The sequence below is a fragment of the Rhodococcus ruber NBRC 15591 genome, assembly GCF_001894945.1.
Classification (GTDB): domain Bacteria; phylum Actinomycetota; class Actinomycetes; order Mycobacteriales; family Mycobacteriaceae; genus Rhodococcus; species Rhodococcus ruber.
This window is the reverse complement of sequence record NZ_BCXE01000022.1, coordinates 112,263-169,583: the sequence shown is the minus strand read 5'-3', so window position 1 is coordinate 169,583 and position 57,321 is coordinate 112,263. Positions and strand designations below refer to the sequence as shown.

51 protein-coding genes and 1 tRNA gene (1 of these 52 cut by a window edge) are annotated in these 57,321 nt (G+C 70.5%); 18 read left to right on the top strand and 34 right to left on the bottom strand.

Translation table 11 applies throughout. The features are described 5' to 3' along the window. From RR3_RS15430 to RR3_RS15415, 4 genes are all read right to left on the bottom strand, one after another. On the bottom strand, positions 1–41 hold the start of the coding sequence (locus tag RR3_RS15430; RefSeq protein ID WP_064066397.1) for an FtsW/RodA/SpoVE family cell cycle protein. 1,411 nt of this gene lie to the left of the window's left edge; 41 of the gene's 1,452 nt are visible here — the first part of the coding sequence; it begins with the start codon at positions 39–41; the stop codon falls past the left edge of the window. Continuing rightward, entirely contained in the window at positions 41–1,474 is a 1,434-nt protein-coding gene (locus RR3_RS15425; protein WP_026137849.1) for a PP2C family protein-serine/threonine phosphatase, read from the bottom strand. The genes RR3_RS15430 and RR3_RS15425 overlap by 1 nt, the downstream gene beginning before the upstream one ends. Further along, the gene (locus tag RR3_RS15420; protein WP_010595478.1) at positions 1,471–1,935 is read right to left on the bottom strand and encodes an FHA domain-containing protein FhaB/FipA; all 465 of its coding nucleotides are present in this window, start codon (positions 1,933–1,935) and stop codon (positions 1,471–1,473) included. Before RR3_RS15420 ends, RR3_RS15425 begins: the two co-directional genes overlap by 4 nt. A gap of 160 nt (positions 1,936–2,095) precedes the next feature. Next, positions 2,096–3,427 (bottom strand): FhaA domain-containing protein, encoded by a 1,332-nt coding sequence (locus RR3_RS15415; protein ID WP_010595479.1) that lies wholly within the window; start codon positions 3,425–3,427, stop codon positions 2,096–2,098. Between the two features lie 138 nt (positions 3,428–3,565). On the opposite strand from RR3_RS15415, the gene RR3_RS15410 reads away from it, so the two are divergent. Then, positions 3,566–3,651 (top strand) — tRNA-Leu (locus RR3_RS15410). A gap of 66 nt (positions 3,652–3,717) precedes the next feature. On the opposite strand, the gene RR3_RS15405 is transcribed toward RR3_RS15410, so the two are convergent. The 3 genes from RR3_RS15405 to RR3_RS15395 all read right to left on the bottom strand — a co-directional run bounded on the left by RR3_RS15405 (position 3,718) and on the right by RR3_RS15395 (position 7,347). Continuing rightward, positions 3,718–4,050 carry a hypothetical protein gene (locus RR3_RS15405; RefSeq protein ID WP_064066396.1) on the bottom strand — a complete coding sequence of 111 codons (333 nt, stop codon included), beginning with the start codon at positions 4,048–4,050 and terminating at the stop codon, positions 3,718–3,720. 483 nt (positions 4,051–4,533) lie between these two features. After that, complete coding sequence (locus tag RR3_RS15400) at positions 4,534–6,180, bottom strand: acetolactate synthase (RefSeq protein WP_010595481.1); 1,647 nt, start codon at positions 6,178–6,180, stop codon at positions 4,534–4,536. Positions 6,181–6,318: 138 nt separating this feature from the next. Beyond that, positions 6,319–7,347 carry an FAD-dependent monooxygenase gene (locus tag RR3_RS15395; protein WP_010595482.1) on the bottom strand — a complete coding sequence of 343 codons (1,029 nt, stop codon included), beginning with the start codon at positions 7,345–7,347 and terminating at the stop codon, positions 6,319–6,321. A 55-nt stretch (positions 7,348–7,402) separates the two neighbouring features. Here RR3_RS15395 and RR3_RS15390 point away from each other — a divergent pair, with 55 nt between their 5' ends. The 5 genes from RR3_RS15390 (at position 7,403) to RR3_RS15370 (ending at position 16,344) form a co-directional block, all read left to right on the top strand. After that, positions 7,403–7,954 (top strand): TetR/AcrR family transcriptional regulator, encoded by a 552-nt coding sequence (locus RR3_RS15390; protein ID WP_010595483.1) that lies wholly within the window; start codon positions 7,403–7,405, stop codon positions 7,952–7,954. 320 nt (positions 7,955–8,274) lie between these two features. Then, complete coding sequence (gene gltB / locus RR3_RS15385; protein WP_010595484.1) at positions 8,275–12,870, top strand: glutamate synthase large subunit; 4,596 nt, start codon at positions 8,275–8,277, stop codon at positions 12,868–12,870. Next, on the top strand, positions 12,863–14,314 hold the full coding sequence (locus RR3_RS15380; RefSeq protein WP_010595485.1) for a glutamate synthase subunit beta: 1,452 nt from the start codon (positions 12,863–12,865) through the stop codon (positions 14,312–14,314). Before gltB ends, RR3_RS15380 begins: the two co-directional genes overlap by 8 nt. 226 nt (positions 14,315–14,540) lie before the next feature. After that, positions 14,541–15,338, top strand: coding sequence for a YncE family protein (locus tag RR3_RS15375; RefSeq protein ID WP_225223008.1), 798 nt, complete (start codon positions 14,541–14,543; stop codon positions 15,336–15,338). Between the two features lie 112 nt (positions 15,339–15,450). Then, on the top strand, positions 15,451–16,344 hold the full coding sequence (locus tag RR3_RS15370; protein ID WP_230831591.1) for a cutinase family protein: 894 nt from the start codon (positions 15,451–15,453) through the stop codon (positions 16,342–16,344). A 7-nt stretch (positions 16,345–16,351) separates the two neighbouring features. Here RR3_RS15370 and RR3_RS15365 read toward each other — a convergent pair whose 3' ends face one another. Then, positions 16,352–16,813: a 2-thiouracil desulfurase family protein gene (locus RR3_RS15365; protein WP_010595489.1), complete on the bottom strand. Its 462-nt coding sequence runs from the start codon at positions 16,811–16,813 to the stop codon at positions 16,352–16,354. A 186-nt stretch (positions 16,814–16,999) separates the two neighbouring features. Then, positions 17,000–17,914 (bottom strand): SDR family NAD(P)-dependent oxidoreductase, encoded by a 915-nt coding sequence (locus RR3_RS15360; protein WP_040273141.1) that lies wholly within the window; start codon positions 17,912–17,914, stop codon positions 17,000–17,002. Positions 17,915–17,976: 62 nt separating this feature from the next. Between RR3_RS15360 and RR3_RS15355 the strand changes: the two genes are divergently transcribed. Continuing rightward, positions 17,977–18,270, top strand: coding sequence for a putative quinol monooxygenase (locus RR3_RS15355; RefSeq protein ID WP_010595491.1), 294 nt, complete (start codon positions 17,977–17,979; stop codon positions 18,268–18,270). A gap of 22 nt (positions 18,271–18,292) precedes the next feature. On the opposite strand, the gene RR3_RS15350 is transcribed toward RR3_RS15355, so the two are convergent. Continuing rightward, on the bottom strand, positions 18,293–18,850 hold the full coding sequence (locus tag RR3_RS15350) for a helix-turn-helix domain-containing protein (RefSeq protein ID WP_064066395.1): 558 nt from the start codon (positions 18,848–18,850) through the stop codon (positions 18,293–18,295). Positions 18,851–18,916: 66 nt separating this feature from the next. Here RR3_RS15350 and RR3_RS15345 point away from each other — a divergent pair, with 66 nt between their 5' ends. Continuing rightward, on the top strand, positions 18,917–19,273 hold the full coding sequence (locus RR3_RS15345) for a hypothetical protein (RefSeq protein WP_010595493.1): 357 nt from the start codon (positions 18,917–18,919) through the stop codon (positions 19,271–19,273). A gap of 2 nt (positions 19,274–19,275) precedes the next feature. Here RR3_RS15345 and RR3_RS24935 read toward each other — a convergent pair whose 3' ends face one another. From RR3_RS24935 to kdpF, 10 genes are all read right to left on the bottom strand, one after another. Continuing rightward, a complete protein-coding gene (locus RR3_RS24935) occupies positions 19,276–19,431 on the bottom strand; it encodes a hypothetical protein (protein WP_003936594.1) in 156 nt (51 codons plus the stop codon). Between the two features lie 147 nt (positions 19,432–19,578). Next, the gene (locus RR3_RS15340; protein WP_010595494.1) at positions 19,579–19,923 is read right to left on the bottom strand and encodes a YtxH domain-containing protein; all 345 of its coding nucleotides are present in this window, start codon (positions 19,921–19,923) and stop codon (positions 19,579–19,581) included. A gap of 182 nt (positions 19,924–20,105) precedes the next feature. Then, positions 20,106–20,705 carry a histidine phosphatase family protein gene (locus tag RR3_RS15335; RefSeq protein ID WP_064066394.1) on the bottom strand — a complete coding sequence of 200 codons (600 nt, stop codon included), beginning with the start codon at positions 20,703–20,705 and terminating at the stop codon, positions 20,106–20,108. Between the two features lie 69 nt (positions 20,706–20,774). Continuing rightward, positions 20,775–24,074, bottom strand: a complete 3,300-nt coding sequence (lysX, locus tag RR3_RS15330) for a bifunctional lysylphosphatidylglycerol synthetase/lysine--tRNA ligase LysX (RefSeq protein WP_064066393.1) — start codon at positions 24,072–24,074, stop codon at positions 20,775–20,777. Between the two features lie 148 nt (positions 24,075–24,222). Continuing rightward, positions 24,223–24,903: a response regulator gene (locus RR3_RS15325; RefSeq protein WP_010595497.1), complete on the bottom strand. Its 681-nt coding sequence runs from the start codon at positions 24,901–24,903 to the stop codon at positions 24,223–24,225. Next, a complete protein-coding gene (locus RR3_RS15320; RefSeq protein ID WP_010595498.1) occupies positions 24,900–27,434 on the bottom strand; it encodes a sensor histidine kinase in 2,535 nt (844 codons plus the stop codon). Before RR3_RS15320 ends, RR3_RS15325 begins: the two co-directional genes overlap by 4 nt. A gap of 7 nt (positions 27,435–27,441) precedes the next feature. Beyond that, on the bottom strand, positions 27,442–28,101 hold the full coding sequence (locus RR3_RS15315; protein WP_010595499.1) for a potassium-transporting ATPase subunit C: 660 nt from the start codon (positions 28,099–28,101) through the stop codon (positions 27,442–27,444). Between the two features lie 5 nt (positions 28,102–28,106). Continuing rightward, positions 28,107–30,197 carry a potassium-transporting ATPase subunit KdpB gene (gene kdpB, locus RR3_RS15310; RefSeq protein ID WP_040273148.1) on the bottom strand — a complete coding sequence of 697 codons (2,091 nt, stop codon included), beginning with the start codon at positions 30,195–30,197 and terminating at the stop codon, positions 28,107–28,109. After that, positions 30,194–31,894, bottom strand: a complete 1,701-nt coding sequence (gene kdpA, locus RR3_RS15305) for a potassium-transporting ATPase subunit KdpA (RefSeq protein ID WP_017681112.1) — start codon at positions 31,892–31,894, stop codon at positions 30,194–30,196. The genes kdpB and kdpA overlap by 4 nt, the downstream gene beginning before the upstream one ends. A gap of 7 nt (positions 31,895–31,901) precedes the next feature. Continuing rightward, entirely contained in the window at positions 31,902–32,000 is a 99-nt protein-coding gene (gene kdpF / locus RR3_RS15300; RefSeq protein WP_017681113.1) for a K(+)-transporting ATPase subunit F, read from the bottom strand. Between the two features lie 343 nt (positions 32,001–32,343). Between kdpF and RR3_RS15295 the strand changes: the two genes are divergently transcribed. Next, the gene (locus tag RR3_RS15295; protein WP_010595502.1) at positions 32,344–33,642 is read left to right on the top strand and encodes a DUF2254 domain-containing protein; all 1,299 of its coding nucleotides are present in this window, start codon (positions 32,344–32,346) and stop codon (positions 33,640–33,642) included. 69 nt (positions 33,643–33,711) lie between these two features. Here RR3_RS15295 and RR3_RS15290 read toward each other — a convergent pair whose 3' ends face one another. Both RR3_RS15290 and RR3_RS15285 read right to left on the bottom strand, forming a co-directional pair. Beyond that, entirely contained in the window at positions 33,712–34,065 is a 354-nt protein-coding gene (locus RR3_RS15290; RefSeq protein ID WP_010595503.1) for an HPF/RaiA family ribosome-associated protein, read from the bottom strand. A 127-nt stretch (positions 34,066–34,192) separates the two neighbouring features. Next, positions 34,193–36,265, bottom strand: coding sequence for an MMPL family transporter (locus tag RR3_RS15285; protein ID WP_017681115.1), 2,073 nt, complete (start codon positions 36,263–36,265; stop codon positions 34,193–34,195). A gap of 74 nt (positions 36,266–36,339) precedes the next feature. On the opposite strand from RR3_RS15285, the gene RR3_RS15280 reads away from it, so the two are divergent. Next, a complete protein-coding gene (locus RR3_RS15280) occupies positions 36,340–36,759 on the top strand; it encodes a MarR family winged helix-turn-helix transcriptional regulator (protein ID WP_010595505.1) in 420 nt (139 codons plus the stop codon). A gap of 37 nt (positions 36,760–36,796) precedes the next feature. Here the strand turns inward: RR3_RS15280 and RR3_RS15275 are convergent, their stop codons facing one another. From RR3_RS15275 to RR3_RS15265, 3 genes are all read right to left on the bottom strand, one after another. After that, entirely contained in the window at positions 36,797–37,540 is a 744-nt protein-coding gene (locus RR3_RS15275; RefSeq protein ID WP_064066392.1) for an anti-sigma factor, read from the bottom strand. Further along, a complete protein-coding gene (locus RR3_RS15270; RefSeq protein WP_064066391.1) occupies positions 37,530–38,105 on the bottom strand; it encodes a sigma-70 family RNA polymerase sigma factor in 576 nt (191 codons plus the stop codon). The genes RR3_RS15275 and RR3_RS15270 overlap by 11 nt, the downstream gene beginning before the upstream one ends. 168 nt (positions 38,106–38,273) lie before the next feature. Further along, the gene (locus RR3_RS15265) at positions 38,274–38,903 is read right to left on the bottom strand and encodes an alpha/beta fold hydrolase (protein ID WP_064066390.1); all 630 of its coding nucleotides are present in this window, start codon (positions 38,901–38,903) and stop codon (positions 38,274–38,276) included. A 204-nt stretch (positions 38,904–39,107) separates the two neighbouring features. On the opposite strand from RR3_RS15265, the gene RR3_RS15260 reads away from it, so the two are divergent. From RR3_RS15260 to RR3_RS15250, 3 genes are all read left to right on the top strand, one after another. Continuing rightward, the gene (locus RR3_RS15260; RefSeq protein ID WP_234420142.1) at positions 39,108–39,728 is read left to right on the top strand and encodes a fasciclin domain-containing protein; all 621 of its coding nucleotides are present in this window, start codon (positions 39,108–39,110) and stop codon (positions 39,726–39,728) included. Between the two features lie 23 nt (positions 39,729–39,751). Next, positions 39,752–40,333, top strand: a complete 582-nt coding sequence (locus RR3_RS15255; protein ID WP_064066388.1) for a lipocalin family protein — start codon at positions 39,752–39,754, stop codon at positions 40,331–40,333. Positions 40,334–40,560: 227 nt separating this feature from the next. After that, positions 40,561–42,420, top strand: coding sequence for a BCCT family transporter (locus RR3_RS15250; protein WP_043805608.1), 1,860 nt, complete (start codon positions 40,561–40,563; stop codon positions 42,418–42,420). Between the two features lie 49 nt (positions 42,421–42,469). On the opposite strand, the gene RR3_RS15245 is transcribed toward RR3_RS15250, so the two are convergent. From RR3_RS15245 to RR3_RS15235, 3 genes are all read right to left on the bottom strand, one after another. Next, positions 42,470–44,011, bottom strand: coding sequence for an SDR family oxidoreductase (locus RR3_RS15245; protein ID WP_064066387.1), 1,542 nt, complete (start codon positions 44,009–44,011; stop codon positions 42,470–42,472). Beyond that, complete coding sequence (locus RR3_RS15240; protein ID WP_010595514.1) at positions 44,008–45,372, bottom strand: TIGR01777 family oxidoreductase; 1,365 nt, start codon at positions 45,370–45,372, stop codon at positions 44,008–44,010. The genes RR3_RS15245 and RR3_RS15240 overlap by 4 nt, the downstream gene beginning before the upstream one ends. 238 nt (positions 45,373–45,610) lie before the next feature. After that, the gene (locus tag RR3_RS15235; protein ID WP_064066386.1) at positions 45,611–46,975 is read right to left on the bottom strand and encodes a cryptochrome/photolyase family protein; all 1,365 of its coding nucleotides are present in this window, start codon (positions 46,973–46,975) and stop codon (positions 45,611–45,613) included. 70 nt (positions 46,976–47,045) lie between these two features. Here RR3_RS15235 and RR3_RS15230 point away from each other — a divergent pair, with 70 nt between their 5' ends. Next, the gene (locus tag RR3_RS15230; protein ID WP_010595516.1) at positions 47,046–47,270 is read left to right on the top strand and encodes an RNA-binding S4 domain-containing protein; all 225 of its coding nucleotides are present in this window, start codon (positions 47,046–47,048) and stop codon (positions 47,268–47,270) included. Positions 47,271–47,334: 64 nt separating this feature from the next. Here RR3_RS15230 and RR3_RS15225 read toward each other — a convergent pair whose 3' ends face one another. The 4 genes from RR3_RS15225 to rraA form a co-directional block, all read right to left on the bottom strand. After that, the gene (locus RR3_RS15225; protein WP_010595517.1) at positions 47,335–47,541 is read right to left on the bottom strand and encodes a hypothetical protein; all 207 of its coding nucleotides are present in this window, start codon (positions 47,539–47,541) and stop codon (positions 47,335–47,337) included. Between the two features lie 131 nt (positions 47,542–47,672). Beyond that, the gene (locus tag RR3_RS15220; RefSeq protein ID WP_017681126.1) at positions 47,673–48,092 is read right to left on the bottom strand and encodes an Rv0313 family protein; all 420 of its coding nucleotides are present in this window, start codon (positions 48,090–48,092) and stop codon (positions 47,673–47,675) included. A 97-nt stretch (positions 48,093–48,189) separates the two neighbouring features. Continuing rightward, a complete protein-coding gene (locus RR3_RS15215) occupies positions 48,190–48,708 on the bottom strand; it encodes an acyl-CoA thioesterase (RefSeq protein WP_234420143.1) in 519 nt (172 codons plus the stop codon). A gap of 18 nt (positions 48,709–48,726) precedes the next feature. Next, positions 48,727–49,221, bottom strand: coding sequence for a ribonuclease E activity regulator RraA (gene rraA / locus RR3_RS15210; RefSeq protein ID WP_010595520.1), 495 nt, complete (start codon positions 49,219–49,221; stop codon positions 48,727–48,729). Between the two features lie 146 nt (positions 49,222–49,367). On the opposite strand from rraA, the gene RR3_RS15205 reads away from it, so the two are divergent. Continuing rightward, positions 49,368–50,120 (top strand): FadR/GntR family transcriptional regulator, encoded by a 753-nt coding sequence (locus RR3_RS15205; protein ID WP_064066385.1) that lies wholly within the window; start codon positions 49,368–49,370, stop codon positions 50,118–50,120. A 123-nt stretch (positions 50,121–50,243) separates the two neighbouring features. On the opposite strand, the gene RR3_RS15200 is transcribed toward RR3_RS15205, so the two are convergent. Continuing rightward, positions 50,244–50,621 carry a DUF5313 family protein gene (locus RR3_RS15200; RefSeq protein ID WP_064066384.1) on the bottom strand — a complete coding sequence of 126 codons (378 nt, stop codon included), beginning with the start codon at positions 50,619–50,621 and terminating at the stop codon, positions 50,244–50,246. Positions 50,622–50,640: 19 nt separating this feature from the next. Further along, on the bottom strand, positions 50,641–52,479 hold the full coding sequence (locus RR3_RS15195; RefSeq protein WP_064066383.1) for an AMP-dependent synthetase/ligase: 1,839 nt from the start codon (positions 52,477–52,479) through the stop codon (positions 50,641–50,643). A 910-nt stretch (positions 52,480–53,389) separates the two neighbouring features. Here RR3_RS15195 and RR3_RS15185 point away from each other — a divergent pair. The 3 genes from RR3_RS15185 to RR3_RS15175 all read left to right on the top strand — a co-directional run bounded on the left by RR3_RS15185 (position 53,390) and on the right by RR3_RS15175 (position 57,171). Further along, positions 53,390–54,568 (top strand): site-specific integrase, encoded by a 1,179-nt coding sequence (locus tag RR3_RS15185; protein WP_234420144.1) that lies wholly within the window; start codon positions 53,390–53,392, stop codon positions 54,566–54,568. 3 nt (positions 54,569–54,571) lie between these two features. Next, positions 54,572–55,585 (top strand): site-specific integrase, encoded by a 1,014-nt coding sequence (locus RR3_RS15180; protein ID WP_064066382.1) that lies wholly within the window; start codon positions 54,572–54,574, stop codon positions 55,583–55,585. 131 nt (positions 55,586–55,716) lie between these two features. Then, positions 55,717–57,171, top strand: a complete 1,455-nt coding sequence (locus tag RR3_RS15175; protein WP_064066381.1) for a plasmid pRiA4b ORF-3 family protein — start codon at positions 55,717–55,719, stop codon at positions 57,169–57,171. Positions 57,172–57,321 lie beyond the last annotated feature (150 nt).

The window sequence follows — 57,321 nt, the reverse complement described above, 5'->3', positions numbered from 1 at the left end:
GGACTGGGGAAGGAGGCTCCGGGTGCGTGGGACACCGACATCAGGCGCCCACCCGGCAGTTCTGGCCCGGCACCTGCGGGACCGTCGGCTCGGGCGCCGGGGCCGGGGCGGTTGTCTCGGCGGGGGGTGCGGGTTCCGACGCGGGAGCGGCCGTCGGGGCCGGCGCGGGAGCCGGTGGGGGCGCCGGCGCCGGTGCGGGCTCGGGAGCCGGCTGTTCCTCGACGCACACCGGGAGCAGGTCGTTCTCCGCGAGCCGGTTCATCTGCGTGCGCGCGTCGTCGAGAGACCCCGACGGCAGGCCCGCCCGCACCTGTTCGCGGGCCGCCGGCTGCAGATCGTCGACCAGCATGACGCGGCAGTCCGCCTCCTGCGGGGAGGTCAGGGTCAAGGTTCCGTCGTCCGCGAGACAGCCGACGAGGGACTGTTCCTGCAGGGAGTAGCCGAGGACGCTGCCGGGCACGCCGCGCAGCACCGTGACGCGGCCGTCGTCGTCGCCGACGTAGTAGTAGCTGCGGATCATCGTCCGGCCCACGGCCGCACCCGCGACGAGCAGCCCGAGCACCACGATCGAGACGAGCGGCCACCACATCCGGCTGCGTCTGCGCGCGGGCTCGGGATCCTTCTGCGCGACGACACGCTTGGGCGTGGCGCGCGGCGGACGCATCGCGGCGGCGCGGCCCGCGGCGGTGTTCGGCGGCGGGGTGTCCTCGTCGTCCCCCGACGCGGCGCCGGCGACGATCGGATGGCTCTGGCCGTAGTCGAGATCGATGACGTCGGCGACGACGACGGTGACGTTGTCGGGGCCGCCGCTGCGCAGGGCGAGTTCGATGAGCCGATCGGCGCACTCGTCGTGCGTGCCTTCGCTCATGGTGTCGGCGATGGTCTCGTCGCTGACGACGTCGGACAGGCCGTCGGAGCAGATGAGGTAGCGGTCGCCGGCGCGTGCCTCGCGCACGGTGAGGGTCGGTTCGACCTCGCTGCCGGTGAGGGCACGCATGATGAGCGAGCGCTGTGGGTGGCTGTGCGCCTGCTCGGGCGTGATGCGCCCCTCGTCGACGAGGGACTGCACGAAGGTGTCGTCGCGGGTGATCTGGGTCAGCTGGCCGTCGCGCAGCAGGTAGGCGCGCGAATCGCCGATGTGGGCGAGGCCGAGTTTGCTGCCGGCGAAGAGGATGGCGGTGAGCGTGGTGCCCATGCCGTCGAGTTCGGGTTCCTCCTCGACCTGATCCGCGATGGCGGCGTTGCCCTCGCGCACGGCGGCGGCGAGCTTGCCGAGCAGGTCCCCGCCGGGTTCGTCGTCGTCGAGGTGGGCGAGCGCCGCGATCATCAGCTGCGAGGCGACTTCTCCGGCGGCGTGACCGCCCATGCCGTCGGCGAGGGCGAGCAGGCGGGCCCCCGCGTACACGGAATCTTCGTTGTTGGAACGAACCAGGCCACGGTCGCTCCGGGCGGCGTATCGCAGTACAAGGGTCACGGGCGGAGCTCGATCACGGTCTTCCCGACCCGGACAGGAGTGCCCAGGGGTACGCGGACGGCGGTGGTGACCTTGGCGCGGTCCAGATACGTGCCGTTGGTCGAGCCCAGATCCTCGACGTACCAGTCCGACCCGCGGGGCGACAGGCGGGCGTGCCGGGTGGAGGCGTAGTCGTCGGTGAGGACGAGGGTCGAGTCGTCGGCCCGGCCGATCAGGACCGGTTGGGAACCGAGCGTGATGCGGGTGCCTGCGAGCGCGCCCTGGGTCACCACCAGGTACTTCGCCGACTTGCCCCGGCCCAGCGACGGCAGCACCGACTGGTTGCGCGGCGAGTAGCGCGGGACCGGACGTGCGGCACCGGCGTAGATGTCCGACCGCAGCGTGCGCAGGATCGCCCAGATGAACAACCACAGCAGGAGCAGGAACCCCGCCCGGGTCAGCTGCAGAATCAGCCCCTGCACGGCTCGCCCTCCTTCTGCGTATCGGCCCGGTGCGGTGTCGTCCGGTGCGCTGCGGTCACCCACAATACGGACCCCGGGCGACGAGACGCATCGTCCGGCGCGTTGCCGACGCGTCGGATGGGTCTCGGGCCGGTTCCGATCGGGTCTCGGTCCTCGGCGCTCAGAGAATGCGCACCAGGATCTCCGAGTGACCCGCCCGGATCACGTCGCCGTCGGCGAGCTGCCAGTCCTGCACGGATGCACCGTTGACGGTGGTGCCGTTGGTCGAGCCGAGATCCGAGAGCATGGCCACCTGCCCGTCCCAGCGGATGTCGATGTGGCGGCGGGAGACGCCGGTGTCCGGCAGCCGGAACTGGGCGTCCTGCCCACGTCCGACGATGTTGCTGCCCTCCCGGAGCTGGTAGTAGCGTCCGCTGCCGTCCTCGAGCTGGAGCGTCGCGGTCAGCACCCGGCCGGCCTGCGGGGGCTGGTACGCGCCGGCACCGTAGCCCTGGTCTGCGTACCCCTGCTCGGGGTAGCCCTGCTGGCCGTAACCCGGATCCGCATACCCCTGGTCGGGGTAGCCCTGTCCGGCATAGCCCTGCTGGCCGTACCCCTGATCCGGGTAGCCCTGGTCGTAACCACCGGGCTGGGCGTATCCGCCCTGGTAGCGGTCGTCGCCGTAGGCCTGCTGGGACGGGTACTGCGGGGAGTAGTCGCGCCCGTAGTCCTGGCTGTACGCCTGTCCGGAGTAGCCGCCGTAACCCCGGTCTTCGCCGTAGCCCCGCTCCTCGTGCCCGCCGGGCGCGCCGTAGCCCTGCTGGTCGTATCCGCCGGCGTCGTAGCCGCCCTGCTCACCGCCGTACGGTGCCTGCGCGGAGGGATACGCCCCGCCGTTCCGCTGGCCCTGCTGGTAGCGCTGATCCTGGCCTACGTGCGCGTGACCGTTCCGCGCGTACTGCGGCTCGGCGCTCTCGGCGGGGTCACGGCTTGGGTCGTAGCCTGGGTTCTGCGTCATCGAGCCAACTCCTGGGTCGGGGGTCACGGTTGAACGGTGGTGCGGTGTCCGTGAGGCCGGGGCGCGCCCGACGTCGGGGTCGACCGACCCGTGCGTGCGGAACTGCCCGGTGTGCAGCGCCGCCGACGACTCGAATCCGACCTGGATCTGACCGTAGGTCTGCCACCCCTGCTCGCGGATGAAGTCCTCAAGGTGACGCGCGAACGCCTTCACCGTCAAGTCCCGATCCGCGGCGAGGGCTTCGTGATCGGATTCGCTGATCGTGATCACGTACCGGTTGGGAGCCAGCGTGTGGCCCCGGTCGAGCTGCTGGACGCCGTCCGTGGCCTCGCGTTGGAGCGCGGCCTCCACTTCCTGCGGAACGACGCCGCCACCGAAGACGCGCGCGAACACGTCGCTGACGGCAGCCTGCAGCTTGCGTTCGAATCGCTGCGCGATACCCACGGCGACCCCCTTTCCGGTCTGCGTGTCGCAATGCAGAGCTCGCTTCTGCATGGTATCGACTTTTCGTCCGATCCGGCCCGGTGGAGGGGGCGCCCCCGCCGCCGCGGTCCGGCGCATCGCCCGGAAAGGGCCTCTGCGCAGGCGAATCGTTGTTCGCCGAGGGGGTGTGTTACTGTTTTCCAGTCGCTCGGGCGAGTGGCGGAATGGCAGACGCGCTGGCTTCAGGTGCCAGTGTCCTTCGGGACGTGGGGGTTCAAGTCCCCCTTCGCCCACCACATCGGGCCCCCGATCCTTGCGGATCGGGGGCCCGAGTCGTTCTCCGGTCGCTCGGTGCGTTCGGTTCAGGAGCCGGCCGTCGCGAAGCGCGTCCGCAGGTTCGCAATCATGCAGTGCAGCTCCCGCTGGGTCTCGCGCAACTTCCGGACCTCCGCCTCGTACCGCTGTGCTGCGGCGACGGAGCCGCTGCCGCGTTCGATCCGCGCGCAGGTCTCGGCGGTGGCGAGTGCCGCGGTGACGCTGTCGTTCTCGCGATGGAGGATGCCGAGGAACACCTGCCCCTGGTGGACGTCGGCGACGGTGTGCTCGTCGGCGGCGGCCGCGAGATCCGTCAGGCTCGTCGCGCCGTGGGGCGAGGACGGGGTTGTCGTGCGATGTGCAGTGCGGGTCGTGCTCATGGCGAGCAGTCTGGCATCCCCGGACGGATTACATGCAGGATGCATGGTCTGTTGTGCCCGATTCGGGACGTTTTCCCAGTCGGTTGAGTGTTCAACAAGTCGCCACGTGACGGACGTCTCTGCGCAACCGCTTCCGGCGGTGGTTCCCGCTGGAGGGCAGAGTCAAACCCGCTGTGACTCACTTCACGGAACTTTTGTTTCCTTACCCTAACAACTGCCTGTTACCCTTTCGATACCGCTGACCGCAGCTGATTTATTCGCTGCGGTCAGTTGTTATTTGTGGGGTTGTCACGTTCCCGTGGGACGGGGATGTCGACTGACCCGCGAGACGCCCCGCAGCCTGCTGTGAGCCGAGCGGGAGGATCTCGCGGCATCGGCCGAGTGGGTTCGACGGCAACCTCCCGCTGGACGCGGAATCCGCCCGCTCACCGCCGTTGTGGACAACCCCGAAGTTGTCCACAGCCCGGCAGGTTTCGCCCGCGCTCAGATTCCGGTGGTCCCCCGCGGGTACGCCGCTGTGACGTCCGTCAGCACGTTCACCAGGTACGGCACCCCGGACGCGAACGCCCGGTCCAGGGCCGGGCCGAGTTCCCGCGGATCCGTCACCAGCTCGCCGCCCGCCCCGAGCGCCGTCGCCACCAGGTCGTACCGCGTGCCCGGCGCCAGGTCGGCGGCCACGTCGTAGCCGTACAGCAGCTGCATCGGACCCTTCTCCAGCCCCCACGCCGAGTTGTTCCCCACCACGATCACCACGGGAAGTTCGTGCCGCACCAGGGTGTCGAGGTCCATCAGGGACAGCCCGGCCGCGCCGTCGCCGAGCAACAGCACCACCTGACTCGCCGGCCGTGCCACGCGCGCCGCGACGGCCGCGCCGAGCCCGGCGCCGAGGCATCCGTACGGCCCGGGATCGAGCCACTGGCCGGGCCGTCTCGGTTCGACGAACTTGCCCGCGAACGACACGAAGTCGCCGCCGTCGCCGATGATCACGGCGTCGTCGGCCAGTCGCGGCAGCAGTTCCCCGTAGATCCGGGCCGGGTGGATCGGGTCGGTGTCGGCGGCCAGGAGGGCGGCGTCGCGCTGGGCCGCGGCCGTCGCCTCCTCGCGCAGGCGTCGCACCCAGGTCTCCGTGTCCGGACGTGAGGGCAGCGCCGAGAGGATGCCGTCGAGGCAGGCCGTGAGATCGCCGGACACCGAGGCGGCGAGTTCGGCGTGTGCCGACACCTGCGCCGGTTCGTCGGCCACGTGCACCACCCGGGCCGCGGGTGCGCCGTCGCGTCCACCGAACCGGCCGTAGCCGAGGCGGAAGTCCAGCGGCGTGCCCACGACGATCGCCAGATCGCAGGTCCCTACCGCGGTGCCGCGAGCCTTGGTGACGAGCAGCGGGTGTCCACCGGGGACCACGCCGCGGCCCATGCCGTTGGTGATCACCGGGATCCCGACCTCGTCGACGAATCGCAGCGCCGCCTCCTCGGCGTGATCGGCCCACACGTCGGTGCCCAGCACGAGCAGCGGCCGCTGCGCCCCGGCGAGCAGGGTGGCGATCTCCGCCTGTGAGTCCGTGTCGGGCTCGAGCCGGACCGCGACCGGCGGCGACGGCAGCGGCAGCGTGGCACGTCCGAACAGTTCGTCCATCGGCACGTCCACGAATGCCGGCCCCCGGTGCGACGCGCGGGCCGCCCTGAACGCCTCGTCGACCAGCGGACCCACACGGTCCAGCGTCTTCGCCGTCTCGGACAGCTTGGTGACGGTGGACAGCAGCGGCGGCTGGTCGAGTTCCTGCAGGCTGCCCGTGCCCCAGCGGGCGTTGGGTGCGCGGCCGCCGAGCACGACCAGCGGTGACCCCGCGAAGTACGCCTGGGTGACGGCACTGACACCGTTCGTCACCCCGGGCCCGGCGGTGAGCACGGCCAGCCCGGGATGCCGGAGGAGCTTGCCCGTGGCCTCCGCGGCGAACACCGCCGTCTGCTCGTGCCGCACGTCGATCAGCCGCATGCGTGCCGCGCCCTTGACCGCGGCGTCGTACAGCGGGAACACGTGCGCGCCGGAGAGGGTGAACATCGTCTCGACACCGTGGGCGCGGGCCACCGCGGCGGCGTGGTCGCCGCCGTGCCCCTCGAGGTCCGGGCTCATGGCGCGAAGGGTACGGGTGCGGGCAGTGCCGTGGGGCAGGTTCGGTGAACTCTGCCCGAGCCGGCCGTCCGCACCGGACCGGGAGGATTCTCCGAAAAGTATTGTGTCACAAAGCGATATCGGAATGTCGGTGGACTGTCACGCCCGTTGCGGCGCGAGCCGCAGCACCGCGTCGCGCAGGGCTGTCCCGCGTTCGGCCGTCGCCACCCGGCTCGCCGCGTACGACGCCCGCACGAGGAGCCGGGTGGTCCGACGCCGCGCCCGGTCGTAGCGGCCGAGCGCTTCGGGCACCTCGAACCGGGCGAGCAGCCCCGCGAGGGTGGCCGCGTCGACGATCGCCTCGCAGGCGCCGCGGCCGAGGTTGGGCGTCATGGCGTGGGCGGCGTCGCCGAGCAGCGCGACGTTGCCGCGCACGTACGACGGCAACGGCGGGGACTGGTAGATCTCGTGGTGGAGCACGGTTGCGGGGTCGAGGCGGTCGAGTACGTCGCGCACGGCCGGATGCCAGTCGCCGAACCGGGCGACGAGGTCGTCGGCGCCGCCGGTGGTGCCGACGGGCGCGCGGACCGCGGCGAACCAGTTGACCAGGCCGCCCTCGCGGGGAGTGATCCCGAAGAGTGCGCCCGCGCCCCATGTTTCGGTCGCGGTGTCCACGGTGCCGTCGACCCAGCCGCGCCAGGCCGCGAGGCCTGCGTGGACGGGCCGGTGGCCCGGGCCGAAGAGGGCGTCGCGGGTCGGGCTGCCCAGACCGTCCGCGCCGATCACGACGTCGTAGGCGCCGAGCTCGGTCAGTGGCGGGGCGGCCCGGCCGAGCCGCAGCACCTCGTCGGGCAGGCCCGCGGCGAGCAGGCCCAGCAGCGCCGGCCGCGAGAGCAGTACGGCGGGCCGCCGGGTGCGCATCCGCGCCAGCGGACGTCCGTCGGGCCGCACGATCGCGCCGCGGTCCAGGGCGACGCCGAGTCGCTCGACGGCGCCGGCGAGCCCGGCCGAGGCGAGAGCGTCGAGCGCGGCCGGCCACATCCCGAGCGCTGTTCCGGTCGCCGGCAACGCGGGGGAACGCTCGAAGACGTCGACGTGCCAGCCCCGCCGGACGAGTGCGTTCGCTGCGGTAAGCCCACCGATTCCGCCGCCGAGGACCGCGGCCTTGCCGCTGTTGCTCCTGGTCATGACGACAATCTACTACGTATGTAGTGTCTTGTCACTACTGTTGTAGTGTCGAGGGGTGACCGACAAACGCGCCGCGGTGCTCGACGCCGCGATCGAACTGCTCGGCCGGGAGGGGTTGCGCGGGCTCACCCATCGCGGCGTGGACGCGGCCGCCGGCGTGCCGGCCGGTTCCACGTCGAACTACTTCCGCACGCGCCGGGCTCTGCTCGAGGGCGTCCTCGACCGTCTCGTCGAGCGCGACCGGTCCGACATCGCCGTCCTGGGGGGCGGAAACCTCCCGCGCACCGAGGACGAACTCGTCGACGTGCTCGCGGGGTACGTGATGTTCGCGACAGGTCCCGATGCGCTGCGTACCCGGGCCCGGTTCGCACTGTTCGTCGAGGCCAGCGCCTCCCCGGCGCTGCGACGGTCCGTGCAGCGCCGGCGCGACGAACTGCAGGGCACGGGGCTCACGGTGCTCGCCGCTCTCGGCTCCGCGGATCCGGTCGGCGGGGCACGCATGCTCGCCGACCACCTCGACGGGATGATCCTGCACCGTCTGACCTCGGAGGATGCGGACTCCGACCCGCGCGAGGACCTTCGCCGGCTGGTGCGCGCGCTGCGGTGACGCGGAGCGCCGCGTGGTCGTGCGTCAACCGCGTGTTAACGGTCGGTCACCGGGCCGTTAGGGATGGATAGGATAGCCTTGGTTGCGTCGTCCCCAGGCGGCTGACATATCGTTGTACGCAACACGGTGGACACACGACGTCCAAGCCGACCGGGAGATCCGGCCCGAGCTGCCGAAAAAGGGCACCCGCATCGTCGCGGAAGGGCGGATACTGAACGGTGATCGGTGCCGATCCACCACGTGTCGGTACTTGCTCACGCAAGTAGATGGCCATCAGCGCTGCTGGTCGTCGCTGCAATCAAACGCAACGAAGGCTAGGTATGAAGCATCTTCCCGGGCCGCAAGGGCTCTACCACCCGGCGAACGAGCACGACGCCTGCGGTGTCGCATTCGTCGTCGACATGCATGGTCGCCGCAGCCGGGACATCGTGGAGAAGGCGATCACCGCGCTGGTGAACCTCGAGCACCGCGGTGCCGCGGGCTCCGAGTCCAACACCGGTGACGGTGCCGGCATCCTCATCCAGGTTCCGGACCGCTACTTCCGTGAGGTCGTCGACTTCGACCTGCCGCCCGCCGGCTTCTACGCCACCGGTATCGCGTTCCTGCCCCAGGACGAGAAGGCCGCCGACGAGGCCGTCGCCGCCGTCGACGCGATCGTCGCCGAGGAGGGCCTGCAGGTCCTCGGCTGGCGCGAGGTTCCCGTCGACCCCTCCGACCTGGGCACGCTGGCGAAGCAGGCCATGCCGAGCTTCCGTCAGATCTTCCTCACCTCGCCCGACCGCACCCTCGGCGGTCTCGACCTCGAGCGCCGGGCCTATGTGGTCCGCAAGCGCACCGAGCACGAGCTCGGCAGCGAGGGCGCCGGCCAGGACGGCCCCGGCAGCGAGACGGTGTACTTCCCCAGCCTGTCGGCGTCGACCTTCGTCTACAAGGGCATGCTCACCACGCCGCAGCTCGAGGGCTTCTACCGCGATCTGCAGGACGAGCGCGTCGAGTCGGCACTGGGCCTGGTGCACTCGCGCTTCTCCACCAACACCTTCCCGTCGTGGCCGCTCGCGCACCCGTTCCGCCGCGTCGCCCACAACGGCGAGATCAACACCGTCACCGGCAACGCCAACTGGATGCGTGCCCGCGAGGCGCTCATCGATTCCGACGTGTTCGGCGGCCGCGAGAAGCTCGACAAGATCTTCCCGGTCTGCACCGAGGGCGCGTCCGACACCGCCCGCTTCGACGAGGTGCTCGAGCTCCTGCACCTCGGCGGCCGCAGCCTGCCGCACGCCGTGCTCATGATGATCCCCGAGGCGTGGGAGCGGCACGAGTCCATGGACCCGGCCCGCCGCGCGTTCTACGAGTACCACGCTGCCCTGATGGAGCCGTGGGACGGCCCGGCGTCGGTGTGCTTCACCGACGGCACCGTCGTCGGCGCCGTCCTCGACCGCAACGGCCTGCGCCCGTCGCGGGTGTGGGTCACCGAGGACGGCCTCGTCGTCATGGCCTCCGAGGTGGGCGTGCTCGACATCGAGCCGCAGAAGGTCGTGCGCAAGCTGCGCATGCAGCCCGGCCGCATGTTCCTCGTCGACACCTCGCAGGGCCGCATCATCGACGACGAGGAGATCAAGAGCGCCCTCGCCGCCGAGCACCCCTACCAGGAGTGGATCGACCAGGGCATCGCGCGGCTCGAGGATCTGCCCGAGAGCAAGTACACCTACATGTCCCACGAGCGGGTCGTGCTGCGCCAGCAGGTGTTCGGCTACACGAACGAAGAGGTCCACCTCCTCGTCAAGCCGATGGCGGCGACGGGCGGTGAGGCGCTCGGTTCGATGGGCACCGACACTCCCATCGCGGTGCTCTCCTCGCGTCCGCGCATGCTGTTCGACTACTTCTCGCAGTTGTTCGCGCAGGTCACCAACCCGCCGCTCGACGCGATCCGGGAAGAGGTCGTCACCAGCCTCGGCGGCATGCTCGGCCCCGAGGGCGACCTGCTGAACCCCACCGCCGAATCGTGCCGGCAGATCCTGATCTCGGCCCCGGTCATCGACAACGACGACCTGCAGAAGCTGATCCACGTCAACGACGACGGGCAGTTCCCCGGCTTCAACAGCGTCATCATCCGCGGTCTGTACCCCGTCGCCGAGGGCGGCGAGGGCCTGCGCCGCGCGCTCGAGAACATCCGCGGCCAGGTCTCCGAGGCCATCGACGGGGGCGCTCGCCTGATCGTGCTCTCGGACCGGGAGTCCGACGAGAACCTCGCGCCGATCCCGTCGCTGCTGCTCACCTCGGCGGTGCACCACCATCTCGTCCGCGAGAAGACCCGCACCAAGGTGGGGCTGCTGGTCGAGGCCGGCGACGCCCGCGAGGTGCACCACATCGCCGCGCTGTGCGGTTTCGGTGCGGCCGTGGTGAACCCGTACATGGCCTTCGAGACCATCGACGAGCTGCTGCAGAACGGCGACCTGCCGGACGGCATCACCCTCGACAAGGCCCTCGCGAACTACATCAAGGCCGCGTCGAAGGGCGTGCTCAAGGTGATGTCCAAGATGGGCATCTCCACCCTCGCCTCCTACACCGGTGCCCAGCTCTTCCAGGTGATCGGCCTCTCGCAGGAGATCGTCGACGAGTACTTCACCGGGATGCAGTCGCAGCTCGGCGGCATCGGCCTCGACGAGATCGCGCAGGACGTCGCCGCCCGGCACTCGCTCGCCTTCATGGACCGTCCCTCCGAGCACGCCCACCGCGAGCTCGAGGTCGGCGGCGAGTACCAGTGGCGCCGCGAGGGCGAGTACCACCTGTTCAACCCGGACACGGTGTTCAAGCTCCAGCACGCCACCCGCACCGGGCAGTACTCGATCTTCAAGGAGTACACCCAGCTCGTCGACGACCAGTCGGAGCGGCTCGCGTCGCTGCGCGGCCTGTTCGAGTTCCGCACGGGAGAGCGCCCGGCGGTGCCGCTCGAGGAGGTCGAGCCGGCCAGCGAGATCGTCAAGCGGTTCTCCACGGGCGCGATGAGCTACGGCTCGATCTCCGCGGAGGCGCACGAGACCCTCGCGATCGCGATGAACCGTCTCGGCGGCCGCTCGAACTCCGGTGAGGGCGGCGAACATCCGGACCGCTTCACCCCGGACGAGAACGGCGACTGGCGGCGCTCGGCGATCAAGCAGGTCGCCTCCGGCCGGTTCGGTGTCACCGCGCACTACCTGACCAACTGCACCGACATCCAGATCAAGATGGCGCAGGGCGCCAAGCCGGGTGAGGGCGGGCAGCTGCCGCCGCACAAGGTGTACCCGTGGGTCGCCGAGGTGCGTGGCTCGACGCCGGGTGTGGGCCTGATCTCGCCCCCGCCGCACCACGACATCTACTCGATCGAGGATCTCGCGCAGCTGATCCACGACCTGAAGAACGCCAACCCGCAGGCCCGCATCCACGTGAAGCTGGTCTCCGAGATCGGTGTCGGCACCGTCGCGGCGGGTGTGTCGAAGGCGCACGCCGATGTGGTGCTGATCTCCGGTCACGACGGCGGCACCGGCGCGTCCCCGCTGACCTCGCTCAAGCACGCGGGTGCGCCGTGGGAGCTCGGTCTCGCCGAGACGCAGCAGACGCTGCTGCTCAACGGTCTGCGCGACCGCATCGTCGTGCAGGTGGACGGGCAGATGAAGACCGGCCGCGACGTCGTCGTCGCCGCCCTGCTCGGCGGTGAGGAGTTCGGCTTCGCCACCGCTCCGCTGGTGGTGTCCGGTTGCATCATGATGCGCGTGTGCCATCTCGACACCTGCCCGGTGGGTGTGGCGACGCAGAATCCGGTGCTGCGCAAGCGCTTCACCGGCAAGCCGGAGTTCGTCGAGAACTTCATGCTCTACATCGCCGAAGAGGTGCGCGAATACCTGGCCGAGCTGGGCTTCCGTTCCCTCGACGAGGCCATCGGGCGCGTCGACATGCTCGACACCACCAAGGCCGTCGACCACTACCGTGCCTCGAAGCTGGACCTGTCGCCGCTGCTCGAGCAGACCCGTTCGCCGATCTTCTGCGAGCAGGACCTGCACTGCACCAAGGAACAGGACCACGCGCTGGACAAGGCACTCGACAACGAGCTCATCACCCAGGCGCGGCCGGCTCTCGAGTCGGGTACGCCGGTGACGATCGAGACCAAGATCGCCAACGTCAACCGCACCGTCGGCACCATGCTCGGCCACGAGCTCACCAAGGTGTACGGCGGGGAAGGCTTGCCGGACAACACGATCGACATCACGTTCACCGGTTCGGCCGGCAACAGCTTCGGCGCGTTCGTGCCCAAGGGCATCACGCTGCGGCTGTTCGGCGACGCCAACGACTTCGTCGGCAAGGGCCTGTCCGGCGGCCGGATCGTCGTCCGCCCGCCGCTCAACGCCGCGCCGGGCTTCGTCGCCGAGGACAACATCGTCGCCGGCAACGTGATCCTGTTCGGCGCCACCAGTGGCGAGGCCCTCATCCGCGGCGTGGCGGGTGAGCGGTTCGCGGTGCGCAACTCGGGTGCCACGGCCGTCGTCGAAGGCGTCGGCGACCACGGCTGCGAGTACATGACCGGTGGCAAGGTCGTCATCCTGGGCAAGACCGGCCGCAACTTCGGCGCCGGCATGTCCGGCGGTGTCGCGTTCGTGTACAACCCGGACCGCGACTTCGAGGCGAACCTGAACACCGAGCTGGTCGATCTCGAGGACCTCGAGGGCGAGGACTTCCTCTGGCTCAAGGGCGCCATCGAGCGCCATCGTGACGAAACGGGCTCCGAGGTTGCAGCCCGCATCCTGGCCGACTGGTCGCAGCAGGTCAGCCACTTCGCGAAGGTCATGCCTCGCGATTACAAGAAGGTACTCATGGCTATCAAGGACGCCGAGATTCGAGGCGCGAACGTGGACGAGGCGATCATGGAGGCGGCTCGTGGGTGATCCAAGCGGCTTCCTCAAGCACGGCTCGCGGGAGACGCCGGTTCGCCGGCCCGTTCCGCTGCGGCTGCTCGACTGGAAGGAGGTGTACGAGCCGTTCCCGCTCGACACCCTCCAGGTCCAGGCCAGCCGCTGCATGGACTGCGGTATCCCGTTCTGCCACAACGGTTGCCCCCTCGGAAACCTGATTCCTGAGTGGAACGACCTGGCCTACAAGGGCAAGTGGAACGACGGCATCGAACGCCTGCACGCCACCAACAACTTCCCGGAGTTCACCGGCCGGCTGTGCCCCGCGCCGTGTGAGGCCTCCTGCGTCCTGGGCATCAACCAGGACCCGGTGACCATCAAGCAGGTCGAGGTCGAGCTCATCGAGAAGGCCTTCGACGAGGGCTGGGTCGCACCGGTCATGCCGTCGAAGCTGACGGGCCGCAAGGTCGCGGTCGTGGGCTCCGGCCCGGCGGGTCTGGCTGCGGCGCAGCAGCTCACCCGCGCCGGCCACTCGGTGACCGTGTTCGAGCGCGAGGACCGCATCGGTGGTCTGCTGCGCTACGGCATCCCCGAGTTCAAGATGGAGAAGGCCGTCATCGATCGCCGTCTGGCGCAGATGGAGGCCGAGGGCACCGTCTTCGAGACGGGCGTGAACGTCGGTGTCGACATCACTGCCGATCAGCTGCGGGAGCAGTTCGACGCGGTCGTGCTCGCCGGTGGCGCCACCGAGGCCCGCGACCTGCCGATTCCCGGGCGTGAGCTGGACGGCATCCACCAGGCGATGGAGTTCCTGCCGATCGCCAACCGGGTGCAGCTCGGCGACCTGCCGGAGCCGACCATCACGGCGAAGGGCAAGAAGGTCGTCATCATCGGTGGCGGTGACACCGGCGCCGACTGCCTCGGCACCTCGCACCGTCAGGGCGCGGCCAGCGTGCACCAGTTCGAGATCATGCCGCGCCCCCCGGAGGAGCGCGCCGAATCGACGCCGTGGCCGACCTACCCGCTGATGTACCGGGTGTCCTCCGCGCACGAGGAGGGCGGCGAGCGCGTGTTCTCCGTCAACACCGAGCAGTTCGTCGGCAAGGACGGCAAGGTCGCCGCCCTGAAGGCGCACGAGGTGAAGATGGTGAACGGCCGCTTCGAGAAGGTCGAGGGGACCGACTTCGAGCTCGAAGCCGACCTGGTGCTCCTGGCCATGGGCTTCGTCGGCCCCGAGAAGCCGGGCCTGCTCACCGACCTGGGCGTGGACCTCAACGAGCGCGGCAACGTCGCCCGCTCCAAGGAATGGGCCACCAACGTCGACGGCGTCTTCGTCGCCGGTGACATGGGCCGCGGCCAGTCGCTCATCGTGTGGGCCATCGCGGAGGGTCGTTCCTGCGCCGCGGCGGTCGATCAATACCTCGAGGGTGCGACGGTGCTCCCTTCGCCGATCACCACCACCACGATGCCGCAGCGCTGAGCGCTCGAATGTGACAGCGCTGAGCGCTCGAATGTGACAGCGCTGAGCGCTCGAATGTGACAGCGCTGAGCGCTCGAATGTGACAGCGCTGAGCGCTCGAATGTGGCAGCGCTGAGCGCTGGATTGCGACAGCGCCGAACGCGCGGGGCGCGTCCGCCGGAAATCCGGTGGGCGCGCCCTTCCCGTTTCGTCCGTTCGGGACGGTTCGCGCGTTATGGTCGTGCGCATGGGTCACCGCATCACGATGCGCAGGGGTCACCGCATCACGAGACGATCACTTGCGGCGGGCATCCTCGGCGCCGGGACCGTGGCGGCCCTGAGTGCCGCCCCCGCGGGGGCGCAGGTCCCCGGCGAATGTGTGCGCAACGTCGGCGGTGCCGTGACCGTCGACGGCGTTCCGCAGGCGCCGCCGGTGGCCGGGTACGACGGCCTGCGACTTCTCGGAGTCGATGGGGGAGCGGGTAATTCGTGCATCACCAACCTGGGGCCGGGTGCCGTGTCCGTGTCCGTTCCACCGCACCCGGCCGCCGCTGCGGCGCCGTCCGGCGCGCCGGTGGAGATGCGTGTGGACGGCGGTAACGGCAACGTCGCGGTCACCAATCTCGGCGTCGGTACGGTCACCGTCGACCGCGATCGGGTCCTGGCGGGGCCCCCGCCGTCCGCGCCGAGCCCGGCGGCCTCGCCGCTCGCGCATCTCACCCCTGAACTCACGCTCGACGCCGGCACGGACGGTGTCTACGTGACGAACATCGGCGCCGGCCACGTGACGGTCGCGGACCACGATGCGGCGGCCGGTCCGCTGCCGCCGGAGGTGCTGCCTCCCGGTGTCGTGGTCACGGATCCGTTGACCGGCAACGTCTTCGTCACCAACATCGGCGCCTCGGCGGTGACCGTCGTGGACCGTCCGGGGCAGCTGCAACGAGTCGTCGACCGCGGCACCGTGGGGACGGCCGTCGACTACGGGGCGGGGAACGTGTTCGTCACCAACATCGGCGGGGGAGCGGTGACCGTCCTGCGGGAGTAAAGGGGGTCTCCCGTCTCGTTCATCTCTGTGTCATATTGCATGTGCATCATTTCGTGACGACGTCGAGATCGGCAGGAGACCTCAGGGGGCTGCGGTGGGGCTGAGAAGTGTGTTGACGCTGGTAGCGGTCGCCGCGGCCACCGTAGTGGGGTCGGCGGTGACGGCTCCCGCGGTCCAGGCCGATCCGGCCGGGTGCCCGAAGCTCCAGGTCGTCGCCGTGCCGGGCACGTGGGAAACGTCGAACACGCCTGCACCGCAGCGAGGCAACGGCATGCTCGCGGCGGTCACCTCCAATCTTCCCCCCGGGGCCCGGGTCGACTACGTCCGGTACGCCGCGACGGCGTTCCCGTGGGAGGGCGAGGTCTACGGTGTGTCGCGGCAGCAGGCCGTCGACAATGCCCGCGGCATCGTCGCCGCGACGGCGGCCGCGTGCCCCGAGGCGCGGTTCGCGCTCGTCGGCTACAGCCAGGGCGCCGACGCGGCCGGCGATCTCGCCGCCGAGATCGGCACCGGCTTCGGAGTGGTCCCGCCGCATCGGCTCGCCGCGGTCGGCCTGCTCTCCGACCCCCGTCGTTCCGAGGCGGACATCCTGATCGGACCGCCCGTCGCGGGCAACGGCGCCGGCGGGCCCCGCATCGGCGGGTTCGGGTTCGTCAGCGGCGACGTCCGCACCTTCTGCGCCGTCGGCGACCTGTACTGCTCGACGCCCAAGGACGATTTCGTCACCCGCGCTGCGGGTTTCCTCGCGATGGCCTCCGGGGGCGACCCGTCCGCCGTCGACCGGTATCGTGCCGAGGCCGACGCGATCTACCTGGATCTGATGAGCGCGGGCGGGCTCCCCATCCTGCAGTCCCAGCTCACCGAGCAGGCCAACGACGAGCGCGAGATCAAGATCCGGAAGTTCTACGAGTCGCAGATCCACCAGGACTACACCAATTACGCGGTCGAACCGAACGGCACCTCGGCCACGACGTGGCTGCGGAACTGGCTGGCTTCCAAGGTCTGACGGGCCGTCAGGTCCGCGAGCCGCGTCGCGCGCGCACGGTGATGCCGCGCGCGGCGAGCAGAGCGGCGAGCACGCCGTCGCCGTCGGTCACGGTCCCCGAATGCGTTCCGTCGTAGATCGCTCCGCAGCCACAGGAGGGACTGCGTGCCTGCAGGACCGCCTCGCGCACGTCGTGCTCGGCGGCGATCCCGGCGACGATCTCGGCCCCACGGACGAACGGATCGGTCATGTCCGCTCCGGTGTCGGTGACGACGCGTGCTCGGCCGGCAAGGACGTCTCGACCGTCGCCGCCGACGATCTCGGCGGGTGGGCGCGGCGTGGGGAGTCCGCCCAGCACCTCCGCACACACGGCGATCGCGCGTCCGGCGGCCACGTCGGCGACCACGTCCTCGTCCGGCCGGGCCTCCGCGTTGTACCGGCACGGCACGCCGGCCAGGCAGGCACTGACGAGAATCGGACGATCCGGCACAGGGTCAGGTTACCGGCAGGCCCGAGCCGGGACTCCGCCCGGAGAGGCCCCACCGCCCGGTCCGGCTCTCCCCGGTGACCACGGTTCCGGGCACGGCGGTACCCGTCCACGGTCATCTCCTGAGCGGTGCGTGGCCGCCGCCGACAACGATCGAGTTCGCCGCGCACGGGCGGGGACGCGCGGCGCTCAGCGGTCCGGCTCGAAGCGGGCACCGAATCGCATCGCCTCCGGGGCGAGGCGGCTCACCCACCGCCGGGTCTTCGCTTCCGGCGTCACGGTCACCAGTGCCCGGTTGTGCCGCACCGCGGCGACGATCGCCTCGCCGACCTTGTACGGCGGATAGCTGCGCGTGCGGTACAGCGCCGTGACCCGCTCGCGGAGCGTGCGCTGCTCCGGTGCGCCGAGGCCCACCATCTCGGCACCGGGAACCAGGTTCGTGCCCACGAGCCCCGGACAGATCGCGCTCACCCCGATCCCGTGGACCATCAGTTCCGCCCGCAGGCACTCGGTGAACATCAGGACCGCGGCCTTGCTCGTCGAGTAGGCGACGAGGCTCTTCTGCGGGGTGAACGCGGCCGCCGAGGCGACGTTGACGATGTGCCCGCCGGTGCCGCGCTCGAGCATCTGGTCCCCGAACGCCCGGCACCCGTACACCACGCCCCAGAAGTTGACGTCCATGACGTGCTCGAACGTCTCCTGCGGGGTGGCGGTGAACGTGCCGATCACGCCGATTCCGGCGTTGTTGACGACCACGTCCGGCACGCCGTGCTGGGAACGGACCGTCGCGGCGAACCGCCGCACCTGCTCCTCGTCGGCGACGTCGAGTTCGTAGGCGTGCGCCCCGCCACCGAAGACCGCTCGCGAGCCGCCGGCGCCGGGGAGGGGCGCGTTGAGCAGCTCCGCGGTGGCGCGGGCGGTGTCGACGTTGCGGTCGGCGACCACGACGATCGCCCCCACGTCGGCGAACGCCCGTGCCGTCGCGCGGCCGATACCGCTGCCCGCCCCGGTGACCACGACGAGCGTCCCGGTCAGGTCGTGCAGGCGCTGATGGACCACTGTCCCTGCGCGCCATCGACGCATCTCCGCGATCCGCGATCTCATGGGCACCATCTTCCTCGTCCGAGCCGCTCGTGCACGGCAGCCGCGCGCGGTACCGTCGAGAAATGACGGAACTGCGTGTGGTGGCGACCATTCCGGCGAAGCCCGGTTCGGAGGACGCGGTGCGGGGCGCGCTGGTGGCGCTGGCCGCGGCGAGTCGCGACGAGGACGGCTGCGTCTCGTACGAACTTTTCGAATCCGGCTCGGCGCCAGGCACATTCGTGACGGTCGAGGTCTGGTCGGGTCAGGAGGCGCTCGACGCGCACATGACCTCCCGGCACGTCACGTCCGCCCTGGCGACGGTGGGGGAGCACCTCGCGGCGGCGCCGGTGATCCATCCGCTCACGGCCGTCGCGTAGCCGGTACGACCGAGCCGGCCGGTCATCGCTCCCCGGATTCCTGACCCGACACGTCGCGGGCCGGTACGACGACGGTGCTCAGCAGCCGCCGGCGCCGGCCCGGGCCGGGGCCCAGCTCGAGGTAGCGCGTCAGCAGCTGCCGCATCTCGGTGACCAGGGCGAGGGCCTCCTCGTCGGTCAGATCGAGGGCTGCCTGCCGGTATCCGACGACGTCCTCGGCCGGATCCCGTCGCTCGGGATCGTCGAGGTACGCGTCGAAGTCGGCGAGCAGCTGCGCGGTGAAGGCGAGGAAGGCACGCCGATGGTCCTCGGCGCTCATCGTCACCGCCTCCTGCCCGTCTATGTGCGCGCGTTCGGCGACGAGACGGTAGGTGCGTTCGACCGCGCCGCGGACGCGGCGCTGCGCGACGACGTCGAGGACTCCGGCGCCGGTGAGCGTCGCGATCTGCCGGTAGAGGGTGGCGGCGGGAACGTCGTCGATGAGGGCACGTAGCTGCGCGGTGGTGGCGGTGCGGTCGCCGAGCAGCGCCTGGACGATCCGCAGGCGCACCGGATGCAACAGCAGTTCCGCGGTGGTCATGTCTCCTCTCACCCGTCAATGTTCTCACGATTGACATTGTTCTCAGCAATGAGAACAATGGGAGCCATGACGACGCTGAGCATCGACCACGGAGTCCTGACGCTGCGCTTCACGCGCTTCGAGAAGATCGCGGGACTGATCCGCGACGTCGACGTCCCCCTGGATGCCATCCGGGACGTCGAGGTCCACGCCGACGGTCTCGCCGCGACGCGAGGAATGCGCGCTCCCGGCCTCGGGCTGCCGGGTGCCCGCAAGATCGGCACCTGGCGCGCGCGGGGACGCAACGAACTCGTCGCCGTGCGGCGCGGACAGCCCGCCCTGCGCGTCGAACTGTCGGGACACGCGCGCGACGCCCTGGTGATCGGTATGGACGACGCCGAGCAGTGGGCCGAGCGGCTGCGAACCCGGACGGCGCGCGCCTGATCTCAGCCGTTCTCGACGTCGGTGGACGGGCCCTCGTCGGTGGCGCCGCCTTCCCCGGCCCATTCGGCCGGATCGGACAGGACGTCGTCGTCGGCACCTCGGGACCCGCTGTCGGTGTCCGCGGTGGCGGGGTCGCCGTCGCCGTCGGGTCGCGTCATGTCGCCTCCTGTGTCGATCGGGGGATCGTGTCGGGGTGAGCCGTTCCGTTGTACGCGGTCGGAGTACCCGTTCGGAACGCGACTACACCCGGCGGTGCCGCACCGGAATTCACCCGATGCGGCACCGGGCCGGTCTGCGTCCGGCCGCTAGAGGGAGTGCTTGCCCTCGTTCGGAGGCGGGACGATCGGTGCGCCCGCGGCCGGGGGAGTCACGGCCGGCCCGCCGCCGGCGGCGTCGGGTGCCATGTTGCCGCCTCCCGAGATGTTCGCCTTCTCGGCGGCCTTCTTCGCCAGGTCGCCGGCCTTCTCCTGCACCTGGGGCGCCTTCTCCTGCACGGTCTCCTTCGCTTCGGTGACCTTCTGCTGTACCTCGGGCTTGTTCCACAGCTGAACGGACTGATCGCGCATCTTCTCGTAGGTCTCACGCCCGGCCCTGGTGCCCAGCACGAAGCCCACGGCGGCACCGGCGGCGAAGGTCAGAGCTCTCATCATGGCAATCTCCTGCTCGTCGAATCTCGGGGGCCCGGCGTCGTCGACACCGGCCGGCGGTCGTGGCCCGACGGCTACCTTCCGCCCGGCTGCCACGCCCTCGCGGCGGCCGCCTCGTCGCGGTTCCGCCCACGTCGTACCGATACCCGGATCCGAGCCGGTTCACACCGGTTGCGGCGAACGGATCAGACGCGCAGCATGTCGCGCACGTGCCCGGTCTCGTTGACCGAGGCTGCCCGCCGGGCACCGTTGCGGGAGACGAGGATGCGGGTCACCGATGTGTACTCGATGGGGAACATCAGCGGCCGGTCGAGCCCGAGCAGGTCCTGGAGCAGGACGTTGACGACGCCGCCGTGGGCGAACACGGCGACGGTGTCGTCGTGCGCGCAGGTGTCGACGATGTGCTGGGTGGCGGCGAGAACGCGGGTGCGGAATTCGTCCGCATCTACGAAGTCGGGAAGGTGACCTGCGCGGATGCGTGCCACGGCGTCCGGGGCAAGCTCCTGCGCGAGGTGGAACGGAATGTAGTGGTCGAGGTGGTAGTCGTACTCCGCCAGGCCCTCGAGCCGGGTGACGGGAAGCCCGCGGGTCTCGGCGAGCGGCGCCGCCGTCTCCAGGGCGCGGCGTTGCGGGCTGCTGAACACCCGCGCGATCCGGTAGGGCTCGAGCGCGGTCGGCAGCCGCGCGGCCTGGGCGCGGCCCTCCTCGGTCAGCGACGGGTCGGCGCGTCCCTCGCTGACCCGGGAGATCTCGGGTAGGGCGTGTCGAATCAGGAGAAGCTGCACGTCACCACGATCGCACGACGACCGATCGCGCGCTCGGTCGACCCGGTGTTTCACGTGAAACCGGGGTGCTCACCGGCGTGCGCGGGGCTTGGCGAGGGGGAAGGCGAGGGACTCGCGGATGCTGCCGCCCGTGATCAGCATGACGATCCGGTCGACCCCCATGCCGAGACCCCCGGTGGGCGGCATGGCGTGTTCGAGCGCCTGCAGGAAGTCCTCGTCGAGTTCCATCGCCTCCTCGTCGCCCCCCGCGGCGAGCAGCGACTGCTCGGTGAGCCGGGCCCGCTGGTCGATCGGGTCGGTCAGCTCGCTGTAGGCCGTGCCGAGTTCGATCCCCCAGGCGACGAGGTCCCACTTCGCCGCGACGAGCGGTTTCGTCGGGTGCGGGCGCGTCAACGGCGACACCGAGGTGGGGAAGTCGGTGTAGAAGGTGGGGAATTCGGTGCGGGATTCGACGAGGTGCTCGTACATCTCCTGCGCCGTGGCACCGGCGTCCCACTCGGGGTTGTACGGGATCTCGTGCTCGTCGCACAGCCGGCGCAACTCCTCGACCGGGGTCTGCGCGTCGATCTCGGTGCCGAGGGCGTCCGAGACCGCCCCGTGGAACGTCTTCACCGGCCACTCGCCGGAGATGTCGATCTCGACGGGCGTCCCGTCGGGGCCGGGCCGGACGATCACCGCACGCCCGTGGGCCGCGACGGCCGCGGCCTGGATCAGCTCGCGGGCCAGCACCCGCATGACCTCGTAGTTCGCGTGCGCCTCGTAGGCCTCGAGAATCGTGAACTCCGGATTGTGCTTGAAGTCCGCCCCCTCGTTGCGGAACACCCGGCCGATCTCGAAGACCCGTTCCATGCCCGCCACGCACAGGCGTTTGAGGTACAGCTCGGGTGCGATCCGCAGGTACAGGTCGAGGTCGTAAGCGTTGATGTGGGTGGTGAAGGGGGCGGCGTTGGCGCCGCCGTGCACGGCCTGCAGGATCGGGGTCTCCACCTCGAGGTAGCCCCGCGCTTGCAGCTGCTCGCGCAGCGACCGCACCACCGCGCTGCGCGCCGCGAGCAACCGGCGCGCGGTGCGGTTGATCGCGAGGTCGACGTACCGCTGCCGCACCCGGGCCTCCGGATCGGTCAGGCCGCGCCACTTGTCGGGCAGCGGGTGCAGGCACTTGCCGTCGAGCCGCCAGTCCTCCGCGAGCACCGAGAGCTCGCCGCTGCGACTGCGGCCCGTCACCCCGCTCACCTCGACGAGGTCGCCGAGGTCGAACACGAACCGGCGGCCGCCGACGCGGCTGCGGTCGACCAGGATCTGCACGTCCCCCGACCAGTCCCGCAGTACCGCGAACAGCACGCCGCCGAAGTCGCGGAGTCGCAGGATACGACCGGCGATCCGCACCGCGGTGCCCTCGGGTGCGGTCACCGTCGCCGCGCAGGTGTGCGACGGCGGGTTCGCCACCGGATACGGGTCGACGCCCGCCTCCTCGAGCCGTTCGAGCTTCGCCATCCGCACCCGCACCTGCTCCGGACGGCGGGGGCCGGTGCGCGACTCCGGCGCCGGCAGGGCGGCGGGGGCGCTGCCGTCGTCACGCAGGGTGCCGGTCTCGACGAGCGCCGGAGGAGCGGACGTCTGGGTTCCGGTGTGGCGGCGGGCGCTCCGCTCCCGGCCGAAGCTGGGCAGCGTGAGGAAGCCCTCGGCGATCGCCGACGCGATCCCGACCCGGGGCAGCACCCGGTTGTCGGCGAAGCACAGGAACCGGGGCACCCACTCGGGCTGGTACTTCACGTTGGACCGGTACAGCGCCTCGAGCTGCCACCAGCGGGAGAAGAACACCAGCACCGAACGCCACAGCCGCAGCACCGGACCGGCGCCGATCCGTGCGCCCTCCTCGAACACCGAGCGGAACACCGCGAAGTTCAACGAGATCCAGGTGATCCCGAACTCGCCGCCGTGAGCAGCGAGTTCCGACACCATCATCTCCACGACACCGTTGGGGGCCTGCGGATTCCGCCGCATCAGATCGAGCGAGACCCCGTCGGCGCCCCACGGGACGAGGGACAGCAACGCCACCACCTCGCCGTGGACCGTCGCCTCCACGAGCACGCACCGGCCGTCGAGCGGATCCCCGAGTCGGCCGAGCGCCATCGAGAATCCGCGTTCGGTCTCGGTGTCGCGCCAGTCGTCCGAAAGACGGATCGCCTGCGCCATTTCGGCCTCGGGAACGTCCCGGTGCCGGCGGATACGCACCGTCACGCCCTGCTTGTGCGCACGCGTCACGGCTTGGCGCACGGGCCGCATCTCCCGGCCGGACAGCGAGAACCCCGTGGTGTGGAGAACGGCCTCGTCGCCGAGTTGCAGGACCGACAGACCGGCCCGGCGATAGGCGCCGGCGCCGGCCTCGCTCGCCCCCATCACCGCCGGCGCCCAGCCGTACCCCCGGGCGAGCGCGAGCCACTCGTCGATCGCGTGCGGCCACGCCTCCGGATTTCCGATGGGATCCCCACTGGCGAGACACACCCCGACCTCCACGCGGTAGGTCACCGCGGCCTTACCGCTGGGCGCGAAGACCACCGCCTTGTCGCGCCGGGTCGCGAAGTAGCCCAGCGAATCGTCGCCGTTCCGCTCGAGCAGGCCCCGGATGGCGGATTCGTCGTTCCCGGTCAGTGCGTTGGTCGCCCGTTGCGACCGGAACAGCACGATCACCGCCGCGATCAGCGCCAGCGCCCCCAGCAGGCCGAGCAGGGTGTTGACGAATCCGTGTGGGCGCCCGCTGAACTGATCGTTGTCGAGCAGGGACAGGGCGGTGACCCGGTTGACCGCCCACAGCAACCGCTCGTCGGACGGCAGGGTGCCGGGGAACAGCTCCACCAGGCCCCACCCGATCAGTGTCCCGACGGCCAGGCCGGCGACGAGGACACCCAGCGATTTCCACACCGCGCCGCGGCGGACCCGCGTGTAGAACTCCGGGTACGCCGCGAGCAGGATCCCCACCACCGCGACCTGCACCACGAGACCGATCGCCGCGCCGATATCGCGCTCCGACACCGCCACGTACCCGTTGTAGATCGCGAATCCGGCCAGGTACACGGTGAGAATCCACCATGCGATCCGCTTGCGACTGGCCAGGGCCGCCGCGAGCAGACCGAGCACCAGTGCATACGACAGGCTGGTGTCGGGGGCGTCGAACAGGTAGGTGTCGACGTATTCGCGTGGGGTGTGGACGAAGTAGCGCAGGGTGGGGGAGAGCGACCACAGCGCCACCGCGAGGGCGAAGATCCCGAGGGTCAGGCCCGCCACGTGCGGGACCGAGTTCAGGCGGCCGCGGGGCCGGGCAGACAGGTGGGGGTGCGCCGCAGGTGCCGCAGCAACGTCCGCTGACATGCGTCGACGGTAGCGCCGCGCAGGACCTCGTACCGGTCGGAACCGACAATTCGGTGCGAATCCGTCGTGCCGTCCGCCCCGTGCCGTCCGCCCTGTGCCGTCCGTCCTGTGCCGCTCGGACCGTCGACTTCGACTCGGGCGGTCTGCCTCAAGGTTCGAAGCGGTATCCCATCCCCGGCTCGGTGAGCAGGTGCCGGGGATGGGCGGGATCGGGCTCGAGTTTGCGCCGCAGCTGCGTGAGATACACCCGCAGGTAATGGGTCTGGGTCGTGTAGGACGGTCCCCACACCTCTTCCAGCAGTTCGCGCTGCCCGACGAGCTTTCCGCGGTTGCGCACCAGCACCTCGAGCATCCCCCACTCGGTGGGAGTCAGGTGAACCGGTGCGCCGTCGCGCGTGACCTTCTTCGCGGCGAGGTCGACGGTGAAGTCGTCGGTGTCGATCGCCGGTTCGGTCGTGCCCGAGATGGTGCCGGCTCGGCGGACCGCGGCGCGGATGCGGGCGAGGAACTCCTCCATCCCGAACGGCTTCGTGACGTAGTCGTCGGCTCCGGCATCGAGAGCGGCCACCTTGTCGAGGGCATCGGTACGTGCCGAGAGGACGATGACCGGGGCGGTGCACCAGCCGTGCAGCCCGGCGAGCACCTCGATCCCGTCGAGGTCGGGTAGTCCGAGGTCGAGGACGATCACGTCGGGACGCTGCTGGGCGGCGGCCCGCAGGGCGGAGCGTCCGTCACCGGCGGTGATCACCTCGTACCCGCGTGCGGTGAGGTTGATGCGCAACGCGCGCAGGATCTGTGGTTCGTCGTCGACGACGAGTATGCGGGTCATCGCGGCACCCTCGGCTGCGCGGACGCGAGTTCGACGACCATGGTCGTCCCGCCGCCGGGTGTCTCGGTGGTGGTGACGGTTCCGCTCATCGCTTCGGCGAATCCTCGCGCGACGGTCGATCCGAGCCCCGCCCCGCCGCTGCGGTGGTCGCCGATTCGTGGGAAGACGTTGCCGGCGTCGCCGGATCCGAGGCCGGGACCGCAGTCCGCGATGGTGACGGTGGTGCGGTCACCGGAAGTGACGGCACCGACCCGGATCGGGCCGGTCGGCGCGTAGCGCAGGGCATTGTCGAGAAGGTTGGCCAGGATTCGTTCGAGCAGGCCGCTGTCCGCCTCGACCATCGTGTCGCCGACGTCGACCTCGAGTCGTTCGCGCACCCGGCGGGCGGCGTCCGGGCCGCCGCTCGAGAGCGTGACCACGGCCCGGTGCAGCACCTCGTCGAGGTAGAGCGGCTGCAGGACGGGCGTGACCACCCCGGCCGCGAGCCGAGAGGAGTCGAGCAGGTTCGACACGAGGGCGGTGAGCTGGTCGGTGGACTCCTCGATCGTCGCGAGCAGCTCCGCGGTGTCCTCGGCGGAGAATTCGACGTCGGTACTGCGCAGACTGGACACGGCGGCCTTGACGGCGGCGAGCGGGGTGCGCAGGTCGTGGCTCACCGCCGACAGCAACAGCCGCCGTAGACGGTCGGTTTCGGCCAGGGCCGAGGCTTTCGCCGCTTCGGCGGTGAGTTCGTCCTGGCGGATCAACCCGGCGATCTGCCCGGTGACCGCGGTGAGGATCCGGCGGTCGCGGGGTCGCAATCCTGGGCCGGACAGCAGTAGCGCAAGACGGCCGTCGTCGATCTCGCACACGGTATCGGCCTCGTCGACCGAGGCGGGCGGAGTGGTTCCGGTGCGGTCGACGACGTGGCGGCGGCCGTTCTCGGAACGCAGGATCGCGACACCGGACTGCCCGTAGGTCTCGCGGACCTTGTCGAGCAAGCTGTGGACGTTCGCGCCGCGCAGCACAGCGCCGGCGAACAGGGCGAGCAGTTCGGCCTCCTGCGCGGCGAGCCGCGCCTCGCGGGCCCGGGCCGCGGCGGCGTCGACCAGCGCGGCGACCGCCACGGCGACGACGAGCAGCACCACGGTGGTGACGAAGTTGTCCGGTTCGGCAATGGTGAAGCTGTAGCGCGGTTCGGTGAAGAAGAAGTTGAGCAGCAGGCCGGACAGCAGGGCCGCGACGACGGCGGGGCCGATTCCGCCGAACAGGGCGACGGCGAGCACGACGACGAAGAACAACGCGTTCTGGCCGGCCACCCCGGTGAGGCGGTCGATCACGGCCATCAGGGCGGTCGCGACGAGGGGGATGACGGCTGCCGCGATCCAGGACTGCAGTCGCCGCTCGTGGCGGCCCAGCAACGCCATCTTCGGGCCTCGGGCCGTGTGCTCGTGGGTCACCATGTGCACGTCGATCCTGCCGGAGTCGCGGACGACCGCCGCCCCGATGCCCTCGTCGAGGATGCGGGCCCATCGCGGGCGCCGCGACGTGCCGAGCACGAGCTGGGTCGCGTTCACCTCCCGCGCGAAGTCGAGCAGCGTGGTGGGCACGTCGTCGCCGACGACGCTGTGCAGGCTGGCGCCCAGACTCGCGGCGAGGGTCCGGACCTTTCCCATCTGCGGCGCCGAGACACCGGTGAGGCCGTCGCCCCGGACGACGTGCACGACCATCAGCTCCGCGCTCGCCTTGGCGGCGATGCGGCTGGCCCGGCGCACCAGGGTCTCCGATTCGGGCCCGCCGGTGACGGCGACGACGACGCGCTCGCGGGCCTCCCAGGTGTCGGTGATGGCGTGTTCGCCGCGGTACTTCGCGAGCGCAAGGTCGACCTGATCGGCGAGCCACAGCAGGGCGATCTCGCGCAGGGCGGTCAGGTTCCCTTCGCGGAAGTAGTTGCGCAGCGCGGCATCGACGTTCTCCGGCGCGTAGACGTTGCCGTGCGCGAGACGCCGCTGCAGCGCCTGCGGGGTGATGTCGACGAGCTCGACCTGGTCGGCGCGCCGTACGACGTCGTCGGGCACGGTCTCGCGTTGCACCACGCCGGTGATCTGCTCGACGACGTCGTTGAGGGACTCGAGGTGCTGGATGTTGACCGTGGACAGGACGTCGATGCCCGCGTCGAGCAGTTCCTCGACGTCCTGCCAGCGTTTGGTGTGCCGGCTGCCCGGCACGTTGGTGTGGGCGAGCTCGTCGACCAGGGCGACCGCCGGCCGGCGGGCCAGCACGGCGTCGAGGTCGAGTTCGTCGAACACGGTGTCGCGGTACGTCATCCGCCGTGGCGGGACGATCTCGAGGCCGGCCAGCTGCTCGGTGGTGCGCGCCCGCCCGTGCGTGTTCACGATCGCCACCACCACGTCGGTGCCTCGGCCGATTCGCCGATGGGCCTCCCCCAGCATGGCGAACGTCTTTCCCGCGCCGGGGGCGGCACCGAGGTAGATCCGCAGCCGTCCCCGGCGCGACGCCTCGGGGACGGCGGTGCGTGCGGTACCGGTCACGACGCCATCATCCACCCGAGGGGACCTCGTCGCAGTCGGGTGCAGTCAGTCCCAGGGCCACGTTCAGCTCGGGCACGTTCACTCGTTCGGCGCCGAGGAACCCGAGTTGCCGGCCCTCGGTGTGCGCGGCGACCAGCTCGCGGACCCATTGCTCGGGGATGCCGGTGACCCGCGCGACCCGCGGCACCTGCACCGCGGCGTAGGCAGGGGAGATGTGGGGGTCGACGCCGGAGCCGGATCCGGTGACCGCATCGACGGGAACGGCCTGCGGCGGCACCTGCTCGCGTGCGGCGATCGCCGCACGCCGCTCGTCGACGAAGGCGGCCAGCACCTCGCTGCCGGGGCCTTGGTTGGACGGCAGGGCGGCGGCCGGGTCGCCCGGGGTGAATGCGTCCCCGCCGGCGACCGAGCCGACGACGCGCGTGTGGAAGAACGGGTCGGGCTCACCGACGGCGACCTGCGGATCGACGCCGATCAGCCGGCTGCCGACCACGCACCCGTTCGCGTCGGTCAGCGCCGAACCCTCGGCGCTCGCCGCACCGAGTCGTCCCACCACCCATACCGTCGCCGGATAGGCCGCTCCGACGATCACGGTCAGTGCGACCAGCATCAGCAGGCCGGCCCGCACCTGCCGGATCAATCCTGCGAAGAAGTTCCCGAATCCCATCCGTGTCACCCGATTCCCAGACGCACCACGAGGTCGATCAGCCAGATCCCGACGAACGGGGTGATCACCCCACCGAGGCCGTAGACGAGCAGATTCCGCCCCAGCAGCGACGACGCGTTCGCCGGCCGGTACCGCACACCCTTCAGGGCCAGCGGTATCAGCGCCACGATCACCAGGGCATTGAAGATCACCGCCGACAGGATCGCGGACTGCGGGGTGGCCAGTCCCATGATGTTCAACCCCGCCAGCTGCGGATAGATCCCGCTGAAGAGGGCGGGCAGGATCGCGAAGTACTTCGCCAGGTCGTTGGCCAGGGAGAAGGTGGTCAGTGCCCCGCGCGTGATGAGCAGCTGCTTGCCGATCTCGACCACTTCGATCAGCTTCGTCGGATCGGAGTCGAGGTCGACCATGTTCCCCGCCTCCTTGGCCGCGGAGGTGCCGGTGTTCATCGCCACCCCGACGTCGGCCTGTGCCAGGGCGGGCGCGTCGTTGGTTCCGTCGCCGGTCATCGCGACCAGCCGTCCGCCCTGCTGTTCCGAGCGGATCAGCGCCAGCTTGTCCTCGGGAGTCGCCTCGGCCAGGTAGTCGTCGACCCCCGCCTCGGCCGCGATCGCCCGCGCGGTGAGCGGGTTGTCCCCGGTGATCATCACCGTGCGGATGCCCATCGCGCGCAGTTGTGCGAACCGCCGTGCCATGCCCGGTTTGACGACGTCGGACAGTTCGACGACGCCGACCACCGACGCGCCCCGGGCGTCGCACCGGGCCACCACCAGAGGCGTTCCGCCGACGCGGGCGATGTCGTCGACGACGGCGCTCACCGCGTCGGGCGTCCGTCCGCCCTCCTCGGCCACCCAGCGGCTCACCGCATCGGCGGCCCCCTTGCGGATTCGGACCGGGGTGTCCGCGTCGGCGACGGTGTCGAGGCCGCTCATCCGGGTGTGCGCGGTGAAGGCGACGAACTCGGCGGAGCGCTCGGCGTCCGACGGCCCCGGATCGAGGTGGTACCGCTCGGCGCAGAGTTCGACGATGCTGCGTCCCTCGGGGGTACCGTCGGACAGGCTCGACATCCTTGCCGCGGAAGCTATTTCGTCATCCGTGATGCCGGGAGCCGGGTGCAGTGCGGTGGCGCGGCGGTTGCCGTAGGTGATGGTTCCGGTCTTGTCCAGCAGCAGGGTGTCGATGTCCCCGGCGGCCTCCACGGCACGGCCGGACATGGCCAGCACGTTGCGCTGCACCAGCCGATCCATGCCGGCGATGCCGATCGCGGACAGCAGGGCTCCGATCGTGGTGGGTATCAGGCACACCAGCAGCGCGATCAGTTCGACCGGTCCCTGCTCGACACCGGCATACGCGCTCATCGGAGCGATCGCGACCACCGCGAGCAGGAACACGATCGTCAACGCCGCGAGAAGGATGTTCAGGGCGATCTCGTTCGGGGTCTTCTGCCGGGCGGCGCCTTCGACGAGAGCGATCATCCGGTCCACGAAGGTCTGCCCGGGTGGGGCGGTGATCCGCACGACGATGCGGTCGGAGAGCACGGTGGTGCCGCCGGTGACGGCGCACCGGTCGCCGCCCGACTCGCGGATCACCGGGGCGGATTCTCCGGTGATCGCCGACTCGTCGACCGTGGCGATGCCCTCGATCACGTCGCCGTCCCCGGGAATCGTCCCACCGGTCTCCACCACGACGAGATCGCCCACGCGCAGCTCGGTGGCCGATACGGATTCCTCGGCGGCCGGACCGGTGAGGCGACGGGCTGCCGTGTCCTGCTTGACCTTTCGCAGGCTCGCCGCCTGCGCCTTGCCTCGCCCCTCGGCGACCGACTCGGCGAGGTTGGCGAAGAGCACGGTGAACCACAGCCACGCCGCGATCGACCAGGCGAACAGGGTGGGTTCGACGATCGCCGCGACGGTGGCGACCGCCGACCCGACCAGCACGACGAACATCACCGGATTCCGCGCCACATGCCGGGGATCGAGCTTGCGGATCGCTCCCGGCAGGGCGTCTGCCAGCTGACGGGGGCTGAACACGCCCCCGCCGACACGATGCGGGCGGGAGGCGATCGTCTCCCGGTGGGAATGAACATCGACGGTCAATGCAGTGCCTCCGCGACGGGGCCCAGGGCCAGGGCCGGGAAGAAGGTGAGAGCCGCAACCAGTACGACGGTTCCGGTGAGCAGCCCGGCGAATGCCACACCGGTGGTGGGCAGCGTGCCCGCCCCGGCCGGGGTGCGCCGCTGGGAGGCGAGCGAGCCGGCCAGAGCCAGGACGAACACGATCGGCAGGAACCGCCCGAGCAGCATGCACATCCCCAGCGAGGACTGGAACCAATCGCTCGTGACGGTCAGTCCGCCGAACGCGCTGCCGTTGTTGTTCGACGCCGAGGCATAGGCATAGAGCACCTCGGTGAAGCCGTGGATCGCGCCCGGCGTGCCCGGGTCCCCGGAGTTGCCGAGATACCCGGTGGTGGGCGAGAGGATCACCGTGATTCCGGTGCCGACGAGTACCAGGGCCGGCATGACCAGGACCGTCAGCGCGGCAAGGGTGATCTCGCGCCTGCGCAGCTTCTTACCGAGGAACTCGGGGGTGCGCCCCACGAGCAGGCCCCCGACGAACACGGCGAGCACCGCGAGCACCAGCATGCCGTACAGGCCGGTGCCGACGCCGCCGGGCGCGATCTCGCCGAGCAGGATGTTCAGCAGAACGGCCCCGCCGCCCAGCGGGGACATGCTGTCGTGCGCCGAGTTCACCGCACCGGTGCTCGTGCCGGTGGTCGACACCGCGAACAGCACCGAACCGGGAATCCCGAACCGGACTTCCTTGCCCTCCATCATCGCGCCGGCGGCGTTCGCCGCCACACCCCGCGTACCGGATTCGGCGGCCAGCGCCACCGCCAGGACGGTGCCGTAGAGCACCGCCATCACGCCGAGGACGGTCAGGCCCTGCCGTCGGTTGCCGATCATCGTGCCGAACGTGCGCGTCAGCGCCACCGGGATCAGCAGGATCGCGAGGATCTCGACGATGTTGGTGACGGGGGTGGGATTCTCGAACGGGTGCGCCGAGTTCGCGGCGAGGACGCCGCCGCCGTTGGTGCCGAGTTCCTTGATCGCCTCCTGCGAGGCAACCGGCGCGAGCGCGTTCGTGACCGTGTCGCCGTCCAGTCCGGTCGCGGTGAAGCCGCTGCGATACGACTGGATCACGCCCTGGCTCAGCAGGATCAGGGCGATCACGAATGCCAGCGGTAGCAGGATCCGCAGGGTCCCGCGGACCAGGTCCACCCAGAAGTTGCCGATCTCGCCGCCGCGTCCGACGCGCACCAGACCACGGATCAGGGCGGTCACGACCGCCATCCCCACCGCCGCCGAGACGAAGTTCTGCACCGCGAGCCCGGCGGACTGGGTGAGTGGGCTCATCGTCGTCTCGGGCACGTAGGACTGCCAGTTGGTGTTGGTGACGAACGAGACGGCCGTGTTGAACGCTACGGCCGGGCTCACCCCCGCCAGCCCGTTGCTCAGCGGCAGGATGCCTTGAACGCGCTGCAGGAGATACAAGAAGAGCACGCTCGCCAGGGAGAAGCCGAGCACACTTGCGGCGTATCCGTACCAGGTCTGCTCGGCGCGGGGATCGATCCGGCACACCCGGTACATCAGCGACTCGATCCGCAGGTCCTTCCACCGGAGGTCGGTGTCGGTCGTGTAGACCCTCGCCATGTAGTCACCGAGCGGAACGTATGCCAATGCCAGGACTGCGACGACCAGGGCGATCTGCAGTCCCGCGGCAACAGCTGGAGTCATCGGATCGTCAGAACCTCTCCGGATCGAGCAGCGCGATCAGCAGGTACGCCACGAGTGCCACCGCGATCACGACGAGCGCGACACTCGCCGCGCCCGCCCAGGTCATCGGTTCGCCCCTCGCGCGTGCAGGGCACGCAGGACCAGAGCGCACACCAGGAACCCAGCCAGGATCAGCACCACGTACGCGGCGTCGGCCATGTCGTCTTCCCTTGTCGTAGACACGAATCAGGCGCCGATCGGCGCCCCGCACCACACTGTTGCACCGTGCGCTTCCCTCGACGGCGATCCATACGGAATCTTGATGCCCGCGGTCGATGTCCTGACGAGTTCTTTACACGCCGGTGCGGGTCCCGGCGGCGCAGTGCCCGCGGGTTCCGAGACCGGACGCTGGTCAGCGGATAGCGTCGACGGGTATGAGTGCCCGTCCGAGACCGCTGCCGCAGCTGCGTATGGCGGCTGCCGCGTACCGATTTCGCGAGAGCCTGTTCGCGCTGCCGACGTTGATCGTCGCTGCCGGGGTGATCCTCGCCGAGGTGACCGCGTACCTCGACCGCACCCTCCCCACCGACGTCGCGGGGTGGGCCGTGCAGATGAACAGCAACGGCGCGACGTGGCTGCTCAGTACCGTGGCGGGCGCGACGATCACCACGGCGGGGGTGGTGTTCTCACTGACCGTGGTCAGCCTGCAGCTGGCCAGCAGCCAGTTCTCGCCCCGGGTGATGCGCTCGTTCATCCGGGACCGCGTGAGCCAGACGGTGATCGGCATGCTCGTGGCGACGTTCGTCTACTGCGTGCTGACGCTGCGGCACGTGGGAGCCGAGGCTGCCGAACCGGCGCCGGGGGTGTCGATGACCGTGGCCCTGGTGCTGACGGTGGCAACCGTCGTCCTGATCGTCGCCTATCTCGACAGGCTCGCGCACGGACTGCAGGTCGGTGAGGTGGTGCGCACGATCGCCACCGAAGCGGACGGGGTGCTCGACGCAGCGGTTCGGGAGAGCCGCACGGAACGCCCGGCCGCGGCGGTGTCCCGGCCGGCTTCCGACGCGATCATGACGGTTCCGGCGGTCCGGGACGGCTGGGTGACCCAGGCGCCGACCGAGCATCTTCTCGCGTCGGTACCCCCGTCGACGGTGGTGCGCCTGGAAACGCGTCCCGGCGCCTACATCCATCGCGGCGAAGTGCTGTTGCGCGTGTGGCCGGTCCCGGACCGTGCCGACAGGGTCCGTCGCCGGCTCGAGGCCGCCGTGGAGATCTCCGACACCCGCACCATGCAGCAGGACGTGGATTTCGCGCTGCGCCAGCTGGTCGACATCGGCCTGCGCGCTCTCAGTTCGGCGATCAACGACCCCACCACCGCGACCGAGGTGGTCCTGCGCATCGGCAGTCTGCTGCGGACGCTCCTGACCGCCGAGGTGCCGCCGCTGTCGGTCGCCGGCGCCGACGGCCGGGTGCTGCTGCGCCCGTGGATGCTGTCCCCGCCGGAGTACGTCGAGCACGCCTTCGAGCAGATCCGGCAGGCGTGTCCGCGGCAACTGCACGTGGCCACCGCGGTCGCGCGGGTGCTGCGCATGCTGACCGACCATGTGCGGGCCGCCGACCGGGACGAGCACGTACCGGAGCTCGAGCGGCAACTGCGGTTGCTCGTCGAGTCCGTGGCCGCCGAGCCGGGGCACCACCCCGAGGACCTCGCCCGGTTCCGGGCCGTGGCCGAGTCTCCGGTCGACCCGGCCGAGCACGAGGTGGACTGAGCCGTCGCGCGTGACTCGCGCGACGGAATCCGCCCGGTGGTTCCCGAGCGGATTCCGGGTCGCGGCCGGTTACTCCTCGACGCCCATGTGGCGGATGGAGGGACCGCCCTTGTGGTCGCTCGAGCGGCCGAGCTTGGAATCGAGCAGGCTGCGCAGGCGGTGGACGGCACCGTCGAACGCTTCCTTCACCGAGCCGGCGTTGTGGGTGACGACGATCGGTTGCTGACCCGCGATGCGGGCCTCGAGGAGGCACCGCTTGTCCGTGGTGCCGAACTTCCCGGCGTTCTCGTCGCTGAGGTGGATCTCGAGCCGGGTGATCCGGTCGGCGAACCGCTCGACCGCGGACGCGAGCTCGCTCTCGAGGCGGTCGGCGATGTCGTCGTCGATCTGGATGTGGCTGTCCTTGTTGAGCTGGATCTGCATCGATCTGTCTCCTTCTCGGTCCGGCGATACGGCCGGAGGGGATCCCCCGGGTTCCGCACCGCGCCCGCTCCGATTCCACCCGAGCACGACGACGGGCGGCAACCCGGGTCCGTCTAGCCGGGTCCGTCTAGCCGGGGTTCTCGGGTTCGCGGCGGGAGAGCGCGCTCGGCCACCACACCCGCTTGCCGATGTCGATGGTCAGGGCGGGAACGAGCAGCGACCGGACCAGCAGGGCGTCGAGCAGCACGCCGAACGCGACGATGAACGCGATCTGGGCGAGGAACAGCAGCGGGATCACCGCCAGTGCCGAGAACGTCGCGGCCAGGACGATGCCCGCCGAGGTGATCACACCACCGGTCACGGTCAGGGCCCGCAGCGTGCCACGCCGGGTGCCCACGCGCGCGCTCTCCTCCCGCACCCGCGTCATCAGGAAGATGTTGTAGTCGATACCCAGCGCGACGAGGAAGACGAAGCCGAACAGCGGCACCACCGGGTCGGCGCCGGGGAACCCGAGCAGGTGGTCGAAGACCAGCGACGACACCCCGAGGGTGGCGGCGAAGGACACGACGACCGTCAGCATCAGCAGCACCGGGGCGACGATCGCGCGCAGGAGCAGGACGAGGATCAGCAGCACCACGGCGACGACGACGGGAATGATGACCGTGCGGTCGCGGGTGGCGGTGTTCTTGGTGTCCAGGTCCACCGCCGAGTTGCCGCCGACCAGCGCCTCGGCGTTCGGGATCCCGGCCACCGCGTCGCGGATGCGTTCGACGGTGTCCTCGGCGGCCAGCGAGTCGGCCGGGTCCGACAGGGTCGCCTGCAGCGCGACGCGGCCGTCGACGACGGTCGTCGCGCCGTCCGGCCCGGTCACCGGTACCACCTCGGTGACGCCCTCGATGCGGGCGGCGGCGGCGACGTCGCCCGCCGCGGACTCACGGGTGATGATCACCGCGGGCGATCCGGTGCCCGCATCGAAGTGCCTGCCGAGCACCTCCTGGCCGGTCACGGACTCGGTCTCGAGCAGGAAGATCTCGGACTGCGCGACGCCGTCGGCCTCGAACTGGGGCAGCAGCATCGCGAAGCCGACGAGCACGATGCTCGACACGACCCAGATCCGGCGCGGGTGGGCGCCGACCTTCCGGGCGAGGGCGCTCCAGAACCGGTGCGCCGAGGCGAGGTCGTCGCGATCGGCGTCGGGGTCGACGGTGGGCCGCTTGGGCCAGAACGCGGCGCGGCCGAGCAGCACGAGCGCGGACGGCAGGAAGGTCATGGAGGCGACGAACGAGGCGACGATGCCGATCGCGGCGACGGGGCCGAGGCCGCGGTTGGAGTTCAGGTCGGACAGCAGCAGGCACAGCACGCCGGCGATGACGGTGCCCGCCGACGCCGCGATGGGCTCCAGCGTCGCCCGCCACGCGGTGCGCATCGCGGCGAACCGGTCCTGCTCGAGGCGCAGTTCCTCGCGGTATCGGGACACCAGGAGCAGCGCGTAGTCGGTCGCGGCACCGAAGACGAGGATGAACAGGATGCCCTGGCTCTGTCCGTTGAGGGCGATGATGCCGGCGTCGGCCAGCAGGTACACCAGCAGGCTCGCCAGTGCGAGGGCGAACACCGCCGAGAGGATCACCACGAACGGCAGCAGCGGACTGCGGTAGACGACGACGAGGATCAGCAGGACCACGCCGCCGGCGACCAGCAGCAGCAGGCCGTCGATGCCCTCGAATGCCGTCGTCAGGTCCGCGATCTGCCCGGCGGGTCCGGTGACGAGGACCGTCAGCCCCTCGGGTGGGTTCGCGAGCTCCGCGCGCAACTCGTCGACGGCCTCGCCGACCTCTCCGGTGCTGTCGACGGGCACGATCAGCCGTGCGGCCTGACCGTCCTGCGACGGAACCGGCGGCGGGCCGGCGGACGCTCCCGCGAGGTAGGCGAGGTCGTCGGGGGTGATGCCGGACGGGCGTTCGGCGACGACGATCGCGGGCACGAACCGGGTGTCGGTGAAGTCCGCATAGAGTTCGCCCGCCCGGGTGGATTCCGCGGACGCCGGGAGGAAGGAGCTGTTGTCGTTCTGCTGGACCTCGCTGAGCTTGCCGGCGAAGGGGCCGCCGGCGCCCGCGATCGCGAGCCACGCGATGAGCAGCAGCGCGGGCAGCAGCCAGCGGATGCGGCGAGGTGAACGAGCCGGCGCGGTGACGGTGTTCAATCTTCCTCCAGGAGAATGCGACTACGCCGAGCCCAAATTACTCAGCTAGCTGAACAATAGTGAAAAGGTATCTCATGAGCGACGATCTCGAGAGCTGGCCGACCGGCCGGCTGCTGTCCACGGCCGCCCGGCTCGTGGAACAGGCCTGGGAATCGACTCTGCGCGCGCACGGCCTCACCCACGCCGGCCTGGTCGCCCTGCACACGATCGCGGACGGACCCCGCTCCCAGCGGGAGATGGCCCGGGCCTGCCGGGTGACCGACCAGACGATGAGCCGGACCGTCGAGCACCTCGAGCGGTCCGGCCTCGTCACGCGCGCCGTCGACCCCGCCGACGAGCGGCGCATGCGCGTACAGATCACCGAGTCGGGGAACGAGCTGTATCGGGCGATGATCGAACTCGAACGCACCGATGCGCAGCCGACCGCGGTGGTGTCCGACCCCGGCACCCTGCGCTCCCTTCTGATCGAACTGGTCCGATCCGCGCAGCGTTGAACCGCCGCGACGAGGCGGGCAGGTCCGTCCGCCGGGGTCAGCCCAGCGGCAACTGCGCGAAGATCTGCGTCGGCTGCGTCGACCCGCCCGGCGGTTCGACGCTGAAGGCCAGCGCGGTCGAGTGCCCGACGCCCTCGAGGACGGCCGTCGTGGACGGCGCCACCGCCTCGGCGTCCATGATGCCCGCGGACTCCGGGCCCTCGGGGGTCATCAGCCACATCTGGTAGACACTGCCCTCCGCGGGCGGCGCCACGTTGTTCATCACCAGAACCCCGGCGTCGGCTTCCTTCGAGTACACCACCGTGGCAACTCCGCCGCCCTCGATCTCACCCGACGTGGTGCGCACGTCCTCCGCCGCGAACACCTGCTCCGAGGTGGTCGCGGTCTCCTCCTGCAACTGGGTCACGACGGCGAATCCACCGACGGCGACGAGGATCGCGGCCGCCGCACTGAGCAGGAAGTTGCGGCGCCGGCTGCGGCGTTCGTCCAGCGAGACGGGAGCGGCGGGCGGAGCGGACTCGGCCGCGACCGCGTCGAGCAGGCGCTCACGCAGACGTGCCGGCGGCTCGGTGGCCGTCGACGCGGACACCATCGCCATCGTCTCCCGGACGGCCGCCGTCTCCCGATCGAACGCCGCCGCCACTTCGGGATCGGCGCCGGCGACCCGGGACTCGATGTCGCGGCGCTCGGCATCGGATACCGCATCGAGCGCATACACGACCGCGAGGTCGATCAGTTCGCGGTCGGAATCGCCGAAACCGGGCCGGGCCTCACTCCTCATCGCCCTGCACCCCCAGACACTTGCGTAGACGGAGCAGTCCGTCGCGGATTCTCGATTTCACGGTCGGTAGCGTGACCGAAAGTTGTTCGGACACTTCGCGGTACGTCAGACCGCCGTAGTAGGCCAGTTCGACGGACCGCCGTTGCAGGTCGGTCAGGGTGCCCAGACAGTGGGTGACCTGCTGCCGATCCTCGCGCCGGGCCGCCTCCTCGCTGACGACGTCGAACGCCGCGTCGACGTTGCTCGCGCCGTAGCGGGCCTCGCGGTCGGCTCCGGACTGCTCGGACCGCACCCGGTCGACGGCACGGCGGTGCGCCAGAGTGATCAGCCAGGACAGCGCCGAACCCTGCGCGGCGTCGAACCCGGAGGCCGACCGCCAGACCTGCAGGTAGACCTCCTGCGCGGTCTCCTCGCTGTACCCGGGATCGCGCAGGACCCGCAGAATCATCCCGTACACCCGGGCGCGGGTCAGGTCGTAGAACTCGGCGAACGCAGCCGCATCCCGCGCCGCCACGCGCGCGAGCAGCGCGTCGAGTGTGTCGGTACGTCCGCCGACGCCGGTCATCGGCTCTGTCCGCTCATCGAGCGAAAGCCTAGTCGGGCGATTCGGGCGGCTCAAGCGATCCTCCGGCGGACCGCCCGGGCGGCCGGGGCCGGGGGGTGAGGCAAGGGTCGAATCGAGCACGGCGGTCACCTCCGGAAAAGCCGGGGAGCTGCGGAACGGTGTGCGATGTCAGGCATGGTCGCCTCCGGCGCCCCGGCCGGCCGGAGCCAGGGATTCGCGCAGGAACTCGGCGGTGACGGCATGCCACCAGCCCGGCTTGGTGAGCAGGAAATGCCCGCCGCCCGCCAGCGGCCGGAACTGGGCGTCGACGCCGCGGCCGCGGGCCCGGGCCGTCTGCACCGCGCTCACGCGCGGATCGCACCACGTGTCGGCGGTGCCGTGCACGACCAGGAGTCGTCGCTCGGGCGGGACGAGCGCGCCGTCGTCCTCGGGCCACCACGGTGCCAGCGCGACGACGGCCCCGACGCCCGGCTGGGCCGCGAGGTGGGCCGCGACCCGTCCGCCCATGGAGTGACCGACGAGCCCGATCCGGACGTCACCGCGCCGCCGGCGCACCTCGTCGAGGGCCCGCAGGGCATCGTGGACGGGACTCATCCGGTCCCCGTTCCAACCGCGGTAGGTGTAGCGCACCTGGCCGACGGTGATGTCGTACATGCTCAGCCGGGACCGCAGGGACTCGGTCAACAAGGTCATCCGCAGCGCGGACAGGTGCCACGGCCGGGCGGCGGAGGTGCTGACCGGCTTGCCACCTGGCAGAACCAGCACATGAGCGCGGGGCCGGTTCGATACGATCTCCATGCCCGTTGTTCGGAGCCTGGCCGGAATCGGATGGGTCGAAAGAATTTCTCGGCATCCACCCATCCGCCCTCCCGACCGTGCCGAATGGCAGATGACACACCTGACCGACGTGGTCGCACGGATCACGACACCGAAGGGAAGAGGGCCATGGTTATCAACACGCGAAAGAGCTTGGCGGCAGTCGGAATCGGCGCGATGGCGTTGATGGGCGTCGCGGCGTGCTCGTCCGACGACTCCGGCTCGTCGACGGCGACGTCGGCGACGTCGGCGATGGAGAGCGCCACGTCGGCGATGTCTCCCACCACGTCCGAGGAGGCCATGGCGTCCGGTCCGGTGGGTCCGGGTTGCGCCGCGTACGCCGAGCAGGTTCCCAGTGGGCCGGGCTCGCTGGAGTCCATCGCACAGCAACCCGTCGGGACTGCTGTCGCCGAGATTCCGATTCTGACGCAGTTGAATGCGGCGATCAGCGGGCAGCTCAACCCGGAGGTCAACCTCGTCGACACGCTCAACGGCGGTGAGTTCACCGTGTTCGCGCCGGTCGACGACGCCTTCGCCAAGGTCGATCCGGCCACCATCGAGACCCTGAAGACCGACACGGCCACCCTCACGAGCATCCTCACCTACCACGTCGTCCCCGGCCAGATCCCGCCGTCGGACATCGAGGGCACCCAGACCACCGTCCAGGGCGGTACGGTCGAGGTGACCGGCAGCGGCGAGGAATGGAAGGTCAACGACGCCAACGTCATCTGCGGCGGTATCGAGACGGCCAACGCGACCGTCTACCTGGTCGACTCCGTCCTGCTGCCGCCGGCGCCGCAGCAGTGACCCGGTAGCACCGGAGGAGTGACGTGAGACGAACGATCCGAGGCCTCGCGGCGGCCGCCCTGGCCGCCGCGGGCGCCGCCCTCATGGCGGCACCGGCGCAGGCAGCCCCGCTCACCCCCGTGGCGGAGCTCGACGTGAACCGGTACATGGGCACCTGGTATCAACTGGCCGCCAACCCCGCGCCCTTCAACCTCGACTGTGTGCTCGACACCACCGCGAACTACTCGCTGATCGACGAGCGCAACGTGCGGGTGGAGAATTCGTGCACCACCGTCACGGGGGAGCGGCGGGGAATCGTCGGCAACGCGCGGGTCAACGACACCGCCTCGCTGCACGTGAGCTTCCCCGGGGTGCCGACCCAGGATTCCCTGGACGGGCCGAGCAACTACATCGTCGGCTATCTCGCGGACGACTACTCGTGGGCGCTCGTGGGGGATCCGACCCGGGTCTCCGGGTTCGTCCTGTCCCGGTCACCGGTGGTCGACGCCGCCGCGTGGCAGCAGATCCGGTCCGTGGTCGAGCAGCAGGGCTACAACAGCTGCCTCATGCTCACCTCGCCCACCACGGAGGGCCTGCAGGAGATCAAACCGCTCTGCACCGTGTGAACGGTGTTCTGCGCGTAGCGGACTCGCACCGGCCCCGCCTGCCCGGCCGAATGTCACATTGCGTCGGTTCCATCGATCGCATGTGACATTCGGTCGCGCGCGGGCGGCGCCGGGGCCCGGATGCGTTTCCCCCGGGCACGCCCCGGCTCTGTTAGGTTCGATTCGCGACGTGGACGAGCCTTCCGATCGTCGGACCCGGCTCGTCGCGACACGAGGAGCTGGTGAAGATGATCCGCGACGCATGGCGGGGTTTGCTCAAGCCCGTCTTCGTTCCCGCCTCGCTCGTGATCCTCGGGATGATCGTGTTCGCGGTCGTCTACGCGGGATCGGCCGAGGGGGCGGTCGACGCGCTCAACCGTGCCATCACCGACGGCGTCGGCTGGTGGTACATCCTGATCGCCACCGGATTCGTGATCTTCGCCCTGTACTGCGGCCTCAGCCGCGTCGGCAACATCAAACTCGGCCGCGACGACGAACAACCCGAGTTCGGAATGCTGTCCTGGTTCGCGATGCTCTTCAGCGCCGGCATGGGCATCGGCCTGGTGTTCTACGGTGTCGCCGAACCACTCTCGCACTACGTCGATCCCCCGCAGGCAGGCCGGATCCCCGGTTCGACGGACGCCGCCGCCAATCAGGCGATGGAACTGACCATGTTCCACTGGGGTCTGCACGCGTGGGCGATCTACGTCGTCGTCGGCCTCGGTCTGGCCTACATGACGTACCGCAAGGGCCGGCCGCTGTCGGTGCGCTGGCTGCTCGAACCGCTCCTCGGACGCGCCCGCGTCGAGGGACCGATCGGGCACGCGATCGACACGATCGCGATCGTCGGCACCCTCTTCGGCGTCGCCACCTCTCTCGGCTTCGGCGTCCAGCAGATCTCGGCGGGCCTCGACTACCTGGGCTGGGTCGAGACGAACAACTGGCTCACCGTCGGGCTGATCGTCGGGGTGACGGGCCTGGCGACCTTCTCGGTGGTCTCCGGCGTCTCGCGCGGCCTGAAATGGCTGTCCAACATCAACATGGTGCTGGCGGCCTCGCTTGCGGTGTTCGTCCTGCTGCTAGGGCCGACGCTGTTCCTGCTGCAGTCGTGGGTGCAGAACCTCGGCGGCTACGCGCAGGCCCTGCCGGAGCTGATGCTGCGCACCGCACCGTTCGCCGAGGACGGCTGGTCGGGCGCGTGGACGATCTTCTACTGGGGCTGGTGGATGAGCTGGGCGCCGTTCGTCGGCATGTTCATCGCCCGCATCTCCCGCGGCCGCACGATCCGGGAGTTCGTCTTCGGTGTTCTGCTCGCCCCCACGTTCGTCGCGTCGCTGTGGTTCACGATCTTCGGCGACTCCGGAATCCTGCGGCAGCGCGACGAGGGCACCATGCTCGCCGCGGACGGCACCGTGGACACCGACACCTCGCTGTTCGTCCTCCTCGACGGCCTTCCGCTGGCCGTGGTGACGAGCCTGCTCGCGATCCTCGTGGTCGTGTTCTTCTTCGTGACATCCTCGGACTCGGGTTCGCTCGTGATCGACATCCTCGCCACCGGCGGCAACCTCGAGACCCCGAGGATCACGCGCGTCTACTGGGCGGTGCTCGAAGGGATCGCGGCGGCGGTGCTGCTGCTCGTCGGCGGCAGCGGATCGCTGACCGCGCTGCAGACCGCATCCATCGCAACGGCGGTGCCGTTCTCGATCGTCATGGTGCTGGCCTGCGTGTCGATGCTCAAGGCGTTCCGCTACGAGGTGGCGACCGCGCCCCGGTACCTCCAGATTGCGGTGAGCGCGGCGACGCCCGCCCCGGGCGGCCACGGTGCCCCCCACCGGCGGGGCATCTCCGCGACGCTCGCCGGCCTCGACACCAACGGAAACGGCGCCGCAGCGCCGGAGACCCGCGCACCGCTCGTCGTCGCCGTGCACGAGCTGCCGGCCCGTTCGGTCAGCGTCGACGCCGACACCGGACGGGTCGAAATCGACCACGGTGCCCGCCCGCAGGACCCCCTCGGCGGCGAGGTGTTCGACACCCCGGAGTTCGCCGAGTCCGCCGAGGGCGTCGCGCAACGGGAAGCCGACGAGCGACGCGCGACCACCCGCGACTGACGCCCGCCGCGACCGTCAGTCCGCCGCGCCCGCCCGCCGCGACCCAATGTCACATTGCGTCGATCGAATCGACCGGATGTGACATCGGGTCGGCGGGCGGGGTGCGTGCCGGATCGCGAGCGGCTCGGTGCGCGGCGCCCGCGATGTTCTCGAGCATGCCCTTGAAGATGATGCCGTGGAACGGCACGAGCGCGTACCAGTAGACCCGTCCCGCAAGTCCCTTCGGGAAGAAGATCGCCCGCTGGTGCAGCCGGGCCCGGCCCGGATCGAGCGGTTCGATACGCCACTCGAGCCAGGCCCCGCCCGGTGCCCGCATCTCGGCCCGCAGCCGCAGCAGGGTGGGCCGCTCGAGGCGCTCGACGCGCCAGAAGTCGAGCGCGTCCCCGGTGTGCAGGGTGCGCGGATTCCGGCGGCCCCGGGACAGGCCGACGCCGCCGGCGAAGCGGTCGAGCCACCCGCGGATCGTCCAGGCGAGGGGGAAGGAGTACCAGCCGTTCTCGCCGCCGATGCTCTCGACGACCTCCCACACCGTGCCCGCGTCGGTGTCGCAGTCGATGCGGCGCTCGTCCACGAAGACCACCTCGCCCGCCCAGTGCGGATCGGACGGCAGCGGTTCGGCCGGCGCACCGACGGGTGACGCACTCGCCCAGGTGGTTTCGACGTCGCCGCGCTCGATCTTGTGCAGCGCCAACCCGACCGCCTCCCGGTAGCCGGTCAGTCCGCCGGGCGGCGGGGGGATCACGTCGTCGATGTCGTGTTCGGAGACCACCGCGTCGTTGCTCAGCGATTCGATCAGGGCCCGGCCCAGCGACGGCGGGATAGGGGTGACCAGCCCGATCCACAGCCCGGCGAGCTTCGGGGTGAGGACGGGCAGCACCAGGATGCGCCGCCGGCGCAGCCCAGCGACCTCGGCATACACCTGCATCATCTCGCCGTAGCGCAGCACGTCCGGGCCGCCGATGTCGTAGGTGCGGCTGCGGGGGAGCGGAGCGGTGGCGGCGCCCACCAGGTAGTGCAGCACGTCGCGCACCGCGATGGGCTGGATCCTGTTGTTCACCCACTTCGGGGTGGTCATCAGGGGCAGACGGTTGCTCAGGTGCCGGATCATCTCGAACGACGCGGAGCCCGAACCGATCACCACCCCGGCCTGCAGCACCAGGGTGGGCACCCCGGATTCGACGAGGATCCGGCCGACCTGCTCCCGGGACCGCAGATGGGTGGAGAGGTCGGCCGTGTCCGGATGCAGCCCACCGAGATACACGATGCGCCGCACCCCGGCCGCGCGGGCAGCGGCGGCGACGTTCTCGGCTTCCGCGCGCTCGGTGTCGATGAACTCCCCGCGCCCACCCATCGAATGCACCAGGTAGTACAGGACGTCGACGTCCCGGCAGGCGACGGCCAGGGACTGCGGATCGGTCAGGTCACCGCGCACGATCTCGACGTCGCCGGCCCACGGCACGTCCCGCAGCTTGTCCGGGGTGCGGGCCAGGACCCGCACCCGGTGGCCCGCGTCGACAAGCAGCGGCGCGAGCCGGCCCCCGATGTAGCCGGTGGCGCCGGTGACGAGGATGCGCAGCGCAGGGGTGTTCATTCGTTCTCCACGATGTGTCCGAGCTGGTGTCGCAGGCAGGCTTCGAGCTTCGGCCGGCGGAACCGGTGGCCGTGGTCGACCAGGCACTGCGGGACCACGCACTGATCGGCGGTGGCGACCTCCCGCGCGCCCTCGTCGCCGAGCAGCAGCCGGGGCCCGAATCCCGGCACCGGCAGCAGCGCCGGCCGGTGCAGCACCCGCGCGAGCGTGCGGGTGTATTCGTCGTTGCGAACCGGTTCGGGGGCAACGGCATTGATCGGTCCCCTGATCCTCGGATCGGCGAGGGCCCGGTGGTAGACGTCGAGCAGGTCGTCGAGGTCGATCCACGACAGCCACTGCCGGCCGCTGCCGAGCCGGCCGCCGAGCCCGGCCTCGAACAGCGGGCGCAGCAGCTGCAGCGGCCCGCCGCGCGGGGTCTGCACGATGCCGGTCCGCACCAGCACCACGCGCAGTCCACCGGACGAGGCGGGAGCGGTGGCGGCCTCCCAGTCGGCGACGACGTCGGCGAGGAACCCGGACCCCTGCTGCGCGTCCTCGGCGAGCGGTTCGTCGCCCCGGTCGTAGCCGTAGAGCCCGATCGCCGACGCGGAGACGAACGTCGCCGGCCCGTTGGGGGTGCGTGCCGCGAGTTCGGCCAGCAGCCGGGTGGGCCGGATCCGGCTGTCCCTGATCGCGGCCTTGTGGGCGGCGTTGAAGCGACCGGAGATCGAGGCGCCGGCGAGGTGGACGACGGCGTCGATGCCCTCGAGCAGGTCGGGTGCGGGCGCGTCCGGATCCCAGCGACGTTCGTCGTCGCCGCGCGGTTCGCCGCGCACGAGCCGGACGACCCGGTAGCCGCCGGTGCTCAGGTAGGCGCACAGCGCGGTGCCGACGAGACCCGACGATCCGGTGACGGCGACCGTCGCGGGTCGCACTCCCTGCTCGTGCGACCACTGATGGGCGGCGAGGTCGTCGGCGAGCTGGCGGTGCCGGTAGTAGAAGGTCTGCTTCAGCAGCAACTCCGGGACGGGCGTGTCGACTCGGTCGACGACCCGGGTGCGACGGGAGCCGAGCGCCTCGAAGGTGTGCTCGTGCCGCCACGGCATCACCAGTCCGGCGGGCAGCGAGGTGAGCCCGTCGCGGCCGACGCTGTCGACGAATCGCGCGGGCGGGTCGTAGGCGTCGGCCTGGTGTTCGGCGACCCACCGCAGTCCGCCGGGCAGGCCGAGCACGGCCCGGCCCGACTTCAGGGACTCGCTCTCGGAGATCACCCGCAGCGGCTGCCACGGGGGGAGCAGACGCATGATCGCGCCCGGCCGGCTGTGCCAGTCGAAGACGTCGCCGCGCGGCGCGTCGACGACGCTCGAATACGTGATGCCCATCGTGCCTTCCTCCGCCTGGTCCGGGTTCGCGGAAGCGGCGCCGGGATCGTCCCGGCGCCGCCGCGGAATCAGCTGGGAATCATGTTGATCAGGATGGTGTAGGCGTTCACCAGAGGAGTGTGGATTGCCATGAACGCTGTCTCGACGAGTTCTCGCACGGTGGTGTTCCTCTCGGTTGTCCGTCCGGGACGGGCGTTCCGTCCCCTCGGTATTCGGAGTGGTGCGCGGCCCGGATGGGTCAGCCTTTTCCGCCGATCCGCCCGTAGCGGTCGAGCGCCACCTGTCTTTCGTGGGCGTGGTCGACGATCGGCTCGGGGTACCCGTCCGGCGGGCCGTCCGGGAGCCGGTGCACGCGTTTGCCGTCCACACCTCGCAGTTCGGGTACCCAGCGGCGCACGTATTCACCCGTCGGATCGAACTTCTCCCCCTGCGTGAGCGGGTTGAACACCCGGAAGTAGGGCGCGGCGTCGGTACCGCTGCCCGCGGTCCACTGCCACCCGTGCTGATTCGAGGCCAGGTCGCCGTCGACGAGCCGGTCCATGAAGTGCCGGGCACCCCACCACCAGGGCAGATGCAGATCCTTGGCGAGGAAGGACGCGACGATCATCCGGAGCCGGTTGTGCATCCAGCCCTCGGCGAGCAACTGCCGCATGCCCGCGTCGACGATGGGGAAGCCGGTGCGGCCCTGCTTCCATGCGGCGAAGTTGCGTTCGGCGTCGGGGCCGCGGTCGTAGGCGATGTCGTCGAAGCGGCGGTTGTAGTTGCGGCGGGCCGTGTCGGGCCGGTGGTACAGCACGTCCGCGTAGAAGTCGCGCCAGGCCAGTTCGCTGCGCAGACGGTTCGCGCCCGCGCTGCGGTCGGAGCGCACGTCGTGCAGGAGGGTGCGCGGATGGATGCACCCGAATTTCAGGTACGGCGAGAGACGGCTGGTGCGATCGAGATCGGGCCGGTCCCGGTCGGTGTCGTAGTGCGGCAGGTCGTCGTCGCGGAACTCGTGCCAGCGGTGCAGCGCGGCCGCCTCACCGGCGGGCGGCAGCGTGGCGCCGTCGAGGTCGTCGTCGGCGGGGATCGGTACGCGCGCGTCGAGACCGCCGGGGTCGATCCAGTCGACGGTGCCGGCGTCGGTGACGGCGGGTGCGCGCCAGCCGTGCTCGTGCCACGCCCGTTGGAAGGGGGTGAACACCTTGTAGGGGGTGTCGTCGCTCTTGCGGATGCGGCCGGGGGCGACGGCGTAGGGCGAGCCGGTGCGCAGCAGCGGGACGTCGCCGAGCGCCCGCTCGACGGCGTCGTCGCGGCGGGTGCCGTACGGTCCGTGGTCGGCACTGACGTGCACCGCGTCGGCGTCGAGTTCCCGGGCCAGCGCCGGAACGACCGTGGCGGGGTCGCCGTGGGTGACGAGCAGACGGGCGCCGAGATCCTCGTCGAGGGCGCGCAGGCACCGCATCAGGAAGGTGCGGCGCGGGGAACCGGAGGGACGCAGCAGCGACTCGTCGAGCACGAACAGGGCGAGGGCACGGTCGGTGGAGTCGGCGACGGACAGCAGGGTGGGCAGGTCCCGCAGCCGCAGGTCGCGGCGGAACCAGACGATACCGGGGCGGCTCACCCGTCCAGTGTGCGGGAGAACGGGGCCGGGCGGGCGGGGAGCGGTCGTCCCGGGTGAGAGACTGGCCCCCATGTCCGACGTGTTCGAGGTGCCCATCCGCGACGAGTCCATCCGGCTCGGTCAATTCCTCAAGCTGGCGAGCCTGATCGAGTCCGGCGCCGAGGCGAAGGAAGTGATCGCCGAGGGGCTCGTCAGCGTCAACGGCGAGGTGGAGGTGCGGCGCGGGCGGCAGCTGCACGTCGGGGACGTCGTGGAGATCGGGACCGCCGCCGCGCGCGTGACGTCGGGGGCGTGAGCCCCGAGGTGACGGCGGTACGACTACAGCTGCCGTCTCCGGAATCCTCGAACCCCTGCGATTTTCAGGGGAGCTGCCGCACCTGCTTGCCGAGGGCGAACAGGCGGTGGGCGAGCCTCATGACGGGAATGCCCAGCGGAATCAGGATGATCGTCACGCACAGCACCCCGCCGACGAGCCACACCACCGCCGCGAGGAGTCCCACCACCGCGCCGAGCACGGCCGTGAGGATCCCCAGCACCGCATTGAGCAGGCCCTTCAGCGCTCGCATGACGACCTCCTGGTTATCAGTGTGCGCGCATACGGGCCGGGGCGCACCCGTTTTCGGTCGACCTCGCCGCACCGGACCGGCCGGCAGCCGATGCCCGGGTGCGGGAGACGGACGCCGTCCCGGATGTGTTGTCAGCCGGTCTCGTCCGTGTCCTTGTCCCCGTGGTCCTTCTCCTCGCGTCGGTCCAGGATCCCGGCGGTGACGCCGTACGGCAGGAAGCGCACCGATCGGCGCGGGTCGGTGTTGTTCTTGTGCGCGCGCAGCGCCTCGAGTTCGGTGGGGAAGACCTGCTCGACGCGGGCGGTCCCGTCGTCGTCGAGCGTGTAGATCACCCACACACCGTCGCCGGTCTCGCCGGCGGTGGGCGGTGCCGGGCGGGTGCGGGGTGCGCCCGCGAGGTCGGGGAAGATGCTCGCCCACGGGATTCCGGCGTCCGGTTGCTCGACGAACCGGCCGATCTTGGCGGCCAGATCGCGCAACCCCTCCCCGGCGTCGCGGAAGACACGGTCGAGGTCCTCCGGGTCGAATCCGAACGGGTTGTTCTCGCCCATGAGGGCCTCCTGAGGTCGCGGGCCGCGCGTGCGGCCGTGATTCCTCCAGTGTGGGCACTGTCGCCGGACCGCGCCACCATCCCGGTGTGGCGCGACCTCAGGAGGCGTGCGCCGCGCGGACGTTCTGCGACCAGTCGTGCACCCAGGCGGGCAGGTCGGGCAGGTCGGTGAGGGCGGGGAACGCCTGCGCGACGGTGTCCGGCGGGACGGAGCGGCCGTCGCGATCGAGCACGCGGAGTCCGATCACGGCCCGGGCACTGCTCGCCCCGTCCACCGTCACGTGCTGTTCGACGTACAGGTTCCTGGCGTCGGTACCGAGGAGGCGGGTCGCCACGTCGAACTGCTGCCGATGCCGCAGCGACCGGTGGTAGGTCGCCGTCTGGACGACGACGACCGTCTGCCACCGGTGCCGGCGGAGGGCCTGCCAGAGTCCGGTGCGGACGAACAACTCGAACCGGCCGAGGTCGAGAATGGTGAGGTACCGGCCGTTGTTCATGTGCATCGCCGCGTCGAGGTCGGCGACGGCCACGCGGAACGGAGTGTGCACCGTCTCGTGCGGCCGGACCGGATCCGCCTTGCGGGCGCGAAGAAATGTCCGCGCCGTACGCAGCGCCATGAGCATGCCGGCCCCCGGTCAGTTCTCGGCGCGGACGACGATGCCGTCGTGGTCGCTGTAGAGCATCTCGCCGGGGTTGAAGGTGACGCCGCCGAACTCCACCGGCACGTTCTTCTCGCCGGACCCCGTCTGGGTGCTCTTGCGCGGGTTGGTGCCGAGTGCCTTGATGCCGATCCCCAGGGTGCGCAGGATCGCCGAGTCCCGGACCGCGCCGTTGACGACGACACCGGCCCAGCCGTTGTCGACGCCGCGGCCGGCGATGATGTCGCCGACGAGAGCGGTGTGCACGCTGGCGTCGCCGTCGACGACGAGGACACCGCCGTTGCCGGGCTCGCTCAGGGTCTGCTTGACGAGCAGGTTGTCCTGGAAGCAGCGGATGGTGGTGATCCGGCCGGCGAAGACCTCGTGGCCGCCGAACTGGATGAACTGCGTGTCGCAGCTGCGGATGTCGGGGCCGATCTCGTCGGCGAGGTCGGCGGTGGCCGGAACGTCGTGGGTGGAGGGTTCGCTCATGTCGCCGAGAGTAGTAGGAGAACGCCGTCCGGTCGGCGCGGGGCGGATACCGGCAGATCATCTGCCTGTTTGAGTTCCAAACGGGTAGATTCTTGTATCCTAAGAGCCATCGGGGCTGGGATGGATTTCGCACACAGGACGGTCAAATGCCACTCGACGGAAGCTCGACGGTTGTTCGCGTGCCCAAGGCAGGTGAGCTGATCGCCGCGAGCCTGCGCCGGCAGATCATCACCGGGGAACTGCACGCCGGCGAGCCGTTGCCGAACGAGGCCGCGCTCATGGAACGCTTCGGCGTTTCCCGTCCCACGCTGCGAGAGGCCTTCCGCATCCTGGAGTCGGAAGGCATCATCACCGTCCTGCGCGGCGCCCACGGCGGCGCCCGCGTGCAGGCACCGGACGGCTCGACCGCCGCCCGCTACACCGGCCTGCTGCTGCAGTACCGGGGAGTCCCGCTCGCCGACGTGTACCGCGCCCGCACCGAACTCGAGGTGGACGGCGTCGGCCTGCTCGCCGCCGCCCCGGCCGGGCGGATCGACACGCTCGCCGAACTGGTCGAGCGGGGCGAGGACCTCCTCGGCGACCCCGCGGCCTTCGCCAGGTACGACACCGAGGTGCACCGGGCAGTGATGGAACTGGCCGGCAACCAGACGATGGCGGCCCTCGCGGGGATGCTGCTCGACATCATGGACGCCCACAACGCGCTGTATCTCTCCACGCGCGCCGATGCGGCGGATCGTCCCGAGGCGGCGGTGGCGTTGCGCGCCAACCGCAAGCTCGTCACACTGCTGCGCGAAGGCGATTCCGAAGCGGCACAAGCATTCTGGCGCAGGCACCTCGACAGCGTCGAGCAGTACATGACGGGTGATTCGGCGACCACCCTCGTCGAGGTCCTGTCCTAGCCGAGCCGCCGAAGCGGGGGAACTCGCGGCGAGCGGGCGGTTGTCGCGCCGACGTGCGAGTGAGATCGACGGAAACCACCCGTTCGGCGGCGGAACCTCCCGCTCGGCTCGATCTGTGCCGGATCAGCGCCCGAATCGCCGCTCGTACTCGTCGCGTTCGCGATCGGCCCGCACGCGCGCCTTCTCGCCGAGCAGGTTCGGGTCCAGACCGTGCTGCTCCAGGCGGTGCCGCCGCCAGATCTGCATCAGGGCGATCGCGAAGTACACCAGGGGGATGAACAGCAGCGCCATCATCGCCAGCGGCACCCACACCGGCCCGGGGATGAGCAGGAACAGCGCGAGGAACGGCACGATCGGCAGGGTGAACCGCACGAGGTACCGCACCGTCGCGCCGGGGCCGACGAGGTCGTTGCGGACCCAGTCCCGAAGGGAGTCGGGGAGCGTGCGGCCGAACAGGTATCCGACGTACTGGGGGAAACTCGGTCGCGCACTACTCGTCATGCCACCGAGGATAGGCCGCTCATCCGTACAACCCGCTGAGCCGGTCGGAGAAGTTGTCGATGACGATCTTGCGACGCAGCTTCATGCTCGGCGTGAGGTCCCCGGCCTCCACCGACAGCTCGCGGTCGATGATGGTGAACTTCTTGACCTGCTCCCACCGGTTGAGCTGATCGTTGAGCTGATCGATATAGCCGCCAATCAGGTCGCGGGTCTTCTCGTCGTGCGCGATCTCCTCGAACGACTTGCCGCCCAGGCCGTTCTTCTCGGCCCACTCGTGGATCGCCTCGGGATCGAGGCCTACCAGGGCCACGCAGTACGGCTGGCCCTCGCCGTGGACGATGATCTCGCTCGCATAGGGGCACAGACCCTTGAAGGTCGCGGCGATGGCGGACGGCGCGACGTACTTGCCCTGTGACGTCTTGAACATGTCCTTCTTGCGGTCGGTGATCCGCAGGAACCCGTCGGAGTCGACCTCGCCGATGTCCCCGGTGTGGAACCAGCCGTCGTCCTCGAACGCCTCGGCGTCCGCGTCGGGACGATCGTGGTAACCGCTCATCACACCGGGACCCTTGATGAGGATCTCCCCGTCCTCCGCGATCTTGACCTCGGTCTCCGGGAAGGGCCAGCCGACCGTGCCGAAACGGTACGCGAGCGGCCGGTTGAGGAACGACGCGGCGGAGGTCTCCGACAGTCCGTAGCCTTCGAGGACGATGATGCCGACGGCATCGAACCACTGTGCGACGTCGCGGTCCAGCGGAGCGGACCCGGAGACGAAGAACCGCAGCCGGCCGCCGAACCGCTCCCGGATCTTGGTGAAGACGAGCTTGTCGGCGAGCTTGTACTGCAGCCGGTCCAGCGGCGACGGGTTGCGGTCCTCCTGCTTGGCCTTCGAGACCCGTGTTCCGACCCCGACGGCCCAGTCGAAGATCTTCTTCTTGGCGCCGCCCTCCTCCGCCATCATCGCCTCGATGCGCGCGTGGGCCTTCTCGAACACGCGCGGCGCCGCGCCCATGAAGGTCGGCTGCACCACGGCGAGGTTCTCCACGATCTTCTCGACCCGGCCGTCGATGGCGGTGGGCATGCCCACCTGCAGCGGCAGGCTCAGCAGCACCTTGCCGAACACGTGCGACAGGGGCAACCACAGGTACTGCAGGTCGTCCGGACCGAGAATGCCGAGGGCATCGACGGCGGCGGCGGTGTACGTCCACGCCGAGTGCGGCAGCCGCACGCCCTTCGGCTTGCCGGTGGTGCCGGACGTGTAGATGAGGGTGGCGAGGTGATCCGGCCGGATCTCCCGGACCCGGTCCTCGACGGCGTTCGGCGACTCCGCGATCAGCTGCCGGCCGCGCTCCTCGAGGTCGGCCAGGGTGATCACCCAGTTCCCGTCCCCGGGGCCGTCGATCACGACCACCTGCTGCACGTCCGGTAGCTGTGCGCGCTGCTCGACGAGCTTGTCGACCTGTGTCCTGTCCTCGGCGACGACCACGCGGCTGCCCGAGTTGGACACGATGAACCCGACGTCGGGAGCCTTGGTGGTGGGGTAGACCGTCGTGGTCGCAGCGCCCGCGCACATCACCGCGAGGTCGACGATCACCCACTCGTACCGGGTCGACGACGCCAGCGCGATCCGGTCCTCGGGCTCGATGCCGAGCGCGATCAACCCGGCCGCCAGCAGACGGACGCGGTCACCGACCTGCTGCCAGGTCACGCTCTCCCACCCGTCGTCCTTCGGGAACCGGAACGCCTCCGTGCCGGGGCTGGCCGCAATTCGGTCGAGGAAGAGCTGAGCCACCGACGGGGCCCGCTTCTCGATCTTCGAGTGGTCGACCGGCTCGTCGGAGATTCGCAGCGCTGTCATACCCCGAGTCTAGAAAGGCCGCACGCACCGCGGGGAGGGTTTGGGCTGTTCACTCCGGCTTCCGGCCCACGCTTACCGCGCCTGCCGGTGCTGCCGGGCGTGGGCGAGAGCCGCGGCCGCCCGCAGCACCCGCGGTGCGCGCCGGGCGGTGCGGCGCCCGGTCCGGTCGAGCACGGACAGGTCGAGGGATCGGCGCGATCGGCGTCGGGTCGGTGATCGCGTCGGTGAGCCGCACCCACTGCGCGACGAACCTCGCGGCTGTCTCGCCGGGGTCGTGGCCTGGGGGCACCGTCCGCCTGCGGGGGACGATGAAGACACTTCTGCATTCGGTCTAGGTTTACGGCTTACAGATGGTGACGAAAATTGCCATTTACGCAGCTATCGCCGAGAACCCCGAGGTGAGCGTGCTTTCCCGCGCAGAGACTCTGTCGGAGCCGTCCGGTACTGTTCCCACCCGTGGAGCACCAGCCGAAACCCGCCGACGGAGGCCAGCTCGCGGTACCCGGGACCCCGGCGGGGCCCGCTGTCGGTTCCCGATCGAAGTGGCGGATTCCCATGAGAAGTGGCGGGTCGGTGGCGGGTTCCCACCTGAAGTGGCGAAGATGTTCGGTGCCGACTGCTGCTTCTGAGCTCCGAGACGATGCGAGTGCCTGGGGTAATTCCTGTTTCAAGGTGGAGTTCGTGATGTTGTCCGGTGACCGGCGGAGGCTGCCGTGGCAGTCGCTTCCGCAGGTCGTCATGGGGATCGGCTGGTCGACACCCGCTACTACGCCGCAGGGGCGACCAGCACCAAGCCCAGCACCGAGACACCTACAGATTCACCTACCGAAGCCACAGCCAGGACCGCCACGCGCACGAACCCACCCCCCCCGACCAGAAATCCGCCACTTCAGACGGGAATCAATTACAGATGGCAGCACGGACCCCGAATGGCGAGCCGCAGTTCAACGAGGATCAGCCTCGCCACACCAGACGGGACCTGACACCCGCGCTGCCGGACATCACGGCGACGACTGCCTCCCGGATCGCGGAGTCGGTGGCGTCGGCGCGGGCCGCCGGGACCCGCCGCACCTACGCCTCCGCGTGGCGGGCCTTCACCACCTGGTGCGCGCGCGAGGGCCACACCGCGGTGCCGGCGCACCCGGTCACCGTCGCTGCCTACCTCGTCGCCTGCGCCGACACCGTCACCGAGGCGGGGGAGCGGGCCTACGCCCCGGCGACCCTGGCGCATCGCCTCGCCGCGATCGCCCACCACCACCGCCAGAGCGGGCACCCGACTCCCACCGGCGACGACCTGGTAAAAGCGACCATGTCCGGCATCCGCCGCGGTTACGCCACCACGGGGGAGCGGCCGCGCAGCCCGCGGGCGCCGCTGCTCACCGCCGACATCGTGGCGATCGTCGACAAGGCCCGCGCCGACTGCCAGGGCTGGGCGGACGAGGTGGTCGAACGCCGCGACACCGCCCTCCTGCTGCTCGGCTTCGCCGGGGCGTTCCGCCGCAGCGAACTCGTCGCCCTGAACTGCAGCGACGTGTCCCTGCACCGGCTCGACGGCCTGCACATCAAACTCCGCAAGTCGAAGACCGACCAGGAGGGCCGCGGCACCGTCCGGGCCCTGCCCTTCACGCACAGCCACACCAGCTGCCCGCCGTGCGCGTGGCTGCGGTGGGCCCAGGTGATCGCCGCCCACGATGCGGGTGGCCGGCCCGCGGTGATCCGGCTGCTGCGGGATGCGGAGCCGTTCGACGCGCACGTGTGCCGCGGCACCCGCCCCCGCACCACCTCGGGGGCGCCGCTGCTGCGGGCGATCCGTAAGAACGGCAACCTCTCCGACACCGCCTTGTCGGGGGCGGCGGTGCACCACGCGATCCGCCGCCGCGCCGAGTCGGCCGGCTACGACCCCGAGATCGTGAAGCAGCTCGGGGGGCATTCGCTGCGGGCCGGGTTCGTCACCCAGGCCTTCCGCAACGGCGCCTCCGCGCACGCGATCATGCGCCAGACCGGGCACACCACCCCCGCCATGCTCGAGGTCTACGCCCGCGAACACGCACCCCTCTTGGGCAACGCTGTCACCAATCTGGGGCTGTGAGCGATGACCAGCACCGACACCTCCCCGCGGCGACCCGACGACATCCACGACACGGAGCGTGGGCTGCGGGTCCCGGCGCGGTACCGCCACGACTGGGCCCTGTTTACGGACTGGTGCGCTGCCGCCGATCGGTCGCCGATTCCGGCCAGTCCTGACACGCTCGCGCTGTTCCTGCACGAACACCCCGCCGTGGCGGCGACCCAGCGACGCCGACTCTCGGCGATCAATGCCGTCCATACCCGGCACGGCTACCCGGCCCCGGGGCGGACCGAGACGGTGCGCCGGCACCTCGACGCCGCTCGTGCTCAACGCCTCGATCGGCTCGGATGCCTTCTGATACAGCGAGCGCATGAGCTACCCACCGAGGGCTGGCCGAGCGGACTGTTCGGCCGTCGCGACGCCCTCCTGCTGGTTCTTGCCGCGACCGGGATGACCTTCACCGACATCACCCGCCTGCGCCGCCGCGACCTCCGCCTCGACGGGAACACCCTGGTGGTCACGACCCGCGCTGGTGAACGCTTCCCGATCGCACCGGATCCCGAGGCCGGGGACAATCCCGCGGTTGGGATCTACCGGCGGTGGGCAGAGATTCAGGCGTTTCTCGACCAGTACCCGGGCACGCACCTGCTGCGCCATCACCTCACCAACCCGACCGCGATCGTCACCGATCCGTTCGATGCGGAGCAGGCCCGCCAGCCGCTGCTGTGTCCGATCGACCGCTGGGGACACCTCCCGCACGCGCAGTCGATGACTCCGCAGGCGGTGTCGATGCTGGTGCGGGCGCACCTGTCCGGCCGCGCCCCGGTGCGCAGGGCGCTGCCCGTCTCGCCACAGGGTGCCATCGACGCCTGCGTCGAGCCGGAGATCAACCTCGATCCCGGCTACTACGACCGTGGTGTCGCCGCCCGGCGCCGTGACCATGAGAGCCTCGACGATCTGTCCGATCTGTTCTACGACATCGAGGCACGGGCCGAGGCGCTGCTCGACGATCTCATCGGCGTGCTGGAAACCGGGTGAAAGCCCCGGCCCGGCCCGGTCGGGCCCCGCCGCCGTGGCGGGGCCGGCACCGGGATGGGGCGGTGCCTGTCGGCACGGCGTCGTCGGGCCTATGCGTGGAGAGGTGCCCGGCCGGTGGTTCACTGGGGATCGTGACGGCTTCGGATGATGCACGCCGGCGCGCCGACGAGCTGATCGCCGCGCTGAGCCCGCAGGAACAACAGGCGATGGTGGAGGCGTTGCGCGCCGGCAGCGCCCGGGACTGGCTCGACGAGTTGCTGCGCACACCGGAACCGGTGGTCGGTCAGGTACCGGATCGGGTCCGGGGTGTGCGGGTGCGGGTGGATCTGCTCGGCGCCAAGCCGCCGGTGTGGCGGCGGCTCGAGCTGCCCGGGGATCTGACCCTCGACCGGCTGCACACGGTGCTCCAGGCCGCGATGGGCTGGCTCGACTGCCATCTGCATCGCTTCCGCACCGGCAACGACTCCCGCGCCCCCTATTTCGTGACCGCCTTCGACGTCGAGGACGGCGAGGACGGGATCCTTGAGGACACCGTGCGGCTCGATCAGCTGCTCACCGAATCCGGTGATCGCCTCTGGTACGACTACGACTTCGGTGACGGATGGGCTCACGTGGTGCAGGTCGAAGCGGTCCTCGACGAACCCCCCACCACGGTGCGTTGCACCACCGGCCGCAATGCCTGCCCACCGGAGGACTGCGGCGGCATCTGGGGCTATGCGGACCTGGCGGCCTGGGTGCGCGGAGGCTGCGATCCGGTGGCGGTCCCGGCGCCGTTCGACACCGCCGACGATGCCCGCGACTGGCTGCCGCTCGACTGGCATCCGGACCGGTTCGATCCCGCCGAGGCCACCGCCGCGATCGCCGCGGCGATCACCCCACCGGTTGCGGTGCCCGCCGAGCTCGCCGCCCTGCGCACCCGACTCGAACTCCACGGCGATCCGGCGTTGACCCTCCTGCTGGAACACGCCACCACCGGGGCGGTGATCGAGGTCGGCGAGGCGGAGGCCGCGCAGCTGCTCGAGCCGTATCTGCTGTTGCTCGAGGCGATCGGTGACGGGGTGCAGCTGACCGCTGCCGGCTACCTGCCCCCGGCGCTGGTCGGGCACCTCGCCGAACGGACCGGCGTGACCGGATGGTGGATCGGCGCCGCCAATCGTGAAGACCTGACCGTCCCGGTGGCCCGGTTGCGGGCCAGCGCGCGCACCCTCGGCCTGATCGGGGTGCGCACAGGGCGCCTGGCCCCGACGGCCGTGGCCCGCCGATACCGCCACCGGCCCCTGGCGTTGTGGCAGCACCTGATCTCCCGGCTACCGGTGGGCAGGACCGACTTCGACCGGCAGGCCGGCTGGATCACCGCCGCGGTGATCGCCGGCGGGGCGCCTGCCGAGCACTGGCACACCGAGATCGCCGCCCTGCTGCAGGCACTGGGCTGGCGCAGCCAGGGCAGGAGCTCTCTTACTCCTGCCGCGGTCGTCAATCCCACCCTCGAGGTGTTCGACATCCTCGCCGGCACCACCCGTGGCGGTCGGCCCACCGGCCGCCACCCCGCCGTGGCCGCTACCGCCCGCGCCGTCATCACCCCCTGACCCCTCGACGACGACACGCGGCCCGGTAGGGAATAGCCACACCGGACCGGCATGCAGCACGGGTAACCAGGACCGAGAACCAAGCATCACCGCAGGTGACTGTCCTCTCCGGCGTGCTCTTGAGTGTCCTGCTCGAGGATCGTCAACAGC

Coding starts and splice junctions, on each gene's coding strand:
- RR3_RS15415 (WP_010595479.1), bottom strand. CDS start 3,427: ATGCAGAAGCGAGCTCTGCATTGCGACACGCAGACCGGAAAGGGGGTC.
- RR3_RS15405 (WP_064066396.1), bottom strand. CDS start 4,050: ATGAGCACGACCCGCACTGCACATCGCACGACAACCCCGTCCTCGCCC.
- RR3_RS15400 (WP_010595481.1), bottom strand. CDS start 6,180: ATGAGCCCGGACCTCGAGGGGCACGGCGGCGACCACGCCGCCGCGGTG.
- RR3_RS15395 (WP_010595482.1), bottom strand. CDS start 7,347: ATGACCAGGAGCAACAGCGGCAAGGCCGCGGTCCTCGGCGGCGGAATC.
- gltB (WP_010595484.1), top strand. CDS start 8,275: ATGAAGCATCTTCCCGGGCCGCAAGGGCTCTACCACCCGGCGAACGAG.
- RR3_RS15375 (WP_225223008.1), top strand. CDS start 14,541: ATGGGTCACCGCATCACGATGCGCAGGGGTCACCGCATCACGAGACGA.
- RR3_RS15360 (WP_040273141.1), bottom strand. CDS start 17,914: ATGAGATCGCGGATCGCGGAGATGCGTCGATGGCGCGCAGGGACAGTG.
- RR3_RS15355 (WP_010595491.1), top strand. CDS start 17,977: ATGACGGAACTGCGTGTGGTGGCGACCATTCCGGCGAAGCCCGGTTCG.
- RR3_RS15350 (WP_064066395.1), bottom strand. CDS start 18,850: ATGACCACCGCGGAACTGCTGTTGCATCCGGTGCGCCTGCGGATCGTC.
- RR3_RS15345 (WP_010595493.1), top strand. CDS start 18,917: ATGACGACGCTGAGCATCGACCACGGAGTCCTGACGCTGCGCTTCACG.
- RR3_RS24935 (WP_003936594.1), bottom strand. CDS start 19,431: ATGACGCGACCCGACGGCGACGGCGACCCCGCCACCGCGGACACCGAC.
- RR3_RS15340 (WP_010595494.1), bottom strand. CDS start 19,923: ATGATGAGAGCTCTGACCTTCGCCGCCGGTGCCGCCGTGGGCTTCGTG.
- lysX (WP_064066393.1), bottom strand. CDS start 24,074: ATGTCAGCGGACGTTGCTGCGGCACCTGCGGCGCACCCCCACCTGTCT.
- RR3_RS15325 (WP_010595497.1), bottom strand. CDS start 24,903: ATGACCCGCATACTCGTCGTCGACGACGAACCACAGATCCTGCGCGCG.
- RR3_RS15315 (WP_010595499.1), bottom strand. CDS start 28,101: ATGGGATTCGGGAACTTCTTCGCAGGATTGATCCGGCAGGTGCGGGCC.
- kdpA (WP_017681112.1), bottom strand. CDS start 31,894: ATGACTCCAGCTGTTGCCGCGGGACTGCAGATCGCCCTGGTCGTCGCA.
- kdpF (WP_017681113.1), bottom strand. CDS start 32,000: ATGACCTGGGCGGGCGCGGCGAGTGTCGCGCTCGTCGTGATCGCGGTG.
- RR3_RS15295 (WP_010595502.1), top strand. CDS start 32,344: ATGGCGGCTGCCGCGTACCGATTTCGCGAGAGCCTGTTCGCGCTGCCG.
- RR3_RS15290 (WP_010595503.1), bottom strand. CDS start 34,065: ATGCAGATCCAGCTCAACAAGGACAGCCACATCCAGATCGACGACGAC.
- RR3_RS15280 (WP_010595505.1), top strand. CDS start 36,340: ATGAGCGACGATCTCGAGAGCTGGCCGACCGGCCGGCTGCTGTCCACG.
- RR3_RS15275 (WP_064066392.1), bottom strand. CDS start 37,540: ATGAGGAGTGAGGCCCGGCCCGGTTTCGGCGATTCCGACCGCGAACTG.
- RR3_RS15270 (WP_064066391.1), bottom strand. CDS start 38,105: ATGACCGGCGTCGGCGGACGTACCGACACACTCGACGCGCTGCTCGCG.
- RR3_RS15265 (WP_064066390.1), bottom strand. CDS start 38,903: ATGGAGATCGTATCGAACCGGCCCCGCGCTCATGTGCTGGTTCTGCCA.
- RR3_RS15260 (WP_234420142.1), top strand. CDS start 39,108: ATGGGCGTCGCGGCGTGCTCGTCCGACGACTCCGGCTCGTCGACGGCG.
- RR3_RS15250 (WP_043805608.1), top strand. CDS start 40,561: ATGATCCGCGACGCATGGCGGGGTTTGCTCAAGCCCGTCTTCGTTCCC.
- RR3_RS15245 (WP_064066387.1), bottom strand. CDS start 44,011: ATGAACACCCCTGCGCTGCGCATCCTCGTCACCGGCGCCACCGGCTAC.
- RR3_RS15240 (WP_010595514.1), bottom strand. CDS start 45,372: ATGGGCATCACGTATTCGAGCGTCGTCGACGCGCCGCGCGGCGACGTC.
- RR3_RS15230 (WP_010595516.1), top strand. CDS start 47,046: ATGTCCGACGTGTTCGAGGTGCCCATCCGCGACGAGTCCATCCGGCTC.
- RR3_RS15225 (WP_010595517.1), bottom strand. CDS start 47,541: ATGCGAGCGCTGAAGGGCCTGCTCAATGCGGTGCTGGGGATCCTCACG.
- RR3_RS15220 (WP_017681126.1), bottom strand. CDS start 48,092: ATGGGCGAGAACAACCCGTTCGGATTCGACCCGGAGGACCTCGACCGT.
- RR3_RS15215 (WP_234420143.1), bottom strand. CDS start 48,708: ATGGCGCTGCGTACGGCGCGGACATTTCTTCGCGCCCGCAAGGCGGAT.
- rraA (WP_010595520.1), bottom strand. CDS start 49,221: ATGAGCGAACCCTCCACCCACGACGTTCCGGCCACCGCCGACCTCGCC.
- RR3_RS15205 (WP_064066385.1), top strand. CDS start 49,368: ATGCCACTCGACGGAAGCTCGACGGTTGTTCGCGTGCCCAAGGCAGGT.
- RR3_RS15200 (WP_064066384.1), bottom strand. CDS start 50,621: ATGACGAGTAGTGCGCGACCGAGTTTCCCCCAGTACGTCGGATACCTG.
- RR3_RS15195 (WP_064066383.1), bottom strand. CDS start 52,479: ATGACAGCGCTGCGAATCTCCGACGAGCCGGTCGACCACTCGAAGATC.
- RR3_RS15185 (WP_234420144.1), top strand. CDS start 53,390: ATGGCAGCACGGACCCCGAATGGCGAGCCGCAGTTCAACGAGGATCAG.
- RR3_RS15180 (WP_064066382.1), top strand. CDS start 54,572: ATGACCAGCACCGACACCTCCCCGCGGCGACCCGACGACATCCACGAC.